Origin of the sequence: Ekhidna lutea (assembly GCF_900188325.1) — a bacterium.
Classification (GTDB): Bacteria; Bacteroidota; Bacteroidia; order Cytophagales; family Cyclobacteriaceae; genus Ekhidna; species Ekhidna lutea.
In genome coordinates this window covers 115,344-171,593 of the sequence record NZ_FZPD01000001.1, presented here as the reverse complement: position 1 = coordinate 171,593, position 56,250 = coordinate 115,344, and the positions used below count along the sequence as shown (strand labels likewise).

Sequence of the window (56,250 nt, the reverse complement as noted above, 5' to 3'; positions counted from 1 at the left end):
TGAAGTGACCATAGTTTTAGGATGATTTCGGAGAGGTCCTTAGTTGAGGTGTATAGCACATCGGTACGATACAAGGAGGAAATCACGAGCGAAGAACCATCACCCAATGACTGGACGACAGACTTAAAATTTTGAGCTGTCTTATCTCTGAAATAGAAAGGCGGAGCTTCTTTTCCCTGTATGTGAATGTAGTGTAGCATATCGCTATAGCTTCCATTAATATACGCTCAATTTGGATAAAAAAAAGAGCCCGATACAATCGGGCTCCCTAGCTGGTTCTTAATTCAAATCGAATCGATCTGCATTCATCACTTTTGTCCAGGCTGTAATGAAGTCATGAACAAACTTTTCTTTATTGTCATCTTGTGCGTACAACTCTGCATATCCCCTAAGTATAGCGTTGGAACCGAAAACCAGATCTGCTCTTGTTGCCGTATAGGCTACTTCCCCTGTTTTTCTGTTTTTCCCTTCATAGAGGTTCGCTCCTTTGGGTTCCCATTTGTATTTCATGTCTGTCAGGTTCACAAAGAAATCATTAGATAGGGCTCCCACATTATCCGTGAATACACCATCCTTCGAACCACCATAATTAGCACCCATCACACGCATACCACCTACCAGCACCGTCATTTCAGGAGCTGTAAGTCCGAGTAGCTGTGCATGATCCAACATCATTTCTTCTGCTGTAGCCGCATACGCCTTCTTCTGGTAATTTCTAAAACCATCGGCCACTCGCTCTAATGGCTCAAAAGCCTCAACATCTGTCATTTCTTGTGTTGCATCACCTCTGCCCGGAGCAAATGGAACCGTAACATTAAATCCGGCAGCTTTTGCCGCTTGCTCCACCCCCACATTTCCTGCCAGCACAATTACATCTGCGACGCTAGCATTGAATTCATTAGCAATTGGTTCGAGCTTTGAAAGCACTTTTGAAAGCCTTCCGGGCTCATTACCTTCCCAATCTTTCTGAGGTGCTAATCTAATCCTAGCCCCGTTGGCTCCACCACGCATATCAGAACCCCTGAAAGTTCTCGCACTATCCCATGCGGTTGCTACCATATCCTGAATGGAAATTCCTGAATCTGCAATTTTCTTCTTCAATGCATCTACATCATAAGATGCGTTACCCGGCTCGATCGGATCCTGCCAGATCAAGTCTTCTTTCGGAACTTCAGGCCCAATGTATCTCACCTTAGGTCCCATGTCTCTGTGGGTTAGCTTAAACCATGCTCTTGCAAAGGTCTCGGAGAAATATTCCTGATCATCCTTGAATTTCAGAGAGATTTCACGGTAAATCGGATCTTCTCGCATGGCCATATCTGCGTCTGTCATAATCGGCATAGTCCTGACAGACGGATCTTCAACATCCACAGGCATGTCTTCTTCTTTGATATCGACAGGCATCCATTGGTTTGCGCCGGCAGGGCTTTTCTTTACTTCCCACTCGTGCTCAAAAAGCATTTTAAAATAGCCATTGTCCCATTTAGTAGGCTCTGATGTCCAGGCACCTTCAATACCACTGGTGATTGCGTGTCTACCAACTCCACCGTTTTGATTATTCGACCAGCCGAATCCTTGCTCTTCAATTGACGCTCCTTCCGGCTCAGGCCCTAACTTATTGGCATCTCCATTTCCATGTGCTTTACCTACTGAATGACCGCCTGCTGTCAATGCCACCGTTTCTTCATCGTTCATGGCCATTCGTTTAAATGTCTCTCTCACTTGAGCTGCAGTCTTAAGTGGATCGGGATTTCCATTAACCCCTTCAGGATTCACATAAATGAGCCCCATGTGGACAGCAGCCAAGGGATTTTCAAGTGTGGAAGGATCATCGAGGTTTTCATAGCGCTCTTCACTAGGTGCAAGAAATTCTTTTTCTGCTCCCCAGTAGACATCCTTTTCAGGGTGCCAGATGTCTGGTCTTCCATAGGAGAAGCCAAACATTTTCAATCCCATGGTTTCATAAGCAGCATTCCCTGCTAAAATGTAAAGATCTGCCCAGCTGATTTTGTTGCCATATTTCTTTTTGAGAGGCCAAAGAAGTCGTCTGGCTTTATCCAGGCTGACATTGTCTGGCCAGGAGTTTAATGGAGAAAAGCGCTGATTCCCTGTTCCTGCACCACCTCTACCGTCGGAGATCCGATACGTACCAGCCGCATGCCAGGCCATTCGGATCATTAACCCTCCATAATGACCCCAGTCAGCGGGCCACCAATCCTGACTGTCCGTCATTAAGGCATGCATGTCTGCTTTTATAGCATCAAAGTCTAATTCTTTAACCGCTTCCCGATAATCAAAATTCTCATCATAAGGATTTGTTTTGGAGTCGTGCTGACCTAAGATATCCAGATTGAGAGAATTTGGCCACCAGTGTTTATCAGTAGTGCCGGTGGAGGTATTTCCTCCATGAAATGGGCATTTGCCAGCCCCATTTGAAGATGCGTTCATATTCATTTTAGAAAAGGTTTTAATACTTTAACTAGAGTAAATCTATTATTATCATAATTTATAAATTTTATATGGCTATAAGAATAATCTATAAAGGATTTCTTGTTTGCTTTTGCATGTTTTTGTCGCAAAGAGGCTATTCTCAGTCTAAGAATACATTTAAAACCAAATACACAATAGAGGATTTATCGCTTGTCCCACCAGTACCCGACTATTCAGAGATGAAATACTGGATTGCCCATCCGGAAGTTAAGGATATGGCCGATGAAGTACCAGGAAAAGGTGAGCTTAAAGAATATCAGGCAAATGCTGCTGTAGATGTTTTCTTCATTTATCCTACCATCTATTCCAAAAAACAGGACAAAGAGCACCCTTGGTTTGCTGATGTAAATGATGAGAAGCTGAACAAGGAAATAGCAAACTCAACAATCAAATATCAAGCGAGCGTGTTCAATGGTTCAGCAAAAGTTTATTCACCACTTTATCGGCAGGCACACATTGGCATTTACAGTATGGGTAACCTGCCTTTAAAGGTTGAAGCGTTAGAGTTTGCTTATACAGATGTGAAAAGGGCATTTGAATATTACCTTGATAACTGGAATCAAGGCAGGCCGATTATAATTGCATCACATAGTCAGGGAACTAACCATGCGACAAAGCTGCTGAGTGAATTCTTTGAAAACAAGCCTTTAATGGAGCAATTGGTAGCCGCTTACATTGTAGGTATGCCTATGGATAAAGGAACTTTTAGCAACATTCCAATATGCGATAATCCTACTGAAATAGGTTGTTGGTTGACATGGAATACATATGCACGTGACTACTACCCGCCTAACCATGACTTTTGGTATGCAGATGCACTAAATGTGAATCCTTTGAGTTGGACGACAGACACTGCCTATGTTTCCTGGGGAGCAAACCAGGGAGGGATTTTGAAGAATTTCAAAAAGATAAGAACGGGGCTTTCTGACGCTCAAAACAAGGATGGCATGCTCTGGATCAATAAGCCCAAGTTTTTTGGAAACTTCCTGATCAACTGGAAACGCTATCACATTGTGGATTACAACCTCTTTTATATGAATATCCGGGAAAATGTAGCAGAGCGTGTGGAGACGTATTTGAGAGAGAAAGAATATTTGGATTGACCGTCACTTCGAACTGAGGTACGAAGGAGAAGTCCCCTTCTGATAGATTGGGCTGAATATTGATGAGACTTCTTTTTTCGTTCGTCATTTCGAACCGACGAAGGAGGGAGAAATCTCCCCATTTATTGCTCCAAATCAAGGAGACCTCTCAGTCGTGCCTTCTTCGAGGTGACGTTAGTACCAGAGCACCGTCACTTCGAATCCATTAAGGTGAGAAGTCCCCTCTTCTATGATTTACCAATAGCTATTCAAGGTCATCATACAAATCTTTCCATTCAGGATTTATACTCTCAATGAGATTAATCTTCTTTTCTCTTCGATACTTTTTAACCTGTTTCTCACGATCAATAGCTTCTTCTATAGAATGGAATCCCTCAAAATAGACCAACTTATCAATGTTGTATTTTGCAGTGAAGCTTTGGGGTAGAGTTTGGTTTTGTGCTCATATACACGAGGAATCAATTCGGAAGTAACACCAGTGTAGAAAACAGTATGATGTTGGTTTGTCATAATATAAACAGCACCTCCTTTTTCCATCAAGCTAAATATAATTAGAACCGTCACTTCGAACCGAGGTACGAGGGAGAAGTCCTGATAAATTTTGGGATGAATATTGAGGAGGGAGAAATCTCCCCATTTATTGCTCCAAATCAAGGAGACCCCTCAGTCGTGCCTTCTTCGAGGTGACGCTAGTACAGAGCACCGTCACTTCCATTAGGCTGAGTAGCCCCTCTTAAAAATAATTTTGATTACCCCTCCCGAAACCTCTCCTTCTCCTTATACTCCTCCAAAAAGTCAGGTAGCAATGCCATCATCCGCTGATGAATATCGAAGACAGTGGCACTGGCGAGATAGTCTATTGAGAAATCACAATATTCAATGAAGCTGGTGAGTTTGTCACCTTCCAGTTTCGTGTTTTCTGCCACCCAATCACGTGTAAATTTGAGATTAGCTTTTGTAGTAATATGCTGGCGTTTCATGATCTGCTGCATCTTTCGTTTCTCTTTTTCCTTTTTGCTAAAAGAATGGTGAAGAGCTGAGACCGGATGAAAAAACACAAAAGCCGGGTGTAGGTATTCGTTTTTTTCAAGGACAGGATAAGGATCCATCACCACTTCGGGTACACCAAATATTTTGAATGTGGTGTCTTTCGGTTGCTCTTGAATGATCAATTCTTTGAACCGCTCATATTCAGGAAATTCCCCTACGACCACTTCATCCAGGTAGATTGTATTAACCGGAAGTAAGAATTCGATTTCTTCCTCCTTAAACCAGGTGGAATCTGCAATCCAGGCAAGCGTGGTATGACCTACACTTGAGAAGACCAGTGTATCACCTATTTGTGAGGGAATCCTAAACTTTCCTTCCTCATTGGTGGATGTCAAGCTGCCGGCATCTATGTTTCTTACGTGCACACCAATCATTTCGTCACCACTCAAACTATCACGAACCACTCCATAGACGTATGTACGCTGCGCCTGCACAGCAACCCCAATGAGGATCAGCGATATGGTCATCAGAAATTTCAAGAATCAAATATCATTGATTAATAAATGCGAATTTTTGATTTAGGATTATTTAACATTTTATGCAAAAGCAGGTTAATTGGTAATGATTGAAATCAAAAAGCATTCCGGTATCTATACATTAACAGTAATGCAGCAACTTCCAATTGGGTTGTCTGAGGCCTGGGAATTTTTTTCATCACCAAAAAATCTGGAGAAGATCACACCTCAACAGATGGGTTTTAAGATTACCTCCGGAGAGCCTGGCAAAATGTATCCAGGTCAAATAATTAGTTATAAGGTATCGCCTTTACCAGGAATTAAAACCAGCTGGGTGACGGAGATCACGCAGGTAAAGCATGGAAAATTCTTTGTGGACGAACAACGATTTGGCCCTTATCGAATGTGGCACCATGAACATCATTTTGAAGAAAATGAACAAGGTGTAATGATGACAGATAAGGTCTCATACAAAATGCCATTTGGATTCCTGGGACATCTTGCTCAAGTACTTTTGGTAAAGAAACAGCTCAAAGGAATTTTTGAATATCGGGTGAAGGTGCTGGAGGAGAAGTTTGGGAAGTAGCTATCTTTATTGGTGATGACCTCACCAAACATGAAGATATGGACCGTCGAAAAGTAATTAAAGGAATGGCCGCCGGGATAGCAGGGCTTCCATTTATTCAGGCTAAAGCTAATCGCCCCACCATTGCAGATTATTCAGGTTTCTTCCAATCAGATCAGACTACTGATGAAAAATTCTGGAAAAAATTCCGAAAGGATTTTTATGATGTGCCAAAAGACTTTATCAACCTCGAGAATGGGTATTTTGGAGTACAACCACTTCCGGTACAAAAGGCATATTTAAAAAATATTAAGCAGGTAAATGTTAACTCCTCCAGATACCTAAGAACCAACTACGGAGCAGATTACCAATCTATTGTTAGCAGCTTATCAAACTTTGCCGGGATTGACCCGGAAGAAGCATTGATTACCAGAAATGCGACGGAAGCTCTCAATATTGTGATCCAAGGACTGGATTGGAAAACTGGTGATGAAGTCATCCTTTCCGGAAAGGACTATTTCAGCATGATTGAGACATTTGAAATGCTGGAAAAGCAAAAAGGAATTGCAATAAAAAGAATCAACCTTCCACTGCTTCCAAAAAGTGATGAGGAAATACTTGATAAATATACTGCGGCGGTAACCCCAAAGACCAGATGTATTTTATGCACGCATATCATTCATCTGACCGGACAGATTATGCCCATTAAGAAAATATCAGATCAATTTAAACCTCAGGGAATTGAAGTCATTGTAGATGCTGCCCATAGTTTCGCTCAGGTCGATTATAAACTGAAAGATTTAGGTGCTGATTTTGTAGGTGTCAACCTTCACAAATGGTTTGGCAACCCACTAGGTGCAGGCCTTCTATATGTCAATAAAGATCGCATCAAAGACCTAAAGCCACTTTATGGAGATAGCGGTTCAGAAGAGGATGACATAATGAAGTTGGGACATTTTGGAACACTTTCCGTTCCAACTATACTGACTATTCCAGAGGCCCAGTCATTCAATGAAACCATTACCGTATCGACAAAAGAAAAACGTTTGCGATATCTCCAAACCTATTGGACAGCAAAGGCAAGGGAGATTCCAAATGTAATGGTTACTACTCCATCAGAATCAGCGCGAAGCTGTGCGATTGCCAGCTTCAAAGTCGAAGGAAAAGAGACCAAAAAGGTGATTGACGAACTTTATGAAAAAACGAAGGTGTTCACAGTGATTCGATATTTACCGGACCAAGAGGTGGTGAGAGTCACACCGAATCTGTATAACCTAACTGAAGAACTGGATGTGCTGATGGAGGGTATTACCAAAATAGCCGCTTCTTAAAAAAGCAATCAAATGAAAAACCTACTCAAACTGGAGGAACTCATGATGTTTCTCCTATCCATCTACCTGTTCAGCTTCCTCGATTATGCATGGTGGATTTACCTGCTGTTGATCTTAACTCCGGATATTGGGATGCTTGGGTACCTGATTAACACCAAAATTGGAGCAACAAGTTATAACTTCTTCCACCATAAAGGCATTGCAATTTTGATAGGATTTGCAGGCTTTTGGTGGATGATTCCTGAACTTCAGCTGGCAGGTATCATCCTCTTTGGACATGCCAGTATGGATCGTATTTTCGGGTATGGATTAAAGTTTAGTGATAACTTTAAGCATACACACCTTGGAAACCTATAGTTATGGCTAAAGCACCATTCCCTTCAGAAGACATGGCCCTGACCACCATTTTGGTGGTTTCAGACATGGCCAAATCCAAAGACTTTTACCAAAATGTACTTGGTGCAGAGATCTACCGGGAGTATGGTGGAGACTCTTGCGTTTTACAGTTTTTAGGAAACTGGATTTTGCTTGTCACCTCCGGCGGGCCAACTAAGGACAAACCGGAAATACAATTTATGCCGCCCAAAAATCCAAATGATGTCAGTCATTCATTTACCATTCGGGTAAAGGATTGCATGGGTTGCTACGAAACACTGAAGGAGAGAGGAGCCAATTTCTTAACTCCACCCGTTGATTGGGGTGCCGAGATTCGGGCATTTTTCACGGATCCGGATGGCCATTTATTTGAGATCAGCCAGGTATGATATCCATCGTCATCCCGACACTCAATGAGGAAGAATATCTCAGGAAGACCATTGAGCATACGCTGAGTTGTGCCGAGAAAAAGGAAGAGCTTGAAATAATTGTAATAGACGCGGGGAGTACAGATTCTACGCTAGAAAGTATTGAAGCAATGCGGGTAAAGACCTTCTCTTTGCCTGAGTTTATTTTCAAAAAATTCCTGAGCATGAATTTTGGTGCTCAGCAATCATCCGGTGAGGTAATATTGTTTCTGGATGCAGATACGTTTTTGCCTGAGGGATTTGATCAAAAAATTAGAAAAGTGCTACAGAATCAAAAAGTCTACGGCGGAGCTTTTGAGTTTTCTTTTCTGAAGCCAGATTGGAAGCTTTCGATTATCACTTTTATTAATCGCATTCGATATCGTTTTGGAAGGGTCTACTATGGAGATCAGGCAGTTTTTTTACGCAGGTCGGCATTGGAAGAGATTGGAGGAGTTCCAGAAAACCCACTGATGGAGACAGCCTACTTATGCAAACGGTTAAGAAGGGCAGGAAAACTTTCACTAATAAAATCATCCATTAAGACTTCTCCACGAAGATTTAACGAGCATGGGTTTTTTAAAATCGCTTGGTTTGACCTCAATATGTTCATTCGTTTTAATTTAGGCTTTCCTGTCTCCCCATATGCTGAAAAGTATTGGAGCAAAAACCTAAAAACATAAATGACTCAACCCCTTGTTTCCATTATCATGGCGGCCAAAGACACAGCGCCGTATTTGCCCGGATGTATTAACTCCATCATTGGCCAAACCTATAAAAACTGGGAGCTGATTGCGATCAATGATCACTCAAAGGATCGTACGCCGGAGATATTGAATTGGTATGCAGAAAAAGATGATCGAATCAAGGTGGTTCACAGCAAACGCCATAAGCTGATTCCAGCGTTGAAAGAAGGATATGCCACGGTCAAGGGAGAGCTCATCAACCGGATGGATTCGGATGATAAAATGCCACGAGACAAACTGGAAGTGTTGGTAAAGGAATGGATGAAGTATGGCAAGGGACACATCATTGCCGGGGGTACGGAACATTTTGTGGAAAAAGGAGAAGTGGGTGATGGCTTTCGCCGATATGAAATCTGGCTCAATGAAGTAGCAAGGAATGAAACCCACTATCAGGAGATTTATCAGGAGTGTGTAATTCCATCACACTGCTGGATCATTCACAAAGAGGATTTTGATAAAGTAAACGGGTTTAATCCGGAAGTATACCCGGAAGATTACGACCTGTGTTTTCGTTTCTATAAAGAAGGGCTGAAAGTTCATGGAATCGACAAAGTGCTGCATTATTGGAGAGATCGATCGGATCGGATTTCCCGAACGTGGGAAGAGTACAAAGACAACCGCTATTTCGAGATGAAGCTTCGGTACTTCTACCAAATCGACAGGGATCGGGGGCGACCGCTGGTACTTTGGGGGGCAGGAAGAAACGGGAAAGACCTGGCGAAGCTCCTTTTTGAGGAGGAAAATAGTTTTCACTGGGTATGTGACAATAAGCGAAAGGTGGGAAAGGATGTCTATGGAATTACGATCGAACATCAGGATGCTGTTCCCACATTTAAAAATCCACAAATCGTGATTGTGGTGACATCCCCTGATGAGAAAGTGGAGATTAGAAAAATGCTAGAGGGTTGGGGGAAAAAGCCGGTGAAAGATTATTGGTTTTTTGCCTGATGGCGACCCGAAAGTTCATATTACCCATCATTGTTCTAGCACAATTCATGTGCACTTCACTCTGGTTTGCCGGCAATGCTATAATGCCGGACCTGATTGTTAAGCTTGACCTCCAATCAGCGGATCTGGGATACATGACTTCATCCGTGCAATTCGGGTTTATCATTGGCACACTGGTGTATGCGGTCTTTACCATCGCTGATCGTTTTCACCCATCCAATGTGTTTTTTACTAGTGCCTTCTTAGGTGCCACAGCAAACCTGTTGATCGTGTTGGATGTTTCATTTAGTCAAATCCTGATTTTTCGATTTCTAACTGGGTTTTTCCTTGCCGGAATCTATCCGGTGGGAATGAAGATTGCCTCTGACTATTACGAGAAAGGACTTGGAAAAGCACTGAGCTTTTTGGTGGGGGCACTGGTGGTCGGAACAGCTTTACCTCATTTGATCGCAAGCATGGAGGTTTCTTATGACTGGCGATTGGTTTTGATTCTCACCTCTGCACTCGGTGTGCTGGGGGGATTGCTGATAAGACTTTTTGTTGGTGAAGGTCCATATCGAAGCAAGCTTCAGATACCGAAGTTTAGTATCATCGGTCAGGTGTTCAAAAATAAGGAGTTTCGGGCTGCATCTTTTGGATACTTTGGCCACATGTGGGAATTGTATGCGTTTTGGGCGTTTGTTCCGATCATTTTGGCTCAGTATAGAGCATATCATTTAGATACAGTCAACATCCCACTTCTTTCATTCTTTGTCATTGGTCTGGGAGGATTGGCTTGCGTTTTTGGTGGTTATATATCCGATCATTGGGGACCAAAAAAAGTGGCTACCTGGGCTTTAGGTCTTTCCGGAATTTGTTGTCTGTTATCTCCACTCATGTTTGAGGTTTCACTTCCTTTTTTTATCGCATTTCTGATTTTTTGGGGTTTGGTGGTGATCGCAGATTCCCCGCTGTTTTCAACTCTCGTTGCTCAAAATGCCAATCCTGAATTGAAAGGCACAGCACTTACTCTTGTGACCTGCATAGGTTTTGCTATCACTATTGTGAGTATTCAGCTCTTAAGCGTATTGGTGGAATTCGTTCCTTTCGAGAATCTCTACCTGATTTTGGCGGTTGGGCCAATGATCGGCGTTATCAATTTGATAAAATCTACTTCCGCTTCATCTTAAAAACCTCCGTCCAGGCCTTATCTCCATTTTTCAGATCTAACCGGATTTCGATTTCATCATCAGACTTCCGCTCAAAAACCAGCCCTTTCAGCACAATCATGTCTTCCGTAAACTCAATGGCTTTGAAGTGAACGAAATCTTCTTTCGTTTCCCATCCGGTCATATCCGGGTTGAAGTGTTTGAGCCGAAGACCTGTAGAGTCCATCACCATAAACTCGTAGAAATTGAGACTTCCATCGCCTTTGTGGTGACGGTAGGTTCCCATCATCGTGCCATCTGCTGATGGCAAAGACCAGACCTCTTCTGAAGTTCCGCCAAACCCATCACCGGTCCAGCTTCCGGCCAGCCAGGCGTAGGGAACATCCGTATTCTGACCGTGAAGTGAGGTGATAGAAAAGATCAGGATAGCCGTAAGAATGTTAAATACTTTCATGTCTTTTTATTTTATTGACGATTAAACCAGGATCAATCCGACAAACCTCTCGGGTTTTATTAGTGCTCAGCCTCTTCTTCTATCCACATTTTAAGCAAATCGTGCATCATGGACATAAATTTTTTTGACTGCAGATCATTATTTAATGGATCATCCAGAAACTTCTTTAAGTCAGCTAAAGCGGGCATTTTTTTAAGCGCCGAATAGCTTAGCATCCAGGACCCCATGGACCACCTTCCAAAGACACGTTCTTTGGAATACCCTTTGATCCATTGAGTTACATTTTGGTGCCTCGGGTCTTTCCAAATCTTCTGAAAGAGCTCATTTACATTTTCTTCCGGCCCCTCTAAATACTGAAGGTATTTGTTTTCTACCCCCAACAACATTCCTGTAATTTTTTTGCCCGGATTGTTTTTTTCGGATACAGAAGTTATATCCTTAAGTGTTTCGGGGGTGATTTCGCCCGTGGGCTTGCTTGTGTAAATGATATAATAAATCATGAAAATTGGTCAGGTACTGGAATTTAGCCAAAAAATTGAAGGGAATTAAGCCTTTGAAAATCATTCTCTTTTTAGATCTTTAGCTTTATGAAGGGCATCATTCGCTTCCTTTTCTTTATCGTGGTGGTTTACACGCTGCTTACAAGTGTAATCAGTCTGCTAAAGACTGGAGAGGTTGATAAGGAATACTGTAGAGATGGTTTTACGGTGATCAATACTGAAAACGATCGCAGACATCAACGAGAATGGGAGTCTGTCAACTACTCCAAGTCCTTTTGTGCATCTTATGAATCCGTAGAGAAAGTAAGCCTGGAGGCCGGAAAGAAAAGAAATGACATCATCTACGAGTTGGACAGCTATGAAAATGTATGGGGAAAGATCTATCGGGAGCTAGTGCTTGACAGCAAACGCCACATCGATTTTCTGGTTGATTCACTTCAGGATATCTCCCTGCAGCAGCAGCTATCGAGAGAGGAATTGGCCGAACTGGTCGTCACCTTTGTTCAAGACATTCCATATAGCTATGTTCGTGTGGAAGATTGCTCGGAAACTGACAACAAGGGAAAACCCTGCATAGGGAAAATAGCACTTGGACTTCTTTCACCCTATGAATTTTTGCATTCGTTATATGGCGATTGCGACACCCGGGCAGTTTTGATCTATACCATTCTGGAAGAGTTGGCTTTTGATCCGATGATCGTGGTGAGCAATGAGTATGCGCATGCCATGCTGGCGCTGAACATGCCAACCGCTGGAGACCACCTGACTTATCGGGGCAAGAACTATTATTTTTGGGAGACAACCGGGAAGGGGTGGCCGCTGGGAATGCTGCCACCTAATTCCAATAATGTCAAGTACTGGAAAGTCGCTTTAGTTAATGAAATATGAGTTTGGTTCTTCAAAACCTGTCATATCGAATGCAATGAGATATCTTTAGTATTTGATTGAAGAGTCTTTAATGCTAATTCTGCATGCCATTTTTAAATATTTCTCCTATCGTCGAAAAGACAGGTTAATAGTATTTTAATAATCAAAATTGGAATAGCAAGTTAAAATATGAATCCTAACATCGCCATACTCGCACTGATCGAGATCATTTCAGCCATCACCATTGGCATTTTCATTTTAGCCCTGACCTACAAGATCGTGCAGTGGGTAGGCAGAAAGTATTACAAGATTCAGGATTACAATCTGTCCTACAGCATCTTTGTTTCTGCCATCATTTTGTCGGTTGGCATCATGATCAGCGGGATTGTGCAACCATTGATATCCTCATTTCGATTGCTCAATAAAAGCGCCGATAGCTTCACTTTGGCTTTCGAATACATCGCTACGGGAGCCATTTACATCGCGATTGCTTACACAGCGACCATCCTTATCGGATTGATCAGCACATTCCTGTATAGCAAACTGACACCTATTGATGAGTTTGAAGAGATCAGGAAAAATAATGTAGGTGTCTCGCTGATCATCAGTAGCATTTTAATCACACTCACCCTGCTTACAAAAGATGGCGTCATGCTTCTCATTGAGGCGATTGTTCCTTACCCCGAATTACCCCCGATTTAATCACTCATCCCGCAATACCGTCGCAGGATTTGTTCTGGCCGCTCTCCACGTTTGGGTGATGATAGTGACCATGCACAATAGAAGCAGTACAATGATGCTTCCTCCAATTTCCACAATGGTAATCTGTGTTCGATACACATTCTGAGCTAGAATGACTTTGTCAAAAAGTAAATAGCAAATTGGAGTTCCAATCAGGATGGCCCAAAGGACCATTTTAAAGAACCCCCTCGACAGCAGATAAATGAGTTTGCCTTCTGAAGCACCGAACGTCTTACGAATTCCTATCTCTTTCATGCGGGTTTGAGTCGAATAGATCGCCATTCCCAATAAACCAAGTGTACTGATGGAGACCGCCAGGAATCCGATGAATCCAAAAATTTTCATGAAGTCCACTAAAAACTCATAGTAGTCTTCAATTTGCTGATCCATGAATGCGGCATCCATCCGGTGATTCGCATCAACCTCGTCCCATACTTGCTCAACACTGCCCAGTGTTCCCAATATATCTGAGCTGGCTATTTTTAGGTTAGCATATTGATATTCGCCCGTATTTCTTATCACGAAGCTGTTGATATGTTCTTCCAGGTTGGCATAAATGATGTCTTTAATAACACCTACGATTTCAACGGATTCACCCTCAACATTAAAGACCGTCCCCAATGCTTCCGAAGGTGAGCCGAGACCAAAGTTTTTCACGAAGGTCTCATTGACTAAAATGGTGGATTCACGCACATCATTTTCACCGGGTACAAAATTTCTTCCTGCTACTAATTCGATTTGCATGTTTTCCAAAAAGGCATCATCTACTTTGATGTGATGCACCCAAACCGAATCCTGATTTCTGGCATCCACCAGTTGTAGATTGTTCCAATTGCCAACACCTGGGATGTAGGAAGAAAACGACACATTCGATACTTCAGGCAGTTTCATGAGTTCTGATTTGAGTATTTGGGGATCATTTCCCTGAACCCTGAGATTCAGAATATTATCCTTGTTGAAACCCATGTCATTATTGAGCGAATAAGAATACTGCTTGTGAGTAATGACCACAGCCATCACGAATATGATACTTAGGGTAAACTGAGCCACAATCAGACTTTTACGGAAACTGATTCCTGACAATGCTTTAAGCATTTTTCCGGAACGCAGGGCACGCAAAGAACTCAGGCGTGAAAAGAATATCGAAGGGCTCAATCCGGCAATCAAACCAGTTGCTATAGCGAATAGTACAAACCACCCGATCAGCTGAGGGGTAAGCTCCAGACTAACCATCTCTTCCGCTCTTGGAAGTATTTCTATGAATCCGTTTCGAAGTACTCGAAATAGAAGGATTCCTAAACCAAGTGATAAAAGGGAGAGGATGATAGCCTCAACCGTAAACTGGCCGAAGATTGATGCACGACTGGCACCATTCAACTTTCTTACGCCGACTTCTCTAGCCCGTCTTAGAGAGCGTGCCATCGATAAGTTGGTGTAATTAAAAATCGCGGACAGTAAGATCGCAGCGGCAATAACTGATAGTATGATAATCGGGAGATAAATCATTTTGGGCCCTATGGAGTCACTGATATTTGGGCCGGGTACAATTTCATTGATACGCTGCAGCTCAAAAGATGCCTTGAAATTATCCGGGTCTTTGTAGTAGGTTGGTGCATTGTTGTTCAACCAGGCAATCACACTGGTTTTTTCCTGGTTTTCAGGGATGTAGATATAGTTATAATATCGATCCAGGTTTTCCCATTGGTCGTGAGACTTATCAATGATTCCTTGTCGGGCAAGGATTGAAGTGGTACTCAACGATACGATGGCTTCAAATTGTAAATGGGAAAACTGTGGAGGGTCTGCCACGATACCGGTGACTTTTAAAGTTCCCAATCCTTCAATGTCGATGGTCTCACCAACAGGATTACTGTCTTCGAAGGTCTTGTTGACAAAACTTTCCGATAACAGCACTGAAAACGGGTCTTTCAGCCCATTTTGTTTACTTCCTTTTATCAGATCAAAAGTGAAGAAATCAAAGAAATGCTCATCAGCATAGATGCCTTTGACAAATATTTTCTTGTCGTTGGCAGTGGCTGTTCCCTGCAGTCTTCTGCCCAGTTGAGCGACTTGAATATTAGGAACCTGTTGCTTGATTTCCGGACCCAAACCGAGTGGAGAAGAGGCCTGCGTTTCGAGTTGCCTCGATTGATAGGTCGCAGAAGAAATGACACGGTATATCTCGTGCTTATGCTCATGAAACTCGTCAAACTTGAGAAGGTCGGAAATCATACCAATAACCAATAACCCGCTGGACATTGCAACCGACAGACTGAAAATATTGATGAAAGAAAAGAGCTTTTGTCGTCGAAGATTGCGTAAGGAAATGGTGACATAGCTGCTGATCAAAGCTGCCTGATAGCCCGGTCCTGATTTGGGTTTATTTAGTACCGTCGGCCTGATCATTTTCAATACCTCACGGGTGTAAATACGACGAGCCTTTTTGAGTCCGTATTTTTCTTTGTTAGCCAGAAAGGATTCTTCCAAATCTCCTTCCAGCTCTTCATAAAGATGATCCTTACAAAACCATTTGAACAGCTTATAGGCAAATGATGGGATGTCCGGATGTTTCATAGTAGTCCTTTTTTGAGTGATTGATTAGGTGAGTTTTGGGATCAGATCCCACATTCCTTCCCTCAGTTCCTTGGCCTCCTGCAAAGTGGCCAATCCTTTATTGGTCACTTCATAGTAGCGCTTTCTACGTCCACCACGTTCAGAAGTAGGCTCCCCATAGTCTGATGAGATGAAGCCTTTTTCTTCCAGTCGGGTCAAGGCGGTATGCAGGGCTCCTCTACTGATGCTTCGCCCCATGCGTCGATCTATTTCCTCCTGTATGGTTACTCCATAAGCGTTCTCATCTAAAATGAGAATACTAAGCATTACGATTTCCTGAAATTCGCCAAGGTTAGTCCCTTTCATATTTGATTGATTTAATATGATTCTTAAATGAAGACGTAATTATAACTTATTTGTTTCTTAAATGCAGAAAAAATTTAATTGTAAGATTACGTAGGTAACTGCACCACTGTAAAAGGATTTGTTTGTCAGGCTTAGCATGGTTTAATGTTATTTGTATTGCAGATTGTTAACAAAAGAGAATTTATTTTAAGCACCTGAATATGAATCCGGGACAATTATATACGGGAATCTATCTCTGCATATTGATTCAGGTATGCTTAATGGGTTTGATCAACGTTTACCAGAAGAAGCTACAAAATCGCATACTTGGGATCATTTGTTTTTTGTTTGCCATCTCAATTGTGAAGATTGCCTATTGGGAACCTATACAAGGAACCACGTTCTCCATGATTTTTGGCGGGCCTCATTTGTTCTTATTTCCGCCAATGCTTTACGTCTACCTTCGTTCCTTATCGAAAGAAAGGAACACGGAATTATTGATTCACTTATTCGTTCCAATAGTCGCATACCTTATAATTCGACCGATAAGAATAGCTGTTCTAGGCTGGCCATCCGATTCATTTAGTGAGGTTATTTACCATGAATTGATCCTCATTGCGATCATGATTTTTTATCACTTGAAGTGCGGAAAGATTATAAAATATGATTTGAACAGACAATTGAAATCACGTTTGGTTGGGCGATTTAAACGCTTTTACTATTCAATGTATCTCTACTTAATAGTCAGCACATTATTTCTTCTTCCTCTTTCATTTAATTATCATTATCAGCTCCCAGCACTTACTGATTTAAACTATAACTATGTCTTCCCAGCTTATTTGTTTTCATTCAGGTATCTATTCATGATTCCCTGCATGTTCTTCATCTTTTACTCTTTGACTGAGGTTTCATGGATGAAGCGTTTGTTTATTTCAGCAGCTATTGAGGAAAAACGAATGGATAATGATGTAGAATTCTTAGAGATTCATCGCCTTTTAAATTCATCCGATTTTTACACCAATCCCAATTTGAATGTGGAAATGTTTCTCAAGGATAGCAACATTCCAAGAGCCACACTCAAAGCCTTTCTTTCAGAGAATGGGTATTCCAATTTTAATGAAATGATCAACACCTTTCGTGTGAATGCATTCAAACGGATGGTCTCTCAAGCGGAGAATCAGAAGTACGATCTTTTTAGTTTAGCCCGGGAAGCGGGATTCAATTCCAAAGCTTCATTTTTCAGGGTCTTTAAACAGCTGGAAGGTGTCACGCCTAATCAGTATCATAGAAGCAATATCCATAAGTCCTGATTTGTCTCAAAAATTAAAAATGAGACTTGTGTGTGCTTTTGAGTGACTAAATCCGTGTTTCCCGGCGGTAGTTTTATCCAGGACTAAATTAAGCCTGATTAAATAATGGCTGGTAAGACTAATGAAACAATTAATAAAACTCACTTGCATCCTGGGGATGCTATTTGCACAAATGTCAAGTGCTCAAAAATCAACCTCACCTCTTTGGTTGGATTTAATACCTGGTAAATACGATGTTGGGTTCAAAGCAGAATTTTTGGTTGACACAACCCGAATGTTCCCATCATCAGATTCATTACCGCATGCATTGAAAGGAAGACCCATCAGGGTCAAAGTGTATTATCCGGGAACGAAGCAAACCTCAAGCTTACGAATGAGTTTCGAAGATCAAATACGTCTATATCCTTCTAATCCTCAATTCGCAACTTACAATGAAGTACTTGGATTGAGAGACATAAATCTTCAGGGACAGTTCGGCCCCCGCTCCGACTCTCTAATGCGAGTATTATTTAGAATGGAGACTATGGCATATTCTGAAATCCCAATAATGGAAGGGTCGTTCCCTTTGCTGATTTATAATCTGGGATTAGACGATCATCAGATGGAAAATTCAGTGCTTTGGGAGTACCTCGCTAGCCATGGTTACATCGTGGTTGTGATTCCATGCCTGGGAAATAGCCTTGAAAATAAATTTGTGCACTACAATAGCAAAGGACTTGAAGGCTTGTATTTGGATGCATTATTTGCATTAAACACTTACAGAAAGAAGGAGTATGTTGACAAAGAGCGGATAGGAGCTATTGGCCACAGTTTTGGAGGAGGTGTTGCAGCATTACTGGCGTGCAGAAATTCAGATGTTAAAGCAGTAGCCTCACTGGATGGCACCATAAATAACCCACGTGCTCAAAAATTTATTGATTCTCTCAATATCAACGCTAATACACTTAAAGTACCCTTATTAAACTTATACACCAAAGCTCATGACAAAGACCTCACTATAGTCGAATCACTTGAAACACCCGTTTATGAGGTTGGCTTTCATAGCGCGTCTCATTTTGATTTTCAAAATTTTGGTCTTTTTGCTCACGTAATGGGAGTTGATGATTCGCGAGTGGTTAGACGGAGGAGTTCCGAAGAAGGAAAAGACATTGTATTAGGTACAATAGGCTTGACTAAAAGCTTTTTTGACTATTACTTTTTCGAAGATGAGAATGGCCATTCTTTCATCAAAGGAGAAGGTACTGACACAGAAAGATTAAATGAACTTGCTGAATTTAAATACCGATAATATGAGTAATCGATCTAAGCTATTCTTCATATTACTGGCTTTTATACTAAAAGCGCCAGGTCAGGAGGTAGTGGGAAATGCTGAGATTTTCCTTCCTGGGATCGTTTCTTTAGAAACTACCTGGGATGAATATCTTTCCTTTTCTCCGGACGGTAATCTTTTGACGTTCACTCGTTCCGGATCTGATTTGCCACATTTTGATCGGAGAATCTACTTTTCATACAAGGTAGATGAAAAATGGTCAGAACCTATTTTAGCCCCTTTCTCCGGTGATTTTTTTGATAGAGGATCTTCCTTCTCTCCAGATGGAAACAGGATCTACTTTGGTTCGAATAGGCCTGGTGATAGAGGGTTTGATTATGATAGCGACATCTGGTATTCATCAAAAGCGGAGGACGGATGGAGTGAGGCCAAACGAATGCCTGATTTAATCAACTCTGATGAGTTCAATGAAGGACATCCTTATGTGGCTAAAAGTGGTAGTCTGTATTTTGTCAGGTACAAACGTGGGGTTGAGACAGACATATATGTGAGTAAATGGGAGAATGAGGACTATCAACAACCGTACAAGCTCAATGACAATATAAATACCGATGGGCCAGATTCACACTGTTACATTGATCCTGATGAGCGCTTTTTGATATTTACGCCTACAGACCGTGAAGGTGGAATGGGTGCCGGAGATGTTTATATCAGCTACTTTGAGGATGGAGACTGGCAAGCACCCGTCTGTCTGGGGAAAGAACTCAGTACCGAACTGTATGAATACAGTGCCAAACCGGGACCTGGAGGAAGATTGTATTTCACTCGCGCAAAATTCGGATCAGATGGAATCCCCGCCGATATCTACTCCGTAGAAGTAAGATTAGACTAAACACGGAAATCAGCAATCCGCCAAAAAAATCCGCTTAGTCAGTAAAATTTGCTTTAGCCCCTAACGATCAGGACTTTATTTCAACATTTAGCTGAAAGGCTTAGGGGGATATCGGGTTGTAGAATACTTAGTCCAGACAACTAAACCACAACCCAATGAAGGCCTTTCTATTTCTACTCGGTTCGCTCACGCTCAAACTAGCAACTGCTCAGAATGTCGTTTATTTTACCGGCTTTGAATTGATCAATATGGATTCTGCTGCAGGTCTGCAGTATTCTACCTCCAAGCTGATTAAGTCGTACATCGAAGACAACCACGATTACACCATTCTGCTCAATGAACAAATTGGCAATCAAAACTACAGTGCGCGAGAACCGCTGGCGGAATCGGCCAGGGTTGCTGTCACCAAAGGCTCACGATATGTTATGAAGGGAGAGATTCACTTTCTTCAAGGGGTTTATATCATCTCGCTTGGCGTCTATGAATCGGCCAACCATATGCAGGTGTGGCACGACATGGCAAAGGGATCTGTGGAGCAGGATCTGGATCTACTGCTGTCAAGGCTGGGGAGATCATTTTTCACCAATAAAACGGCGAAGACGGACATTGAAATTGATGAAGTGACTGAATACGACCAGCAAGGGGTTGAGCTGGCGCAAATCAAAGTCAATCATTTTGTGGGAGTGATGTTAGGGGGCAAGCACATTCCCAATGAAAGCACACTATCGGGTTTTGGGCTTACCTACACTTATGATGCAGCCACCGTACTTTTCAATTTCGATTTTGAGCTGTATCCTTCTTCGCACCTTTCGATCAACCATCATTCGCCGGATCGACGCATGCAAACAGGGAATATCAATCTGGGCGTTTTGTATCCTCTGACGAGAAAGCGCATGACATTTTATGTTCAGGGAGGAATGGAATATGGCTACACCAATGTCAGTGATCGTTTGTACGACACAGATTATTCGGTTACTGAAACAGGGATTGGGGCATATGTTGGAGGAGGCTACCTGATCAACCGAAATTCAACCGTCAACCTCAGAATGTTCACCAATGTGTCCATTCCGTTTTATAAGGCTGACGGCTCGAATATCTCCGGAATCAAATTCGGGATCGTGACCTCTTTTGCCCGGAAGCGTTGATCTAAACTCCGAGAAAAATTTTTCTTAAAGTCGAAACTACCCCCCACCCTAAAGGGAGCAGCTAAGAACATCCCTTTAGGGCCTGCCTGCACGAAGCTCCGGCAAAGGCAGGAATAAAAGGGTTATTTAGTGCTTTCCCCTGCTCAAAAATCTTTTCTCGTAGCTTTAATCTTTCTTCAAAGACTTGGCCAGCACCGAAACCTGAAGTTCCAGTCGCTTGATCTCGCGAATGGTGGCATTCTTATGCATTTCCATGAATTGGAAAAGTTTTAGCATGCCGATGGCCATGAGTAGAAACATAACCCCAACTCCATACGGTATCATCTCCGAAACGTCTGAAGTGCTTAACAATCGGTAACCACAGTAAACGGCCAGACCGAAGAACACAAATTGAACAATCAGAATCCCGGCATTGAGCCATTTCATTTTCCCCTGAAATAGTCCTCCCAGCATTTGAAACATGCTTTGTTCATCGTAGGTGTTAAACAACTCTTTTTCATCTTCAGACAATGCTTCTTTGATCATCTGATCTATTTCATCATTCTTTTTCATCCTGGTACATTTTATTTTCCAACATTACTTTTAAATATTCTCGTCCGCGAAAGAGTCGTGATTTCGTTGTTCCGGCAGGAATACCCAGTAAGCCACTGATAGTGTTTATGGACAAGTTTTCCTGGTAGAACAATTGGATCACCGTCTTTTGCTCATCGGGCAATTCGTCAATTGCTCGTTTGAGAGCGTCCAGCGTTCCTTCATCCGGGCGTAGACTATGTTCAGCAAACTCGGCTTGTGTGGTCTTTCGAATGTCTTCCCTTTTTCTGTTGACCTGATTGGATCTAATCCAGTTGATGGCCATGTGGGTAGCAATTCGTAAAGACCAGCCTTGAAAAGCAGCGGGATCTTTTAGAGTCTTGATTTTTTTGATGATCGTAATCCAGGCATCCTGAACAATGTCCTTGGAGGCGGAGGCATCTTTCGTTGTGTAGTAAACCCGGGCCAGCATTTTTGGATTCCAGCGTTTCACCAACAATTCAAATGCTTTGCGATCTCCGGCCTGGCAATTGATCACCAACCATTCCTCTATTATTTGATCCGAAGTTTTCATTTGCTAACCCTTAGTCGGTGGAAGTCGAAAAAGGTTCAATGAATTTTTATCAATCTACTGATAAGCAGCTAAAATGAGGTGATTTGAAGAAACTCAATAGCCCCTGATGCTGTTGACAAACCAAATATTAGCACATGAACCCATACTGTGACCCGGAAACCGGCATTTGTACACCCTCTACTTTCGAAGACCTACAATCCATCGGTCAGGATAAACTGACAGACAAAACCGAGATCATCTACATTGGTGATCCCATGTGCTCGTGGTGCTGGGGTATTTCTCCGGATTTGATCAAACTGAGAGATTATTACCGCGACAAGGAGGTCGGATATAGAATAGTGGTTGGTGGCCTGCGACCGGGAGGCGGAGATGCGTGGGATGACAAAATGAAGGATTTTCTGAAAGAACACTGGGGCCATGTGACTGAAATGAGCGGGCAGCCGTTTGGCTACAGACTCATGGATCGCGATGATTTCAATTACGATACAGAGCCCGCATGTAGGGCAGTCGTTGCAGCCAGACCATTAGTTCAGGAAAAAGAAATGGAATTCTTCGAGGAGATTCAGCGAAAGTTTTATGTGGAGTCTGAGGATCCGGGACAACTGGAATTCTACCAAAGCATTTGTGAGAAGTTTGATGTTGATTTTAAGAAATTCTCTGATCGATTCGAAAGCGAAGAGATTCGCTATGAAACCAATGCAGAGTTCTCTCTCAACCGTCAGTGGGGCGTGCAAGGCTACCCGACGATGGTTTTACTACACAAAGACCAGCTTTTCATGATCGCGCATGGCTATGCCACCTTTGAGCAAATGAAAGCGCAGGTGGAGAAGACGATGGAGGAGGCCTAAGCCATTCCCTTTCCCTTGCCTACTGCAGGCTTGCGAACGACGAAGAAGTTAGAAATGAGGATCATTCACAAACCCTATTCCCTTGCGAGTGAGGCACGAATGAGACTTGGGAATCTCTACACCTTTAACTAGGAGATTCCCATGACTCGGATAGCTGTTGCTATCCTCCCAAGGGAATACGGTTCATTTACAAATGATGCCTTAATGGAAACTGTCTGCCTCTGCAGATTGTGTGATGTTAGGGTGAAGATAAAAACATCCCCCTGCAGCCGTCATAGCCTTCGCACCCCCCTTCAAAGGGGGATTAAGTTCTGAAGAATTCCCCCTTTAGTAAAGGGGGCTAGGGGGATTCAAATCACTCTTCCACAACCCCCGGCCAATTCTCTTCTGCCTTTTTAATTAAAGCATCCCGATCTGCTTCCCATTTTTTCTGGATGCCCTTGCTGTAATTCAGGTAGAGCTTTCCGTCCACAATACGCCAGGCCATGGGACTGGACTCATATGTATAGCCATTGCCAACGGCATATGCACAATACCCACCAAATTGAGGCGCGTACTGTTCCGGCTCAGCTTTAAATGCCTCCAGATTTTCCTGTGAACTAAAACGCCATTCGACACCTGTCCATTCAAAAGAAAAAGATTCACTTCCTTTTACCGGCTCTCCATTTTTGAAGTACGCAACCGGGTCATACCCTTTGATGGCACCATCATTGGTAGTGTAGACAGGACTTTTCTGAGCTGAGGCAATGAAACAAAAAGCGATAAGTAAAATAGATGTTGCTGTTCTCATATCTTATGGTACGGGAATGAAGGGTTGAAAGATCAGGTGAGAAGTTCGTTTGTCGGCTAGTTGTCCCCTCTGGAGGCGGTCCGACGTTTCGGGGGTTAGGGGGAGGATTTAACAGCAAGATGTTCTAGATGACTTTCTTAATCCATGTATTTTGAATTTTGCAATGCCTTTGAGGTGGAATTGCTATAACCGATACATAGCTCATCGGTGGTATCTACATCCGCTACTACGTTGTTATCGATCAATAGCTGACACAGACGTTTGGCTTCTCCAACCGGGATCTCTACTTCAAATTCCTTAAAAAAGTACCTTGAAACGTCTGAGGCAGTCAGGATGCTTTTATTTCTATGATTAGAAATATAATTCAGGTGCCTCAGGATCGCGTTGAGTTTTTGATTCTGCGTCATGTATTAAAGTTAGTTGATCTCGAGCCTAAAACAGCAACAACTTAAACTGCGAATCAATTCCTTCCTTAACACAGGCGTTCGACGCTTTGGTGGTTGGGATAGGATTTTGAGTATTTATATCCCCCTGCAGCCCTCTGGCATACGCACCCCCCTTTGCTAAGGGGGAATTCTTCAGAACTTAATCCCCCTTAAGAAGGGGGGTGTGAGAGAAGGTGTGAGAGCAGGGGGATGTTCATCTATTCCAAAAAACGGGAGGGTTAATTATATTTAGGTATGAAACTACCAACAGATATTCAAATCTTGGAAAAGATTTATAAAGCACACAAAAATGATTTTGAGCAATATGAGAATGATAATTCGATTCGTGATAATAAAATTTTTGTAAGAGTTGACTTACTAAAAATTGCTCAAGAATTAAAAGTTGATAAAGACATTGTATTTGGGAGACTTTACTATCATCTTAATCATAAATTCAACTACCAAAACGCAGGTAATTCACATGTTAAATTATTTATAAACAGAGGAGATTATGGGAAGGATGAAAAAGGACATGAAATAAATTTCCCCTACATGACGTCAATCTTAGCTGGGATGCAATATGAACGTAGAAAGTATCAAATGGCCACCATAATTGCTATTATATCTCTTGCTGTCTCAACAATCTCTGTTACAATTTCCGTGTTTTTATAACTCTATCACTCCCCACTCCTCCCCAACCGAATCCCATAGGCCGGATGACTGTTGCCACCGGCCCAGCCGCCATACGGGCGGAACGCGATGGGGCTGTAAGGGTTGAAGTCGTGGTACTCCCGTCCATAGCCATAAAAGCCACCTCCGCGAAAACCAAACCCGCCCGAGTCCTGATTTCCTTTGGGCCAATCGATATTCGTTGCACTTCCATTTTCAGTGAGATCACCATCTCCATGTGTTCCCTGAAAGTTGCGCCCTTTCTCATGCCCGATGCTTATGACCTTCTCCCAAAGACTACCGGCCAGATCGTGCACTCTGAATAGCGACACGCCATACAAATCCCGATTTTCATTGGTGATGTCTCCCTCATCCAGATCCAGGTAAACCAAATCCCCGGTACTGTTTAATTGCCTGCGAACCTGTGTCTTTTCAGCGGTATTCCATGGAAACTCCATTTCAATGGGACTTTTGGAACCACGACACGCTTTGGTGTATTCAAATTCAGTGATTGGTCTTAAACCAGCCCAGTCCGCATACGCGATCCCCTCATCCCAGCTGATATAGTTGCAGGGCTGATCGGGTTTTCCGGCGATGAACATTCCATTTTCCTGATAGATGGTCCCTCGGTTTTGAGAGTAACCTTCTACTTCAGACAGGTTGTTGGCCGCTTGTTGTTCGGGCGAGAGACTGTTTAGAAAATCTACATAATGGCCTTGTGTGGGTTCATACTTCATGATGTAAAAGCCGGCTACTCCCCTAGGAAACTCAGCTCCGATAGTGCCTTGCTGATCCCCTTCATATCCGCTCTGAGCTTGATAATACAGCTTGTTGTTTTCCGGCCCAATGTCTATGGATTGGTCTTGTTTTTTGATTTCATAAAGTCCCTTTATTGCTCCGTCCTTATCAGAAAGGTAGAGCGCACCATGTTCGGTGGTGTTGGGAGCGCCCAACGTAACAGGCCCTTCCGGGATATAGACCATCTCGATCGCATACGGGATCAGCTGCTGTTGCCTCGCATTGATTCCGTCAAAATCGGTAGGTTCAAGCTCGATCACCACTCTGGCAGATACGTCACTTTCTCCGGGATTTGCCAGCGAAATGAAAACCCCCATGCCGTCTTTGCTCGGAGTGAACGTTAACGGGACCTGCTCCTGCCCATTTGCAACTGCTTTGTGACCACCCTGCTTCACATGAATAGTGATATAGCCGTTTCGTTCATTGTTCACCCATTTGAAAAACACCCATGCCGCATCATGAAATTTGACTCCATTTTGTTCCAGCCGGAAAGCATTTTGCCAGCTAATATCCATGGAGACATAGGATCGGCCATTTTCATAGTAGTAAATAGTGTTTTCCACTTTCAGGTCGGTGGCGAAAGTGGACGTACAAATGAGGAGGAGGATTGTGGTTAGGTGTTTCATAGGTCGTTTGGGTTTTTAACTGAGTATCCTCGCCGGCAGCATAAACAGCGCGCGGATAAAGGCAAACACTCCCTCAACGGCAAAGCCCAAAAGTCTGAATGGCAGCAAAATCAACCAGATAACCGGATAAAAGAACAAAATGGCCAATGCCAGAGGCCAGCAGATGACAAGGAGGATAAACCAGAGTAGTAGTTTCATGAAGAGTTATACGGTCGGTTGAATGAGGCGGTTATCTGTATCATAAGCGTACAGTTAGCACCTAAAACCGTTCTTTTTTGAACGATAGACCCAGAAATAACCTTAATTCGACGTAAGCATTTAAAAACCAATAAAAAACCGTCATTCAGAGGCTCTCTGGGCAGATGGTGGGATGGAAGCCGTGGAATCTCTCTTCGAATTAGAAAGACTCCACGCCTTTTTCCCTCACACCTCCAACCGAAAAGGCTCTGAGTGACGTTTGGCTAGGTTTTTTATTGGTTTTTATATCGAACTGAAGGAAACAGTGCGGGCGGCTAGCCTCAGGGCAATCTATTTTTTAAAGAGTGTCATGCTGAATTTATTTCAGCATCTTTCTAATTCCTGACCAGTGATTTTTATCTTTAGGTATGAAGCTACCTATTTACCAAGTCGATGCGTTTACCGATCACCTCTTTGCAGGGAACCCTGCCGCAGTAGTCCCGATCGGGGATGAGTGGCCCATCGATGATGTGTTGCAAAAGATCGCCATTGAGAATAACCTGTCGGAAACCGCGTTTTTCCAGGATCAGGGAGATTTCTTTGATCTCCGATGGTTTACACCGGAGTTTGAGATTGACCTGTGCGGTCATGCGACACTTGCTTCGGCGCATGTCATTTTCAATCACATGGGATATAAAAAAGACAAGATCGACTTTGAGACGATGAGCGGTCCACTGGTTGTGAAACGAAAAGACCATTTGCTGCAGTTGGATTTTCCATCTCGAAAACCAGAACCAGCTGAGATGAATGAAACATTGTTGAAAGCATTTTCACACGCGCCCAAAGAGGTGTTGAAATCTCGTGATTGGGTGCTGGTCTACGATAGTGAAGCGGAAGTACGGGCACTTAAGGTGAACGAAAGCCTGTTGAGTCCGGCACAATTTGAAAAAGGGGGCATTGTCTGCACAGCCAAAGGAGACGGGGTAGATTTTGTTTCACGATTCTTCTTCCCTGGGGGCGCACTATTCGAAGATCCTGTGACAGGTTCCTCTCATTGTTCACTAATCCCCTATTGGTCTGAAAAACTTGCAAAAAATGAAATGATCGCCTACCAACTCTCAGAGCGCAAAGGCTACCTTAATTGTACAGCTTTAGGCGAGCGGGTGCTTATTGCCGGCAATGCAGTAACATACATGAAAGGGGAGATTGAGGTTTAAAATTAGATTCAATCCCTATTCCCTTGCAAGTGAGGGACGAACGAGACTTGGGAATCTCAATCCATAGAACTGATAATAGATTCCCATGACTCGGATAGCAAGAGCTATCCTCCCAAGCCTGCCTGCCGGCAAAGGCAGGGGAATAAGGTCTATATTAAATTTTTGCTGGCAAATAAAATAAACCTGCCTCTTGAAAGGCAGGTTCGAGTGGCTCAGAATAAATGAGCCTCTTATCAACTACTCTAACAAAAAACTCAAATTGGAAAATCAGGATTTTCTAGTACTTCATCCAGTTGTTTAATGTGTCGCTGGGTATGTGCACTGATGAACACCAGCCAGTGATAACCACTGATTTCACCCAAGGGACCAAAATCTTTGTAATACCCTTTCAGCGGCTTTTCCACATCATTGACATAAGAAATGGTCTCACCACGCTTCTGTTTGAATTCGCTAAGGAAAGCTTTAGGGGTACTGAATTGGCTTTCCGGCTGAAGTCGTTCAGGAGCGTTGAATTTACGCTCACGGTTTTGGAGAAAGTCTATAACGAATTGAACTTTCTCTTGTACATAATCTTCTCCTCGAGGGCTCCAGTTGGTGGTGTCCATCGCATCAGCTCTGCTAATGAGGCTACTCTCTGCTTTAAAAATATGCTCACAGATTTCGGCCGGAGACCAGGTGGTATCTGTGGCTTTAAATGTCCATTGTTCTTCGCTCAAATCTTTGATCCTGCTAAAGAGCTCCTTCTGCGATTGCTTCAGATAGCTGATCACATACTTTCGGTCTTCCTTGGTGAGATCACCTTCTTTTAGTGTGTTGAATGACGACCCAATAATCCAGACCAACATAAGGGTAATTGTGCTTACATACTTTTTCATGTGTATTCAGTTAATTTTTAGCCAATCCTAACGAGGAGGAGGATAGCCAGATCATGAAAAAGGGAATGTAGAAGCTGAGTGGTAGCTGTTTTCAGGCTGAATGGTCCGATTGAAACCAGGTTTTCAATTCCCGGCTTTTATATCGGCTGACGGTGATGCACGTTGAAAGCTGTTCCAAATGCACTTTTAATTTATTATTGACATCTTTTTGGAGCGAACTGATTGCACCTCTGGAAATAATCGTTTGTCGGTTCGCTCTGAAGAATCGGTTGGAGAGTTTTTCTTCAACCTCATTTAAAGACTCGTATTGAGTTACTAGTTTAGATCCTTCTTTATCAATCAGGAATACACAACCATCCTGATGAACAAAGCAGGAAATCTCTTCTTCCGTGATGGTACGAAGCTCATTGTTTCGCACAATGGAGACCGTCTGACTTTTAGCTGCCAGCTTGTTGAGGGTTAGTGTCCCATTGCTTTTGGCATATGCTCGAATAACAAAAACTCCAGTTTCGATCAATGAAATCATAAGGCACACTCCTAATAATCCTACAAACCGAAAAGGGTTCATGACATACTGGAAAATGATCATTTGCAGGATAGTCAGAATCGCAAAGATGACCGAGCAGAATACAAGGTTGGTGCGAATGATCAACCAAACGGATTTCGTATCAAAGCCAAGTTTAGACTTGCCTGAAAGCCGTCGATAATTCCAGGTGTTGGTTTCACAGATAAACAATCCGTAAATCAGGAAGATTGTAAAAGGGATAAACGGGAATTGATAATCCGGTGAAAATGGCAGCTTCTGATAGGTGATCAGATGCGTCATCACAAAAGATAGCAGCACCATCAATGAACGACGTACCGTGTTGTCACTGAGTTTGATTTTCTGATGTGGAAGTGCTATGGTCATGATATGAATTTAACCAGAAATGCAACTCAATGTCTATTGTTTTTACATGAGTGGATTATAAAATCTCTACAATATGCCTCGCGACCTTACCCGTTCCATCCCAAATCTGATGTCGACAGGAAGTACCGGATGCCAGGATGATGGTGTCTTTTTCTGCTTCGCGTACTTTGGGGAAAAGCACCAGTTCTCCAATTTTCATGGATACCTCAAAATGCTCTTTTTCATAGCCGAATGAGCCGGCCATTCCACAGCATCCACTTGGGATAATTTGCACGTCAAAGCCTTCAGAGGCTTTTAGAATTTTCATTGTGGGGGTCATGGAAGAAAGTGCCTTCTGGTGGCAATGTCCGTGGACTAAAACCTTCTTTTTATCATGTGAAAAGTCTTCTGACTTCAGCCTTCCTTCTTCTAACTCCTTAGCTAAAAACTCTTCGATTGTAAAGGTTTTCTCGGCTACTTTCAGTGCCTGTTCCTTTTCTTTTCCGCGAAGCAAATCCGGATACTCATCACGGAACGTCAGAATCGCCGATGGTTCAATACCTACCAGGCAAGAATCTATCTTAAGAAGTGAATGAAAGAGTGAAACGTTTTGCTCAGCAAATTCTTTCGCTTCCTCCAGCATGCCTTTAGATAAGTAAGCTCGCCCACTGATGGCATGATTGGCAGCTCTCACTTCATACCCCATCCGGTCCAGGAGCATGATTGCCTTTTTGCCGATTTCCACATCCAGGTAATTGGTAAATTCATCAAAAAAGAAGTAGACGGTCTTCTTTGGCTTTCGCTGTAGCGAATGAAACTTCTTATCAAACCATGAGCGTAAGGTTTGATTCGCCATCTTCGGGATGGATCGCTTGGATGCAAATCCCAGCATGGGCTTGGAAAGGTTTCTGGTCAGGTTAAATGCCCAGGGAGCTTTCTCAAACCGCTCCATGCTTTTCGCATAGTTGGCGATCATCTTGGTTCGGAAAGGCACACCTTTTTCCTTCATTGATTGATATTGCCACTCTGCTTTCAGCTTCCCCATATCCACATTGGATGGGCACTCTCGTTTGCAGCCTTTGCAAGACAAACAGAGGTCCATCACCTCTTTGATTTCAGGCTGTGCGAATGGATTAGCTTCTTTAGATCGAGTGAGCATCTCTCGAAGAATATTCGCTCTGGCTCTGGTGGTATCTTTTTCATCCCGGGTGGCCTGATAGCTGGGGCACATCGTGCCTCTTGTCAGTTCTGATTTTCGGCAGTCACCGGATCCATTGCATAGTTCTGCTGATCGTACAATCCCCTCATCTTGTGAGAAGTCCAGCATGGTCTCAAACTCAGGCGTCTGCTGATTCTTTTCATATCTAAGCGAGGTATCCATGGGAGCTGTGTCCACAATCTTCCCTGGGTTGAAGATGTTGTGGGGATCCCACGCTTGCTTCACTTTTTTAAGTAACTGGTAGTTTTCCTCACCAATCATCTTTGGAATAAACTCTCCACGTAAACGCCCATCGCCATGCTCCCCCGAGAGTGAGCCTTTGTATTCCTTAACCAGGTCGGCAATCTCTTCTGCTATGGTTCGGAAGAGTTTTACTCCCTTTTCTGTTTTAAGATTCAGATACGGACGAAGGTGCAATTCACCGGATCCGGCATGTGCATAATGTACGCTATACAATCCATGCTTATGAAGAATTTTATTGAAGTCGCCGATGTAATTAGGCAAATCTTTTACGTCTACTGCCGTGTCTTCGATAACAGGGGCAGGTTTTGTATCTCCGGGGATGTTGGAAAGCAATCCTAAACCTGCCTTTCTTAAGTTCCAGACCTTGGTGATATCATCTCCTTTGATAATCGGAAATGCATAGCCTAATCGTTGCTTACCCACTTCCGTGAGAAAATTCAGGATACGGATATCTACCTCTTTTTCCGTTTCACCTATCAATTCGACCACTAGTATGGCCTTCGGTTCACCCTCCACAAAAAATCGGTTTTCCGCTTGTTCTTTATTTCGAGAAGTGGCTTCAAGGATGTAATGATCCATCAACTCACAGGCATACGGTTGATAGTTGAGTGCGATCAGGTTTGCTTTCAAAGCATCATCAATCGTTTTGGTATGGATGCAAACGAGCCTTTTATGACCTTCTGGTATTTTGGTGATCTTCAGTTTGGCGGCTGTTACAAAAGCTAACGTTCCTTCCGATCCGGCTATCAGGGAGCAGAAGTTGAAAGGCTTTCCATCAGGATTAAAGGGCTGCATATCTGCCAGCATATCCAAGGCATACCCGGTATTTCTTCGAGGAATATTTGGCTTGGGAAACTCTTTTTTAATGCGCTGGACATTCGCTTCATCTAAAAGAATATCTGAGATATTTTGGTAGAGTTTATTTTCTAATTCTGATTTACCTCGTAAATCTTCAGAAGCTTTGAAATGAGCATCAGAACCATCAGACAATAGTGCCTTTACTTCAAGCAAATGCTCTCTTGTGCTTCCATAGACCACTGAATTAGAACCACAGCTGTTGTTTCCAATCATCCCACCAATCATCGCCCGATTGGCTGTGGAGGTTTCCGGAGCAAAGAAGTAGCCATGCTTTGAAAGCTCCCGGTTTAGTTCATCTCGTACAATTCCTGGCTGCACCCATACATATTCTTCCTCAAGATTGACTTCCAGAATTTTGGTGAAGTGTTTTGAAACGTCTACTATAATTCCACCACCAACTACCTGTCCGGCCAGGGATGTTCCGGCTGTACGAGGAATCAGAGAGGTTTTATTTTCAGCAGCAAATCGAATGAGGTTTTTGAGGTCTTCTTCAGTCTTTGGGATCGCTACAGCCTGAGGCACTTCCCGATAGGCAGATGCATCCGTAGCATAGATGCGGCGGATGGCTTCTCTGGTATGCAGCTCGCCTTTAAGTTCCTTTTTTAGACCTCCGAAGTTCATAGGTCAAACCTAATCAACTCACCCCATTTCCTTTCGGAAATTTCCCCTCTCTTTCAAGAGAGGGGTCAGGGGAGAGTTAAATAATTTCCAATCCCGATGTAACCTTCCGAAATTAGGGGAGTTTCCCCGACAGAATGCACCAAATGAACCTACTGGAAGACCACAGTTTGATGTTGAAAGTGAAAGAAGGAGAGGTAGAAAAACTCAACCTGCTTTACAAACGGTACAGTCGCCGATTCTTTGGCTTTTTCTATGGAATGACCAATGATGGAGCGACAAGTGAAGACCTGGTGCAAAACGTCTTCATGCGGATTTTGAAGTACAAACACACCTATAAAGAAAATGGTGACTTTGAAGTGTGGGCCTTCCAGATGGCGAGAAACGTTCATCACGATCACTACCGAAAGAATAAACGATATGCTTTTCAGGAGGACATGAATCCCTATGAAGAGCGATTGAGCGAGAATATAAATCAGGAGGTAGAAATGGAAAAAAGTGACGAATTGAATTACCTGCAAAAAGCACTCGCCAACTTATCAGAAGAAAAGCGGGAGCTGATTGAGTTGGTACGGTTTCAAAAAGTGAAATACGCCAAGGTGGCGGAGATGCTTGGAGTGACTGAGAGCGCAATCAAAGTTCGAGTGCATCGAATATTAAAAGAATTACGGGAGTCCTACATAAAAATGGATGTCTAATCCCCCTTTGAAGGGGGGTGTGGAGGATGTGAGATGGCAGGGGGATGTAAAGAAGAACATTAATCTCAAAATGAGATAGCTATGAAAATAACAAATAAAAAAGCGGAGGAACTCTGGCAGGATAAATTGGCAGGAAACATCAGCGAGAATGAGGAAAAGGCATTGAAGGAGTTTCTTCTATCCAATCCTGAGAAAGCTAAAGAGCTTAAAGACCTGGAGCAGACCTGGGACTTGTTTGAGGAGATTGAACGACCTGAACCCAGTGATTCCATGAATGCCCGATTTGAAGGAATGATGGCTGCCTATGTTGAGAAGCAAAAAGAAGTTCGCCCGAATGTGCTTGACTGGATTGTAGCACAAATGACCAAAAGCTGGCAAGTTGGGCTGGCGTCATTGGCGATGGGACTGTTCATCGGCTGGTGGATGTTGCCATCACAAGATCAGAAGCAGGATATCGCTCAGTTAAGCAGCGAAATTCAAAGCATGAAAGAAATGATGATGCTTACCCTCATTGAGCAGCCGAAGGCACAGGAACGTATTCGTGCTGTAAATATGGCTGCCGAGATGCCAAAGGCAGATGAGAAAGTGATTAATGCATTGATATCTACGCTGAATCACGATGATAATATCAACGTGCGATTAGCCTCTTTGGAATCTTTGTTGCGCTACGCCGATGAGCCTGATGTTAGGCATGCGCTAGTAGATGCATTAAAGATGCAGGAATCTCCGCTGATGTTAGTTGCCATAGCAGATGTGTTGGTGGCAATTCAGGAAAAATCATCTGTGGATGCCATGGAAAAGCTGAAAGAAAATACAGAAGATGAATTCGTAAAGGAAAAGCTTAACGAAAGCATCGAAACACTCAAGAATACATAAACTCAAAATAAGGACTAATGAAATTATTACTCATACTATTGACGCTGATCAACCCGGACCTCAAGGAGGACAGGATCGTGATCAACAAAACATACGATATTTCAAATGCTGAGAAAATGCTGGTTATGATCCACAACATGAATGGGGATGTGACAGTAGAGGCCACTGAAGGGAATCAGGTTTCGCTGGATTTAACCATTGAGATTTCAGCATCTTCCGATGATTTAATTGACCAGGCAAAAAGGGACTTAAAGCTTGGAGAATACATCAAAAATGACTCACTGGTTTTGTATATGAAGGCGCCATTTATACGGAGGTGTGAAGGACAGCAGTTTTGGGGATACAATATGAATGATGGCCCTGACTATTCTTTCAAATATCAGTACAAATTGAAGGTGCCCAAAAAGATTGCCATCCATGCAAAAACCGTCAACAATGGAGATGTCCTGGTAAGGAACATGGAAGGGAAAGTGATGGTGAGCAATGTAAACGGCGACATTGAGGTTGAAAACGTCCACGATCTAAGACGTGCTTCAACGGTCAACGGGGATGTAGACATCACGTTTGTGAAAGCTCCTCAAATGCCGGTAAAGTTCCATACCGTAAACGGTGACTTTACTTTCGAGCTACCTGATGACTTCAATGCGCAGGTATATTTCGACAGCATGAATGGGGATCTGTATACTGCATTTGACTACAAACGGATGAGTCCTAAAGTAGAGAAAAGCGAACGTAATGGAACCTTCAAAATTGGAACCAAAACCGGCGTAGAAATAGGGTCTGGTGGTCCTGAACTTTCGTTCAAAAGCATCAATGGAAATGTTTATTTGAAAAAGAAGAAATCATAAATAAGATAAGAAAATGAAAAAGTTAATAATCATATTATTTCTTGTAGCCTCAGCGAGTGTTTGGGCACAGGATTTCAACGAGCGAATCGCGATACCCTTAAGCTCTCCCAATACCAAAGGCAAGCTGGAAGTGGGCCTTGTGCGAGGAGACATAATGGTGGAAGCCTACAATGGGAAGGAAGTAATCATTGAGGCTGAGGCAAGCACTAAATCGAAAGATCACGATTGTGTAAGCTGCGACGATGATGATGATCGGTCAGTTCCATCCGGAATGAAAAGGATCGCATCCAGTCCAATCGAGCTCAGTGCTTCTGAAAACAATAATCGCGTGAAGGTTGAAACAAACTCATGGAAAAAACCTATCAATCTTACCATCAGGGTGCCGGCTAATTTTGACCTGGAGGTTTCAACAGTCCATGGTCAGATAGATGTCACAGGAGTAAGCGGAACTCATGAGATTTCAGCCGTGCATGGCCCGCTGACACTAAAAGACATGAGTGGATCTATTGTATCAAATACGGTTCATGGAGACATCATTGTGAATTTCATAAAAGTGACTCCAAATGAGCCCATGTCATTTGTAACCCTGCACGGAAATGTGGACGTGACTTTTCCTCCAGGAATCAAGGCAACTGCCAAGATGCGATCAGATCGGGGAGAAATATTCACCGATTACGATATGACCGTAGACAGATCCAAACCTGAAGTGAAATCAGATGATGGCAAATACAAAGTATCTATCAATTCGTGGGTATTTGGTGCCATCAACGGTGGTGGTCCGGAGTACACATTCAAAAACATGCACGGAGATATCATTATCCGGAAGAAGTAAATCATCCGTCATTCTCTTCGAAGGGGATCTCCCTTTGAAGAGTGTGATGGTGGAACCCACCCCTACCCCTCCCAGGAGGGGATTTGTTATTATCTTGCCCTGATGGATTCGATCGATCAGGTCACACTCAACTTCAGTGAAGCCAACTTATTTTACCTCAATCTAAGTCTTGGCTTCATCATGTTTGGGGTGGCTATCAACCTCCGCGTCGAAGATTTTATTCGGGTGTTGAAAAGTCCGAAAGCAGCGTTAGCAGGTATCATGTCTCAATTCATTGTTCTTCCAATTCTTACGTTCTTATTGATTTTGATAATCCAGCCTCGTGCCAGTTTTGCACTAGGGATGATGTTGGTGGCGGCATGTCCGGGAGGAAACATCTCCAACTTCATGTCTGCAATGGCCAGAGGAAATGCTGCGCTTTCAGTAAGCTTAACCGCGGTATCAAGTACACTGGCCATTATTCTCACTCCTATTAACCTTACTTTATGGGCAGGACTCTATCCACCCACAGCAAGTATCCTCACAGAAGTCAGTCTTGATTTCTGGCAGCTTCTGAAGACGATCACCATGCTATTACTCATCCCTATTGTTTTAGGTATGCTGTTAAGGAAATGGAAACCAAGAGTTGCGGATCGTCTGCATCCCGTTATGCATTACAGCTCTATTGGAATTTTTGTGGCCATTGTTCTGATGGCTTTCAGTGCCAATTTCGATCTTTTCCTGAAATACATTCATCTGGTGATTTTACTTGTACTCGCTCACAATGCCATTGCAATTACAGCCGGATACCAGATGGGAAGGGTTTTCAAACTTGATGAGCAGGATAAACGATCCATTGCCATAGAAACAGGCATTCAAAACTCGGGACTTGGATTGATCCTTATTTTCTCCTTTTTCGATGGATTAGGAGGCATGGCAATCGTTGCAGCTTGGTGGGGCATTTGGCACATCATTTCCGGTTTGAGCCTTGCATCTATTTGGAACAACAGACCGGTCATAAACCAATCAGCAGAATCAAATATTCAAACGGAAGTCTGAAAATTCACTCTCAGAGTGCTGATAGAAAAAAGCTGAGCACTAACCATTTGATCTCCTGATAATTGTGGCTTATTTATTAAAACCCACTGTGTGGGTCAATAGCAAATTATTTCCTTATTTTTGCCGACCTCAAAAAGAGCATTTAGAAGAATATGGCACTAATAGGAATACTGAGAAACAAGATGGGTAAGATCGTGGTGGGAGCAATCATGGTCACCATGGTAGCATTCATTGGCACAGATTTGATCGGAAACTCATCTATTTTAGGTGGTGGAGAAAATCCAGACATTGGAGAGATCGCCGGAGAAAGCATTTCCAATACCCAGTTTCAAAATAAAGTTGATGAGCTGTCCTACAATTTTGCGATCAACACCGGAAGAAACCCGCTTCAGCAAGAGACAGACCAAATCAGGAATCAGGCATGGAATGCTTTGATTTTACAAAACGCTTATGAAAAGCAGTTTGAAGAGTTGGGTATTACGGTCACCAACGCTGAGCTAGTGGATATGGTGCAGGGGAGCAACATCAGCCCTCAGATCAGACAGTTTTTTGCTGATCCACAAACTGGTCAGTTTCAAAAAGAAAATGTAACGGCTTTTTTGGGAAGCCTTGGTCAGGCACAACCACAACAAAGAAATTCTTGGATTGCATTCGAGCAGTCGCTTATTCCAAGCAGGAAATTAGAGAAGTATGCAAACCTTTTCACAAAGACCAACTATGTAACCAAATACGAGGCAAAGGATGAGTATGTAAGTCAAAATGCGAATGCTACTATTGACTACATGTACGTTCCGTTTCTAAGTGTTTCTGATGAAGAAGTTTCAGTTACAGACGCTGAGCTTCAGTCATACCTGGATGATCATGAATCAGAATTTCAAAGAGATGAAACGAGAAACATGGAGTATGTGGTGTTTGATATTGTCCCGTCAAGCCTGGATTCATCTGTGGTGGCAAATGAAGTGGCGGACTTTCAGCAATCATTGGCAAACGCTTCTAATGATTCTAGTTTCGTCAGCATTAATTCTGACGATCCATACCCTTTCATTACATATAATGAAAACAACCTACCGGCATCCCTGCAGGGTCAGGAAGTAGGCTTTGTATCAGAGCCGCAAATCGTGAATGGAGCTTATGAATTTTATAAGCTATCACGAATCGATGAAGTGGCTGCAGATAGCTTACTGTATCGAGTGGCAAAAATGAAGAAGGAATTTTTCGTTTCTGATGAAACCATCAATGAGGTATACAGACAAGCTGACCTTTTTGCGGCTTCAGCAGGTAACCTTGAGGAGTTCCGAAAGTTGGCTGAGGAGCAGGGGTTGAATGTAAGAACAGCTAATCGTATCAGCAAAAACGCACAACGTGTAGGTCAAATGATAGAGGCTAGAAGTCTCGTGCTGTGGTTATACAATGATGCTAGTACTGGAGCTGTTTCAGAAGTAAAAGAAATAGGTGAGAAATATGTTGTTGCGGCAATGACTGCAGAGCAAGAAGAAGGAGTGGCCAATCTGGAGGAAGTTAGAAATCAAGTTGAAAGAAAGGTGAAGAACGAGAAAAAAGCGGAAACGATTATAAGTAAGCTTGGCGGTCTTGATGCTACTGATCTTGAGTCAATGTCTGCGGCATACGGTGAAGGAGCTAAGACGGGCACTGCTGATTTCCAGTTGTTTTCAAATAGCATTACAGGAGTTGGATATGCACCGGAAGCAATTGGTCTTGCATTCGCACTGGAAGAAGAAGAAATGACGCAGGCTTTTGCAGTTCAGGATGGTGTGATCGTTGTAAAACTATTAGCTAAAGATATTCCTGCTGATGTAGATGATTATTCAGCCTACGCCCTTCAGGTATCTCGTCAGCGATTGGGACAAAATGCCATGGTTGCGGATTTCCCGCTTTCATACTTCCGATTATTCGTTCCTAGAAAAATCGATGATGCAGTGAAAGAATTCGCGGATATCGAAGACATGAGATATAAGTTCTTCTAAACTGAAATAAGAATCTTTAAAAGCCATTCCGAACTTTATCGGGATGGCTTTTTTTATAGTACTGGATTCCAATTAAATTGAATGTATGAGCTGGGACGAAAAAGCATTTGTTGAAAAGCTTGAGGGAACACATGACTTCCCTGACAATTACACGTTTAAGTTTATTGTAAAGCCGGAACATCAGCCTAAGGTTGAAGCATTATTGCCCGGAGCAGAAATCAAACTCAAGCCCAGCTCTGGCAACAAATACGTGAGCATTACTTTGAATCAGAAAATGAATTCAAGTCAGGAAGTAGTGGAAGTATACAAGCAAGCCAACAAGATTGAAGGAATCATTGCACTTTAAAATCAAGAACCATGAGTTGGAAAGAAGAAGACAACAAGCTTAAAAAGACATTCGAATTCAAAAATTTTGTGGAAGCATTTGGCTTCATGAGCAGCGTGGCGATTATCGCTGAAAAGATGAATCACCACCCCAATTGGAGCAATGTATATAACACAGTCAGCTTCGAATTAAACACCCATGATGCCGGTGATGTAGTGACTGAGAAGGATCATAAGCTGGCGGAGGCCATTGATGGGTTGGTTTCTTAAACAATTATAATTTGATGTCATTTCGAGGGAAGTGCAACGACGAGAAATCTCATTGTCAATGTGTGAGGTAAAGATTTCTCACTGCGTTCGAAATGAAAAATAAAATTGAATATGCTGTCTGTGATCAATCTCTGTGTCCTTTGTGGTTAAAAATCTAACTTAGCCCTATGACCATTGAGCCCGGCAAACTATACCTCGTCCCAACTCCTATTGGCAACCTTGCCGATATGACCTACCGAGCAGTGGAGGTATTGAAAAATGTAGATCTCATTCTGGCTGAAGATACCAGAACATCAGGAGTTTTACTCAAGCATTATGAGATAGGCACACCAGCGCAAAGTTTCCACGCCCACAATGAACATAAGAAAGTGGAGGAAGCTATCGCAAAGCTGAAAGAAGGCAAGTCGATTGCTCAGATATCGGATGCCGGGACACCTGGGATTTCAGATCCGGGATTTTTGTTGGTACGGGAAGCACTCGCAAATGAGATCCCTGTTGATTCATTGCCCGGAGCTACGGCATTTATTCCAGCATTGGTTAAGTCCGGATTTCCATGCGACCGTTTTGTCTTCGAAGGATTTTTGCCTCACAAAAAAGGCCGACAAACTCGAATTGAATCCATAAAAGAGGAAACACGTACGGTGGTTTATTACGAGTCTCCGCATCGACTCCTAAAAACATTGCAACAATTCAAAGAAATCTTGGGGGAGCGCAACGTTTCAGTTTCCAGAGAGTTAACAAAGAAGTTCGAAGAGACGGTGACAGGCCCGATAGATGATGTGCTGACCTATTTCAGCGCGAAAAGCATCAAAGGAGAATTTGTCATTGTATTAGAAGGAGCCAAATGAACCTGGAAAACATCACCGAAAAAGTAGCAGCAGTAGCATTGAAAACCGGAGGATTTATCCGGCAGGAGCGAAAGCGGTTTTCGTATGATGAAGTAGAGTTTAAAGGAGAAAGCGATTTGGTTTCCTATGTAGATACAGAATCCGAAAAACAGATTATTTCCGGTTTAGAAAAAATCCTTCCTGAAGCCGGTTTTATTACTGAGGAAGAGACCACCATACAGGGGCAAAAAGAATTTACCTGGATCATTGACCCTCTGGATGGCACTACAAACTTTGTGCATGGCATTCCAAATTACTGTGTCAGCATTGGCCTAATGCATGAAGAAAAGATTGTTGCAGGAGTTGTCTATGAAGTGGCCAACGATGAATGTTTTTATGCATGGAAAGATGGAGGTGCATACCTGAATAAGCAACAGATTGCTGTCTCCAAGGCGAAATCATTTTCTGATACGGTGCTTGCCACAGGTTTTCCATATCATGAATTTGAACGGTTGGATGAATACCTTCTCATATTACACCAACTGATGGAGTCCACTCAAGGACTGAGAAGGATGGGTAGTGCAGCTGCTGATATGGCGTATGTGGCTTGCGGGAGATACGGAGGCTATTTTGAATACAATCTCAACTCATACGATATAGCCGGTGGAGTTATTCTCGTTCAGGAGGCTGGCGGTAAAGTCACTGATTTCAAAGGAGGAAACAATTTCATCTTTGGAAGAGAAATTGTTGCAGGAGGAGTGGTACACCCGCAACTACTTCATGTAATAAAAAAATATTGGTAAGATTCTTGTGATTAGTTACTCTAAATTTATAATCATGAAGACACTCACCATTCTCATCATCTTCCTTATGGCTGCCTGTGGTGGCAATGAAGGATCTAACTCTACCATGGCGGAAATGGAAGTCCCAATGACTATGCAGCCAGCAGTTGAAGAAGCGGACGCTGCTTCGTACAGAAAAGTTGCTAACACAGAACAAGACGAAGCTGAAATTCAAAAGAAAGTAATCAAAACCGGTGGTCTTTCTTACAGAGTAGAAAGTACAAAAGAAGAATACAATCGGCTGAATGATATGCTAGAAAAATATGAGGCTTATATCAGCTCGGAGAATGAAAACAAAGGATACGATCGGGTGAATTACAATGTGAGCATCAAGGTACCACCGCAAAATTTTGATCCAATGATCGCTGATATTACTAAGGATAAAAAGCTGGATAACCGATGGGTGAATACCGATGATGTAACAGAAAGGTATTATGATCTTCAGTCCCGAATTGACAATAAGAAAAAATTAGAGGAGCGTTATTTGGAGATACTCAAACAAGCGAATAAGATCACCGACATTCTGGAAGTGGAAAGAAACCTGAATCAGGTGCGATCAGAGATCGAATCACTTCAAGGACAATTTAAGTTGCTAAGTCATCAAATCAATTTCAGCACCATTGATGTGTCCTTCTACCAATTGATTCCATACGAACTGGATCAGGAGCAGCGTCCCGGTTTTGGCACTCGTTTGGTTAATTCCATTACCGCCGGTTGGCAGGGATTTCTAACTTTTCTGGTTTACGTGTTAGCTCTTTGGCCATTTGGTTTACTTGCTGTCGGGGTTGTTTGGGTGGTGAAAAAGGTTAGAGCTCGTAAGAAATAAATGTGTGTCCCCTTGGGGGGACTACAGGGGGGATTATTTTTACATAAAAAGAAATGCAATGAAACCCAACATACGCGTCGGATACGGATACGATGTACACGCCCTGGCAGAAGGCGTGGATTTTTGGATCGGAGGGATCAAAGTACCCCATACGCATGGAGCGTATGGACATTCAGATGCGGATGTATTGATTCACGTGATTTGTGATGCCTTGTTGGGAGCGGCAAACATGCGGGATATCGGTTTTCATTTTTCAGATAAGGATCCCAAATACAAAGGAATCGATAGCAAAATCTTGCTAAAGGATGTCATCAAAATCATCGGTGAGAAAGATTATAAAGTAGGGAACATTGATTCAACCGTATGCCTGGAAATGCCGAAACTCAATCCTCATATTCCGGAGATGAAGAAGGTCCTGGCAGAAGTTATGGGAATAGATGAGGAAGATATCTCCATTAAAGCCACAACGACAGAAAAGCTCGGGTTTGTTGGAAAAGAAGAAGGCGTAGCAGCACATGCGACTGTATTGATTTATAAGGAACCCGATGGGAAAGGCGCACCAACGTATCAAGGCTTATAATAAGGTATTAATCTGCCACTTACACCGACTTTGAAATAACCTCCTCAGATGTCAATCCATAGAGTGGAGGCGTTTTTATGCCTAACATGGCTAAATACATATAAAGCTGTCCCCGATGATGAACTTCATGCTCAATTAATGCGCGCAACCATTTCCAAACGGTGATTTCAACGCCTCCTGGTGTTTCGCATTTCCTTTCCATGTCTTCATGAGTCAGACGCTCAAAAACCGCTTTTGATTTCTTTTGCTTTTGAAGATAGAATTGTACTACGGCCTCTTTACCCTCAGCCAATTCAATACCACATCCCTGGTATTTTGAAGGTTTCAATTGTACATTCTCTACATACATGAAGCGTTCAATTGCTGCCAGATGCCTTATCTGGTCACCAATGGTAAATTTTCCATCCTGATAGGTCCACTCAATTTTATCTTCAGGGATAAAGTCAAACAATCTTGCCGTTCTTGCTTTTACTTTGTCCAGGTATTTGACAAAGGATTGACCATCGTATATTTCCATCACATTATTTTAAGTATTAAGATAGCACATGATCAAGATCATCACTACCGAAGATGGTTCTCACAGCCTGTTTGATGAGGAGCTAAACGAGACCTACCATTCAACGAGAGGAGCTAGGGGAGAATCCATGCATGTGTTTATACGTGAAGGGTTGGAGCATTGGTTATCCGGAAATCAAGCCGAGGAAATCAAAATTCTGGAGATTGGACTGGGAACCGGACTGAATGCCTTTCTAACAACTCAATTTGCAAATCAACATAACCAAAAGATTCATTTCACTTCTTTGGAACCCTTCCCAATTGAGAAAGAGATTTATCAAAACCTTAATTTCTTCCAATCCGAAGAGGAAAGGGGATTGCTTTTGAAAATTCACGAATCTGATTGGGAGAAAGAATCAAGGATTTCTTCCAATTTCATCCTACAAAAAACAACATCAAAGCTCGAAGACTTCATCACTTCAAACTCATTTCACATCATTTACTTCGACGCATTTGCACCCAGCAAACAACCGGAAGTCTGGTCACTGGAAAATCTCAAGAAATGTTACTCACTGCTTGAAAAAGGAGGAGTACTCACCACCTACTGCGCTCAGGGACAATTCAAACGCAACCTCGTAGAAGCTGGATTTAAGGTTGAAACGCTTCATGGTGCCATGGGTAAGAAGGAGATGGTGAGGGGAATAAAATAGTAAGCCGATCAGAAGACCGGCTTACCAGGAAACCTATTTTACACTCACTCCACTATTATCTTTAAACCTTCCCGTGATCAACCAACCCCCGAAATCTTCTGATACAGCCATTAAAAGCTCATTTTTGCCTTTTTTTAGATCCAGATAGATCCCATCAAATAACCCTACGGTCCCGAGGTATCGGTAGTCTCTGCTTCGCCATTTATTGTTTCCCCAATAGATGGGTTTCCCGTTTAGAATGGCTATAACCCGGTCGCTGTAACCAAACTCAAACAATTTCATTTGATCTTTTTCTGAGGTAATGGAGATTTTTGCAAAAACGGTATTGCCAGGCTCGCCATTATATAAATTTTGGATTCTGGAAATATTAGCGGCAGTCCCTTCTTCTGCTTTTATTTTCCCTTGCCACTTCCTGTTCGCCAGGGCCTCTTCGATATTGTTTGGGTTTTCAAGAAGCTTTTCCTCAAACATGTCTGAGACTTCCCACTCCTGGATCAAATTGGGAATAGCTTCCCTTTCAATTGGTCTAAAACCAACAAGATCAGGAGCGTCGAATGAGACTTTGATGTTAGCGATATGAAAGCCAGACGAGTTACCCCCTCTTATGATGATCTTGCCGGATTCTGGTTTATGAAATAGATCCCAGGAGAGGTTTGGTTTGTCACTATTATCCAGATATACCTGGGCCTTATCTTCATTCACTAAAATCTTTATGTGAGTCCATGTTTCATAATTGTATTTGTAAGCAAACGAATATCGGGGGCCAAAATACAGTTGCCATGGTGAAATGTTTTTGGTTGTCGGTGCTGCCTGATTCGCATCCGGATTTCCGGATTGGTGCGGTCGAACATAGAATTGCTCAGAATCTCCAGTCTCGTTATTAGCCCGGAAGTATACCCCGGGGAAGGCCTGTTCTTCTTTCAGATGGATGTCAAATTCAATGATGCCATTTTTAAACGCTTTATCCTTAAGAGTCATAGAGCCAGCTTGAAGATATATTGCATCTGATCCCAGATGTTTTTCAAGAACATAGGCACGCGCTTGAATTTCCCAATTGTTCGTATCAATTGGAATAATTTGTCCTTTTGATCCTATACTTAAAAGGAGAAGTACTATTGTGAGTTTTAATTGTGTTTTCATACCACAACCTTACGAATGGTTTAAAGGTTAAGTAATGGGATCTGTAGACAAGTTGATTCAATGTGATTCATGGTTGTTCAGCTCATGGATGTTTAACACTTTTGGAAGATGTCAGATAACTCAGAAAAGTATATCGCCCGATTAAGGCATGAGGTTGAGGAGATCCTCAACTGGGGAGCTGTGAGCGGCTGGCATAGTAAAATGTTTGATGAGCTTTCTGAGAAAGTTTTTGAGTCAACACGAGTGATGCTCAGCGTGGCGACACTAAAGCGTTTTTTTGGTGTCGTGAATCACGATGGAGCTCCGAGCATCACAACGCTTGATGCACTGTCTCAGTTTGTGGGCAAGGAGAACTGGCGTGCTTTTAAAATGGCCGACCCAATTAAAAGAAAAAAGGAAAAGACCCCAAGAAAATCGATCTATGTGACCATTGGGTTCATTCTGGCCATTATCTCCATAAGCCTTGTCGGCAATAAGCGTCCAGAGGTTGTTATCAATGCCTCTGAGTTTTCGTTTTCAAGTAAAGTCTTGAGCAAGGAGTATCCAAATTCCGTGGTATTTGATTTCAATATCCCCTCTGACCTGAGGACAGATAGTTTGCATATTCAACAATATTGGGATCCTACCAAAACCATTGCTGTACAAAAAGATCAAACCCAGGCGACTGGGATATACTATTTCCCTGGATACTTCAGAGCGAAGCTTATGGTGGATGGGAAGGAAGCCCAGGCACATGACCTTTTCCTGAAAAGTGAAGGCTGGCTGGGACTGATTGAATACGCTCCAACACCAAAATATTTTGAGCCGGAAATTGACGGCACTGCACTTTCTTTTCCGGAAGAGATCAAAAAGGAAGTAATAGGGCTTGAAAAGCCGGTTGTCTCTTCCTTTCATTTTATCGATGACCTGGGTCGTGTTTCAGGGGACAACTTCTCCTTTTCTGCAACGGTTAAAAATGTATTTGATGATAGATGGGCAGTATGCCAGGCCATGAGTATCTATTTCATTGGATCCACAGGTGCCATGATTATCCCGTTTTCAAAGATTGGGTGTAGTTCTGATAATAATCTGATGCTCAATGACACTTATCTGCGTGGCAAGGAGCACGACCTGTCTCCTCTTAGTGCAGATTTTACTGACCCTGTTGAATTGAGTATTCAGGTAGAAAAAAAGCAAGTATCCATCCTTATTGGTGGAAAAATAGTCTATACGGAAGCATACAAGGAATCCATGGGGAAACTGGTAGGTACGCGCATTAAATTCAAAGGCCTGGGTGAAGTATTAGATTTCAAACTGAAGGATCACAACAGTGAATTGGTACTGTTACAGTAGTCAGAAAATTTATGAACAAGATTGAACGATCTTGTTTTACAGATAGCCTTTAACTTGTCTAAACGCTTGTGTACCATTGAGCAAAAATTAGGATTATGAAAGGCTCAATCTTCTTATCTCTTTATTTATTAGCAGCTATTGGATTCTCTCAGGATGTTGGCGGAAAAACCTTAGTCAGTCAATCCAGAACTACCACAGCAAACATTGGCAAGTGCGATATCACCATCAAATATCACAGCCCATCAGTCAATGGGAGAAAGATATTTGGTGGCATAGTACCCTTCGATTTTGTGGTTGATGGAAAGGAATACCCGTGGAGAGCAGGATCCAATCAACGAACCACCATTGAATTTAGTCACCCCGTAGAGGTTGAAGGTCAGAAGCTGGATTCTGGCTCGTATGGGTTTCTTGTTTTGGTATCGGAAAAGGACTGGACTTTGATTTTTTCCTCGGGAAAGAGTTGGGGAGCGTTCAACTATGACAAAGCAAATGACATCATTCGTGTTCCAGTTAAAACTAAAACCATGCCCTTTCAAGAGTGGCTGAGCTATGAGTTTATCAATCCAAAAACAGAATCGGTAGATGTGCAACTCAGGTGGGAAGAAACTGCTGTTACATTTAATATTCAAACAGATGCCTTCAGCAACATCATTTCAGACATTGAAAGTAAAGAGCAAAAAGATGCCAATGATTATCAGGAGCTGGCAGTTAGAACATTAGAAGGCAATCCCAATCAAAAAGAACTTGCATTGGATTATTTAGAAAAATCGCGACTTGCTTTTGACACCATGTCAAATGAATATTATCGTCAACATTACAACTTTGCCTACCAAATACTTAAAGCGGAGATACTGGAATCTCAAGGCAAGAAAGATCAAGCGAAAGATCTCAAAGAGAAAGCCTGGACAACTGCAAGTGGGTTTAATATCTACTATTATGCTTTGAGAAAGTATGCGGTTGAAGGAGAGAAAAAAGAGGCATTAGATATTCTAAAACAAGGTGTTAAAACCCACCCTGACAATTTTCAAACACATTTTGCTTTTGGGGAGTATTACCTGAAAGAAAAGAATCAACAGAAGGCGACAGAACATTTTAAGAAGGCTTTGGATATGACTATTGAGCAAAAAAGTAGGTGGGAAAACTATGCTAGATACCTTTACTTGCAAAACAAACTAGTGTTCGAACGAAATTGAATGTGGTGTTAGGGTTCCAGTTTACTCAAAAGGGATTCAGCATGCCGCTTTAAAAATCCAATGGTTCTTCGATTTCCGGCAAATAAATTCCTTGCAGCTAATATGAGCGCTTCAACGTCACGAACTTCATTCGAATGAGATTGCTGTAGCCAGGGGTATTTCGATTCATCAATCTCCGTCTTTGCCCAGATTTTTTGCTGGACCACCCAGTAATCATTGTAAGCCGGAGATACCATCATTGTACGAAGCTGCTGATTGTCACGCTCTATGTAAGTACTCCACTTTTTTACATCACGGTAATAATTGATGATATCTGATCTTAGCTTTTTATCATTCATTGAATATAAGCGCCCGGTATTCAACATCTCATCGTACGTTGTAAAATTTGATTCAACCAGAAAGAAATTGATCAGGTGAACGGAAATCATAGACAATCGCTTTTCCTTCGTTTCCAGTTCATTAAACAGCGAAAGGACTGAGTCACACTTTTGCACCCGTTCTTCCAGCCGATAATCGAGGTAGGCGAATCTTGAAGTATCACTTTTTACATCCTCTATCAATCGCTCAATTGTAAGCCGATGAACATTATTAGCAACCCTGTCCTGATTCCAGTTATTGAGCAGAAATGCTCCCAGAATACCCACGGTGATCACCAGTATTTCAAGGAAATACTCGGCCCATTTTTCTTTTAAGGTTGAAAACAACTTCTTCATTTCTGATTGGATATACTTCTAAAATAACCAAAACCCAGATAATGAATTAAAGAGGTTGCTTTTTGTAACTTTTATTTACAAACATGAGTATTATCATAGGTAATATTTACATTTATGAGGAATAGTCTCATTTTTAAGTATGAAAGGAAATAATCTCGGCGAATTTGAAGAACTCATTTTACTCACAGTAGCATCACTGGAAACGGAAGCGTATGCCGTTTCAGTAAAGGAAGAATTGGAAAAAAGAGCCAACAGAAAGGCCAATATCAGCGCGATACATTCATCTCTATACCGCCTGGAAGACAAAGGCTTTCTCATTTCTGAATTTGGAGGAGCCACACAAAAGCGTGGAGGTAAGAAAAAACGCTATTTCCAGGTCACCAATACGGGTTTTGCTGTTTTGAAAGAAGCCAAAGAGCTGAAAGAAAACTTCTACAAAACAATACCACAGCTAGCAATCATCACCATCTAATTTGTCGCAAACACACCACGATATTACCCCACCAAAAGTGGCTGAGAAGCTACTCCGACTCATTTATGATGATGAGCTACTGGATGATATCCTCGGAGACTTGCAGGAAATGTTTCAGGATCGTGTGGAAAGCAAAGGACTAGTCAAAGCGCGATTGCACTATTTCAAAGATGCATTTCTGTCGATTCGGAATTACGATTTAAGAAGGAAAAGAAAGGTCAGATACAATAACTCAATACCTATGTTAAAGAACTACATCAAAACAACATTCCGCACCCTATCAAAAAACAGGGTGTACTCGGCACTTAATATTTTTGGGCTAGCCCTGGGTATTGCGGCATGCTTATTCATTTCACAGTATGTGAGCTATGAATACAGCTACGATAAATTTCATTCCAATCACGAAAACCTGTACCGTGTCAAGTACATGGTCTATCGTGGAGAAGACCTCCAAATCAACTGTGCTGCAGCGGTTCCGCGAGTGGGGCCATTCATGAAAGAAAACATGCCTGAGGTGGTGGATTTCGCCAGGGCATATCCCATGTCCGGGGTTATTGAGCGTGACAACATTCAGTTTCGTGAAAACCGAATACAAATTGCCGATCCCGCCTTTTTGAAAATCTTTGATTATCCATTAATCCATGGAGATTTGGAGACGGCACTAAGTGAACCAAATACGGTAGTTATAACGGAAAGCATTGCCAATAAATACTTTGGCCGGACAGACGTAGTTGGAGAAACATTAAACCTATATACCTGGATTGAAAAAACTCTGGAAATCACGGGAGTAACAGCCGACGTTCCGGAAAACTCACATCTCAAATACAACTTTCTCATATCATACGAAACCCTAAACAACCAAACACGAAATGATGATGGAACAGCATCTTCTGAGACGGCCTGGGGGTGGTATGATTTCAACACCTATGTTCTACTGGAGGATGGTGCTGACCCGAAGGCATTTGATGAAAAATTTGAGGAGGTTTTGTATGCAGAAAGAGGAGAGGATTTTGAAAAGTATAATTTCAGATCGGATTTCCCGCTGCAGCCGATTACTGACATTCACCTGTATTCAAACTTGTTGCAGGAATCCGAACCTGCAGAGCAGGGTGATGGAGACACGGTGTTTTTTCTAGCCATTATCGCTGCATTCATCCTGATTATCGCCTGGATCAATTACATAAATCTTTCAACTGCCAAGTCCCTGGAAAGGGCTAAAGAAGTAGGCGTACGAAAATCCATGGGAGCCTATAAAAGACAGTTGGTGAATCAGTTTCTGACTGAATCATTTGTGCTGAATTTTCTGGCCTTGTCCCTCGCAGTTATTTTGGTGGTTATTACAACCCCATTTTTTAATCAGCTGATCGATGCTGATCTAAGCAGAGCGTTCTTTTTAGAACCTAATTTTTGGCTGGCCGTGCTAGGCGTTTATGTGCTTGGGTCATTCTTGTCCGGATTGTATCCTGCGTTTATTCTTTCTTCCTTCCGTCCTATTCAGGTACTAAAAGGAAAGATGACGACCAACAAATCAGGCATCCTGCTGCGCAGAGCGCTGGTTGTATTCCAATTTGCTGCGTCTGTTACACTAATTGCTGGTACCATTATCGTGTATCAGCAGCTTAGTCACATGAAAAAACTGGATGTTGGATTTGACATGACAGATACCATGGTTATGCGAGGACCGGAGGTTTTTGCGGTCGATTCACTTTTCGGAAATGCACTAAATGCATTTGAAAACGAACTTAAAAGCAATCCAAATATTGAGGCCGTTACGAATAGCTCCAACGTACCAGGCGATGAAATTTTCTGGACCAGGGGAATGAGAAAGCAAGAAGATACAAGAGAGAAAAACTTCACTGTTTACCTTGTAGGTGTTGATCAGGACTATTTTCCTACCTATGACATTGAGTTTTTGGCGGGAAGAAATTATGACAAGTCATTTACTACTGACACTGCCAATGTGATCATCAACAAGGCAACCATGGAATATTTAAATATTCAAACTCCGGATGAAGCCATTGGTCAAAGAGTTCTTATTGGTGGAAGAGACAAACGAACCATTATTGGGGTGGTAGATAACTATCGCCAGCAATCTGTCAAAAACAGTATCAATCCGCTGGTATTCCCGTTGACTGAAAATTCTGCTTCATTCATCTCCGTAAAGCTCAATACGGATGATTTTCAAGCTGCTTATGAGGAAAGTAAGGCAACATTTGATCAATTCTTTCCTGGCAACCCATTCGATACGTTCTTCCTGGATGAGTTTTACAATAAACAATATGCCAACGAACAGAACTTCAGTCGGGCATTCACACTCTTTGCCTTCTTTGCCATCATCGTGGCATGCCTTGGCTTATTTGGATTGACGTCTTTTACCGCACTTCAGCGAACGAAAGAAATCGGAATTCGCAAAGTTCTTGGTGCTGATATTTCTCAAATTGTGATGATCCTCTCCAAAGAATTCTTAATCCTTGTGGCAATCGCCAACGTAATCTCATGGCCCATTGTGTATTTCCTCATGGATGGTTGGCTGGACAATTTTACCAGCCGCATCACGATTGGTGTTTCAGTATTCCTAATTGCTGCAATCATGGTTGTGATAATTGCTTTGATTGCTGTTGGAAATAAAACGCTTTCCATCGCAAAGACTAACCCAGTGAAGGCGTTAAGATATGAGTAAAGCAAAATATGCATACGGGAATTTTATTAACTTTTCCGGATGCATATTCAACGTCATCATTTAACATTTCTACTAATTCTCGTAGGATTTAGCAGCTTAGGTCAGCAGATTCTAACTGATAAGAGAGATGGCACACAATATGAGATTGTGAAACTCGATCACTTGCATTGGATGAAAGAAAATCTCAGATATGATGCTCCCGGGTCTGTCTGCCTTGATCATTGCGATCGAATTAGATTCTATGATTATCAATATTTAGAGGGTGTCTGTCCGGAAGGATGGCGACTACCTACGGTAGAAGAATGGGATCTGTTTATACAATCATTTCAAGACGCTGAAAAGGTGCGAATGATGGAAGGCAATAAAAAGCTCTACAGGGTTGATTTTCTTAATCAATACAACATTTTCGGATCTAATGTTTTAAACATTCAACCCATTGGTCGATTTGAAGGGGGGAAGCTGGACACGGGCGATTTCATTGATTTCTGGACAACCAACTCTGCAACTGATGACCGTTTTCATATGCATTTCTCTCCCTATACGATTTCCGGCCATGCTCATAAAAAGAATTTAAAGCTATCTAAACCAGAGGAGTATCGATTGTTTGCCGTTCGTTGTGTTTGTGAAAAACTAGACGAATAAGCCAAAGCTTTAATTCCACTTGATCAACCCATCAAGAAAATTTTGAATAGCTTCTGATGAACCGATTGGGACTCTAAGTAATCTCAACAAAACGGTCAGCAAACCAATGATGGTTGCCGGGTGCTTCACTTTACCAAAGCGGACAGCATACAGTATTAAAAGTGGGATGAAAATAAGTTCGGCACTCAGCGCCACAATCATTGGATTTAGTTTTTCGATAGGAACTAGTGCTCTCCATAAAACAATCATTCCCCTTCCAAGCGCTGGCATCATTAAGTAAAAAACAGAGCAAACCATCCACCAGGCATGCTCATTTAATTTCTTTCGAAATCGAATAGCCTGAATCACAGCAAACCCATAAAGAAGACCAAGAATTAATTCAATAACAAGTGTGCCATAATAGAAAGATAACGGCGGTCCGGGCCTGGATGGATCATAAACAGCAGCTCGTTTTAAAGGAATATCCAGCAAACTCATACTTGTGAATACAATTCCTCCCGCTATTAAAAAGCCAATCATTCCTAAAGTTCTATGATTGGAAGTTTTCCCTTTTTCAATCAGATAAGGTTGGATGATCATAAGGATAAACCAACCAGTGACCAGCCAGTAATGAATGTGAAACTCCCAGGAGGTCGTCGTAAGCTTTGGCCAGTAAAAATTGAATATTCCGACTTGAATAATAACCAATGGAAGGATCATCCAGAGGTGTAGGTTCTTATACTTTTCCATTAAATGATAGGTTAGGTACCATTAAGTTAATTGGAAAGTCGGATTAATGTATAGGGAGCAGTGGAGAAAAGAAACAGTCAGCTAAATTTACCACATGTCCGAAAAGAAACTCTTCCTGCTTGATGCGTTTGCATTGATATACCGTGCTCACTTCGCCATGAGTCAAAATCCCAGACTTACCACCAATGGCATAAACACAGGTGCAATTTTAGGTTTTACTAACTCCTTGCTGGAGATTATTACCAAAGAAAAACCCTCCCATATAGGTGTAGCTTTCGATACACATGCTCCGACTTTTCGACATGAAGATTATAAGGAATATAAAGCGACTCGGCAAGAACAACCGGAGGAGATCAAAGTAGCAATTCCATACTGCCTCAAGATTGTAGAGGGATTTAACATACCCATTCTCATGAAGGATGGATATGAGGCAGACGATCTGATTGGGACCATCGCTAAGAAAGCCAGTAAAGAGGGTTTTAAGGTGTACATGATGACACCAGATAAGGATTTTGCTCAGCTGGTAGATGAAAATATCTTCCTTTTCAAGCCAAGGAGAATGGGAAATGGCGTGGATATCATGGGCATTCCTGAAGTCCTTGAAAAATTTGATATCGATGCAGTCGATCAGGTAAGAGATGTGCTGGGACTTAAAGGCGATTCAGTGGATAACATCCCTGGAATCCCTGGAATTGGTGACAAAACCGCTTCCAAACTTTTGAAGGAATACGGTTCTGTTGAAGAAATTGTGGCTCACGCGGATGAGCTAAAAGGAGCATTACAGAAGCGCGTACAGGAGCATGGGCAGCAAGGCATCATGTCAAAAGAGCTGGCCACAATCAAGATTGATTCACCAATTGAGTTTGATCAAACTGCCCTGCAATACGGAGAGCCGAATCCAGATATTCTTCAACCGATTTTTGATAAACTGGAATTCAAGACAATTGCCAGAAGGGTTTTCCAGGAAGAGAATGACATCAAGAAAGGAGAAACTCAACAGCTGGGATTGTTTGATGGAGGTGGAGATGCTCCGGCAGCTTCTGACAACAAAGAATCGATCAAAACAACCAAACACACTTATCAATTGGTAGAAGGTCAGGAAGCCATTCAACAATTGGTAAAAAAGCTTAGTGCAAAAAAGTCATTCTGTTTTGATACGGAAACTACTAGTCTGGAAACCCGGGAGGCAAAACTTGTAGGGATAGCTTTTGCCATCAAGAAAGGAGAAGCCTGGTATGTTCCATGTGGAGCGAATGCTCAATCTGTGGCAGATGCCTTTAAGGAAATCTTAGAAAATGAGAGTATTCAGAAGATTGGACAGAATCTGAAATATGACATCCAGGTGATGCGTAACTATGGCGTTCATGTGAAAGGAGAAATCTTCGACACGATGCTGGCTCACTTTCTATTAGATCCGGAATCAAACAACAGCATGGATTGGCTGGCAGACAAGTTCTTGAACTATAAAACTATTTCGTTCGAGAATCTGGTTGGTCCGAAGGGAAAAAACCAAAAGACGATCGATCAGATTGATCCGGAGAAGGTGAAGGATTATGCATGTGAGGATGCAGATATCACGCTCCAGCTAAAAGAGCTTCTTGAAAAGGACATTGATGAGCGAAAGCTGCAAAGGCTCCTTCATGAAGTAGAAGAACCACTCTCTTTTGTACTGGCAGATATGGAATACGAAGGAGTGAAAGTGGATACTTTGGCACTTGAGAAAATGTCGAAGGAGCTGGATGAAGAAAGCCGACGTGTACAGCAGGAAATTTTTGATATAGCCGGAGTGGATTTCAACATTGGATCACCAAAGCAGCTTGGAGAAATCCTTTTTGATAAATTGAAGCTGGTTGAAAAACCAAAGAAGACCAAGTCAGGCCAATACGCAACAGGAGAGGACATTCTTTCAAAGCTTGCAGATGAACATGCAATCGCAGCGAAGATTTTGGAGTTCCGGGAATACCAGAAACTAAAGTCTACTTACGTAGATGCATTACCAAAACTGATAAGCCCAGCGAGTGAAAGGATTCACACCGACTACCGGCAGACGGTTGCTGCGACCGGTCGATTAAGCTCAAACAATCCCAACCTTCAGAACATACCTATTCGGACAGAAAAGGGACGTGAAATACGAAAAGCTTTTATACCAAGTGATGGAGATCATTTGATTATGGCAGCTGACTACTCTCAGATTGAGCTTAGGATCATGGCCGCTTTTTCTAAGGATGAGAGCATGATGAATGCATTCAAAGAAGGCCGGGATATTCATGCAACCACAGCATCCAAGGTATTTGGAGTAGACATTGACAATGTGGAGCCGAACATGCGCCGAAAAGCAAAAGAGGTCAATTTTGGAATCATCTATGGTATCTCAGCTTATGGCCTTTCTCAAAACCTGAATATTGCTCGTGGAGAAGCTCAGGAAATCATCGATTCATATTTCAAGGAGTTTCCGAATGTGAAGAAATACATGGATGAGACCATTGAGCAGGCCAAAAAGGATGAATACGTCGAGACAATTTTAGGCCGAAGAAGATACTTGAGGAATATCAACTCACGAAACTTCACCATGCGTGGATTCGATGAACGAAATGCCATCAATGCACCTATTCAGGGTAGCGCTGCGGACATCATCAAAATAGCCATGATTGACATTCACAAATGGATGCAATCAGAAAAGTTGAAATCGAAAATGATCATGCAGGTACATGATGAATTGGTTTTTGATATGCATAAAGACGAGCAGGAATTATTGGTAAGCAAAGTGGAGGATTTCATGAAAAACGCCCATCCACTGGAAGTGCCAATGGAAATAGAAATCGGGATTGGTCAAAATTGGCTTGAAGCGCATTAGAATTGGTATAATCACCCCCTAGCCCCTCGAGGGGGAATGTGGTGTGCCTAGGAAGAAAGACCTCCTTAAATAGAGTTATTTCCAACCATATTGGAGATTCGTTATTTGTCCTGCACATATTAATCCTATTGAAACAAATCAAATTCGTAATCTTGGAATGGTCGAACGTGAAGATTTGCAGCCCTAAGTTCCCCCTTGAGGGGGTTAGGGGGTGACCTTTTGATCCAAAATCCAATTCTCAATCGTTCTCACAACATTGTTAATATCTGAAAGAACCTCAGAATCTTCAAAACGCAGAACGAAATAACCCATCTCTTTTAGCTCCTTTTCTCGAGTCTGATCTTTGGCAGCCACCTCTTCAAATTGATGTGTATAGCCATCCACTTCAATAATCAGCTTCAATTCTTTACAGAAGAAGTCTACGATGTAATTACCAATCGGCCTTTGTCTCAAAAACCGGTATTCCATCATTTGCTTTTCTCCGAGCACCTCACGCCACATGACAGTTTCAGCTTTCGTAGGGTTTTTTCTAAGCTTTCTAGCTAGCTGCTTTAGGTTTTTATTGTAGTTGTTGTTAGAATATTTGTTCATATCTCGAGGGGGAACAGATTCGTTTTAAATTTGATAAAAATCTCAAATAAATTGGATTTCCATTTCTATGCTAACCTCACCTCCTTCCTTCTCCGACATCAAACGCGCTCATCAGCGAATAGCTCAATACATCATTGAAACCCCGGTAATGACATCCAAGAACATTGATGAGATTGCCGGTTGCCACATTTATTTTAAGTGTGAGAACTTTCAAAAAGTGGGAGCATTCAAGATGCGTGGTGCAGCCAACGCGATCTTCAGCTATCGTCCGGAAGAACGAGTGAATGGTTTTGCCTGTCACTCTTCCGGAAATCACGGTCAGGCAGTAGCCCTTGCAGCCAAGTTGGCTGGGTCAAAAGCTTTCGTGGTGATGCCCAAAAATGCGACGAAAGTGAAGGTAGAAGCGGTAAAAGGATATGACGCGGAGGTGATATTCTGTGAGCCAAACGATCAATCCAGGTCACAAGCTTGTCAGGATGTAGTAGACCGAACGGGAGCCATTTTGATACATCCGTTTGATAACTATAACATTATAGCCGGGCAGGCTACAGCTGCTAAAGAATTGATTGAAGAAACGGATGACCTGGATTGCATCATTGCTCCGGTGGGCGGTGGTGGCCTTGCAGCGGGTACTTCTTTGATTGCTCACTACCTGGATCCAAATATGGAAGTATATCTTGGAGAACCAGAAGAAGTGGATG

The 56,250-nt window shown here is 42.4% G+C and carries 59 protein-coding genes (2 of these 59 running past the window's edge); 37 read left to right on the top strand and 22 right to left on the bottom strand.

All coding sequences use genetic code 11. The features are described from left to right. Both CHB71_RS00700 and katG read right to left on the bottom strand, forming a co-directional pair. A protein-coding gene (locus CHB71_RS00700) for a hypothetical protein (protein ID WP_089354958.1) crosses the window boundary here: on the bottom strand, nucleotides 1–200 show its start. Its footprint begins 316 nt before the window's first position; the window shows 200 of its 516 coding nt (coding positions 1–200); the start codon lies at nucleotides 198–200; its stop codon lies off the left edge, out of view. A gap of 79 nt (nucleotides 201–279) precedes the next feature. Beyond that, nucleotides 280–2,448 carry a catalase/peroxidase HPI gene (gene katG / locus CHB71_RS00695; RefSeq protein ID WP_089355589.1) on the bottom strand — a complete coding sequence of 723 codons (2,169 nt, stop codon included), beginning with the start codon at nucleotides 2,446–2,448 and terminating at the stop codon, nucleotides 280–282. 71 nt (nucleotides 2,449–2,519) lie between these two features. On the opposite strand from katG, the gene CHB71_RS00690 reads away from it, so the two are divergent. Further along, entirely contained in the window at nucleotides 2,520–3,593 is a 1,074-nt protein-coding gene (locus tag CHB71_RS00690) for a DUF3089 domain-containing protein (RefSeq protein WP_089354957.1), read from the top strand. A gap of 357 nt (nucleotides 3,594–3,950) precedes the next feature. Here CHB71_RS00690 and CHB71_RS19160 read toward each other — a convergent pair whose 3' ends face one another. Both CHB71_RS19160 and CHB71_RS00680 read right to left on the bottom strand, forming a co-directional pair. Next, a complete protein-coding gene (locus CHB71_RS19160; RefSeq protein WP_369073800.1) occupies nucleotides 3,951–4,103 on the bottom strand; it encodes a GIY-YIG nuclease family protein in 153 nt (50 codons plus the stop codon). A gap of 239 nt (nucleotides 4,104–4,342) precedes the next feature. Next, on the bottom strand, nucleotides 4,343–5,110 hold the full coding sequence (locus CHB71_RS00680; protein WP_089354956.1) for a carboxypeptidase-like regulatory domain-containing protein: 768 nt from the start codon (nucleotides 5,108–5,110) through the stop codon (nucleotides 4,343–4,345). 94 nt (nucleotides 5,111–5,204) lie between these two features. Here CHB71_RS00680 and CHB71_RS00675 point away from each other — a divergent pair, with 94 nt between their 5' ends. The 7 genes from CHB71_RS00675 to CHB71_RS00645 are packed head-to-tail and all read left to right on the top strand — an operon-like array spanning nucleotide 5,205 to nucleotide 10,639. Beyond that, a complete protein-coding gene (locus CHB71_RS00675) occupies nucleotides 5,205–5,684 on the top strand; it encodes an SRPBCC family protein (protein WP_245811190.1) in 480 nt (159 codons plus the stop codon). 38 nt (nucleotides 5,685–5,722) lie between these two features. Then, nucleotides 5,723–6,994, top strand: coding sequence for an aminotransferase class V-fold PLP-dependent enzyme (locus CHB71_RS00670; protein ID WP_089354955.1), 1,272 nt, complete (start codon nucleotides 5,723–5,725; stop codon nucleotides 6,992–6,994). Between the two features lie 12 nt (nucleotides 6,995–7,006). Then, nucleotides 7,007–7,351 (top strand): DUF4260 domain-containing protein, encoded by a 345-nt coding sequence (locus CHB71_RS00665; protein ID WP_089354954.1) that lies wholly within the window; start codon nucleotides 7,007–7,009, stop codon nucleotides 7,349–7,351. Between the two features lie 2 nt (nucleotides 7,352–7,353). Further along, on the top strand, nucleotides 7,354–7,758 hold the full coding sequence (locus CHB71_RS00660) for a VOC family protein (protein ID WP_089354953.1): 405 nt from the start codon (nucleotides 7,354–7,356) through the stop codon (nucleotides 7,756–7,758). Then, the gene (locus CHB71_RS00655) at nucleotides 7,755–8,459 is read left to right on the top strand and encodes a TIGR04283 family arsenosugar biosynthesis glycosyltransferase (protein ID WP_089354952.1); all 705 of its coding nucleotides are present in this window, start codon (nucleotides 7,755–7,757) and stop codon (nucleotides 8,457–8,459) included. Before CHB71_RS00660 ends, CHB71_RS00655 begins: the two co-directional genes overlap by 4 nt. Next, a complete protein-coding gene (locus tag CHB71_RS00650; RefSeq protein ID WP_089354951.1) occupies nucleotides 8,460–9,470 on the top strand; it encodes a glycosyltransferase family 2 protein in 1,011 nt (336 codons plus the stop codon). Beyond that, a complete protein-coding gene (locus CHB71_RS00645; RefSeq protein WP_089354950.1) occupies nucleotides 9,470–10,639 on the top strand; it encodes an MFS transporter in 1,170 nt (389 codons plus the stop codon). Before CHB71_RS00650 ends, CHB71_RS00645 begins: the two co-directional genes overlap by 1 nt. Here the strand turns inward: CHB71_RS00645 and CHB71_RS00640 are convergent. After that, entirely contained in the window at nucleotides 10,620–11,072 is a 453-nt protein-coding gene (locus CHB71_RS00640; protein ID WP_089354949.1) for a DUF6265 family protein, read from the bottom strand. The genes CHB71_RS00645 and CHB71_RS00640 overlap by 20 nt on opposite strands. A gap of 59 nt (nucleotides 11,073–11,131) precedes the next feature. After that, complete coding sequence (locus CHB71_RS00635; RefSeq protein WP_089354948.1) at nucleotides 11,132–11,572, bottom strand: BLUF domain-containing protein; 441 nt, start codon at nucleotides 11,570–11,572, stop codon at nucleotides 11,132–11,134. A gap of 87 nt (nucleotides 11,573–11,659) precedes the next feature. Between CHB71_RS00635 and CHB71_RS00630 the strand changes: the two genes are divergently transcribed. Beyond that, entirely contained in the window at nucleotides 11,660–12,460 is an 801-nt protein-coding gene (locus CHB71_RS00630) for a hypothetical protein (protein ID WP_089354947.1), read from the top strand. Between the two features lie 168 nt (nucleotides 12,461–12,628). Then, nucleotides 12,629–13,141: a DUF350 domain-containing protein gene (locus CHB71_RS00625; RefSeq protein WP_089354946.1), complete on the top strand. Its 513-nt coding sequence runs from the start codon at nucleotides 12,629–12,631 to the stop codon at nucleotides 13,139–13,141. Here the strand turns inward: CHB71_RS00625 and CHB71_RS00620 are convergent, their stop codons facing one another. Together CHB71_RS00620 and CHB71_RS00615 are read right to left on the bottom strand one after the other, a co-directional pair. Then, a complete protein-coding gene (locus tag CHB71_RS00620) occupies nucleotides 13,142–15,754 on the bottom strand; it encodes an ABC transporter permease (protein ID WP_089354945.1) in 2,613 nt (870 codons plus the stop codon). A gap of 24 nt (nucleotides 15,755–15,778) precedes the next feature. Continuing rightward, nucleotides 15,779–16,099 carry a PadR family transcriptional regulator gene (locus tag CHB71_RS00615; RefSeq protein WP_089354944.1) on the bottom strand — a complete coding sequence of 107 codons (321 nt, stop codon included), beginning with the start codon at nucleotides 16,097–16,099 and terminating at the stop codon, nucleotides 15,779–15,781. Between the two features lie 200 nt (nucleotides 16,100–16,299). Here CHB71_RS00615 and CHB71_RS00610 point away from each other — a divergent pair, with 200 nt between their 5' ends. From CHB71_RS00610 to CHB71_RS00595, 4 genes are all read left to right on the top strand, one after another. After that, nucleotides 16,300–17,388 carry an AraC family transcriptional regulator gene (locus tag CHB71_RS00610; RefSeq protein ID WP_089354943.1) on the top strand — a complete coding sequence of 363 codons (1,089 nt, stop codon included), beginning with the start codon at nucleotides 16,300–16,302 and terminating at the stop codon, nucleotides 17,386–17,388. 121 nt (nucleotides 17,389–17,509) lie between these two features. Continuing rightward, nucleotides 17,510–18,676, top strand: coding sequence for an alpha/beta hydrolase family protein (locus CHB71_RS00605; RefSeq protein ID WP_144017282.1), 1,167 nt, complete (start codon nucleotides 17,510–17,512; stop codon nucleotides 18,674–18,676). Between the two features lies 1 nt (nucleotide 18,677). Then, nucleotides 18,678–19,550 (top strand): TolB family protein, encoded by an 873-nt coding sequence (locus CHB71_RS00600; protein WP_179213267.1) that lies wholly within the window; start codon nucleotides 18,678–18,680, stop codon nucleotides 19,548–19,550. Nucleotides 19,551–19,705: 155 nt separating this feature from the next. Further along, nucleotides 19,706–20,695 carry a hypothetical protein gene (locus CHB71_RS00595; protein WP_089354940.1) on the top strand — a complete coding sequence of 330 codons (990 nt, stop codon included), beginning with the start codon at nucleotides 19,706–19,708 and terminating at the stop codon, nucleotides 20,693–20,695. A 165-nt stretch (nucleotides 20,696–20,860) separates the two neighbouring features. Here CHB71_RS00595 and CHB71_RS00590 read toward each other — a convergent pair whose 3' ends face one another. Together CHB71_RS00590 and CHB71_RS00585 are read right to left on the bottom strand one after the other, a co-directional pair. Then, nucleotides 20,861–21,247 carry a DUF6768 family protein gene (locus CHB71_RS00590; protein ID WP_089354939.1) on the bottom strand — a complete coding sequence of 129 codons (387 nt, stop codon included), beginning with the start codon at nucleotides 21,245–21,247 and terminating at the stop codon, nucleotides 20,861–20,863. Next, the gene (locus CHB71_RS00585; protein ID WP_089354938.1) at nucleotides 21,234–21,800 is read right to left on the bottom strand and encodes an RNA polymerase sigma factor; all 567 of its coding nucleotides are present in this window, start codon (nucleotides 21,798–21,800) and stop codon (nucleotides 21,234–21,236) included. The genes CHB71_RS00590 and CHB71_RS00585 overlap by 14 nt, the downstream gene beginning before the upstream one ends. 134 nt (nucleotides 21,801–21,934) lie before the next feature. On the opposite strand from CHB71_RS00585, the gene CHB71_RS00580 reads away from it, so the two are divergent. Further along, a complete protein-coding gene (locus tag CHB71_RS00580; protein WP_089354937.1) occupies nucleotides 21,935–22,648 on the top strand; it encodes a DsbA family protein in 714 nt (237 codons plus the stop codon). Nucleotides 22,649–23,003: 355 nt separating this feature from the next. Here the strand turns inward: CHB71_RS00580 and CHB71_RS00575 are convergent, their stop codons facing one another. Then, on the bottom strand, nucleotides 23,004–23,438 hold the full coding sequence (locus CHB71_RS00575; protein WP_089354936.1) for a YHS domain-containing (seleno)protein: 435 nt from the start codon (nucleotides 23,436–23,438) through the stop codon (nucleotides 23,004–23,006). Between the two features lie 137 nt (nucleotides 23,439–23,575). Beyond that, nucleotides 23,576–23,845, bottom strand: coding sequence for a hypothetical protein (locus tag CHB71_RS00570; RefSeq protein WP_089354935.1), 270 nt, complete (start codon nucleotides 23,843–23,845; stop codon nucleotides 23,576–23,578). A 273-nt stretch (nucleotides 23,846–24,118) separates the two neighbouring features. Here CHB71_RS00570 and CHB71_RS00565 point away from each other — a divergent pair, with 273 nt between their 5' ends. Then, the gene (locus CHB71_RS00565; protein WP_089354934.1) at nucleotides 24,119–24,535 is read left to right on the top strand and encodes a hypothetical protein; all 417 of its coding nucleotides are present in this window, start codon (nucleotides 24,119–24,121) and stop codon (nucleotides 24,533–24,535) included. Between the two features lie 5 nt (nucleotides 24,536–24,540). Here the strand turns inward: CHB71_RS00565 and CHB71_RS00560 are convergent, their stop codons facing one another. Both CHB71_RS00560 and CHB71_RS00555 read right to left on the bottom strand, forming a co-directional pair. Continuing rightward, nucleotides 24,541–25,956 carry a formylglycine-generating enzyme family protein gene (locus CHB71_RS00560; protein ID WP_089354933.1) on the bottom strand — a complete coding sequence of 472 codons (1,416 nt, stop codon included), beginning with the start codon at nucleotides 25,954–25,956 and terminating at the stop codon, nucleotides 24,541–24,543. Between the two features lie 15 nt (nucleotides 25,957–25,971). Next, a complete protein-coding gene (locus CHB71_RS00555) occupies nucleotides 25,972–26,154 on the bottom strand; it encodes a hypothetical protein (protein ID WP_089354932.1) in 183 nt (60 codons plus the stop codon). 407 nt (nucleotides 26,155–26,561) lie between these two features. On the opposite strand from CHB71_RS00555, the gene CHB71_RS00550 reads away from it, so the two are divergent. Continuing rightward, nucleotides 26,562–27,350, top strand: a complete 789-nt coding sequence (locus CHB71_RS00550; RefSeq protein ID WP_089354931.1) for a PhzF family phenazine biosynthesis protein — start codon at nucleotides 26,562–26,564, stop codon at nucleotides 27,348–27,350. A 254-nt stretch (nucleotides 27,351–27,604) separates the two neighbouring features. Here the strand turns inward: CHB71_RS00550 and CHB71_RS00545 are convergent, their stop codons facing one another. From CHB71_RS00545 to CHB71_RS00535, 3 genes are all read right to left on the bottom strand, one after another. Next, nucleotides 27,605–28,225 (bottom strand): DinB family protein, encoded by a 621-nt coding sequence (locus CHB71_RS00545; protein ID WP_089354930.1) that lies wholly within the window; start codon nucleotides 28,223–28,225, stop codon nucleotides 27,605–27,607. Nucleotides 28,226–28,316: 91 nt separating this feature from the next. Further along, the gene (locus CHB71_RS00540) at nucleotides 28,317–29,135 is read right to left on the bottom strand and encodes a LytTR family DNA-binding domain-containing protein (RefSeq protein ID WP_089354929.1); all 819 of its coding nucleotides are present in this window, start codon (nucleotides 29,133–29,135) and stop codon (nucleotides 28,317–28,319) included. Between the two features lie 55 nt (nucleotides 29,136–29,190). Further along, nucleotides 29,191–32,055 carry an FAD-binding and (Fe-S)-binding domain-containing protein gene (locus tag CHB71_RS00535; RefSeq protein ID WP_089354928.1) on the bottom strand — a complete coding sequence of 955 codons (2,865 nt, stop codon included), beginning with the start codon at nucleotides 32,053–32,055 and terminating at the stop codon, nucleotides 29,191–29,193. A 143-nt stretch (nucleotides 32,056–32,198) separates the two neighbouring features. Here CHB71_RS00535 and CHB71_RS00530 point away from each other — a divergent pair, with 143 nt between their 5' ends. From CHB71_RS00530 to ispF, 12 genes are all read left to right on the top strand, one after another. Next, nucleotides 32,199–32,750, top strand: coding sequence for an RNA polymerase sigma factor (locus CHB71_RS00530; protein ID WP_179213266.1), 552 nt, complete (start codon nucleotides 32,199–32,201; stop codon nucleotides 32,748–32,750). Between the two features lie 81 nt (nucleotides 32,751–32,831). Further along, nucleotides 32,832–33,626 carry a HEAT repeat domain-containing protein gene (locus CHB71_RS00525; RefSeq protein ID WP_089354926.1) on the top strand — a complete coding sequence of 265 codons (795 nt, stop codon included), beginning with the start codon at nucleotides 32,832–32,834 and terminating at the stop codon, nucleotides 33,624–33,626. Between the two features lie 17 nt (nucleotides 33,627–33,643). Continuing rightward, on the top strand, nucleotides 33,644–34,474 hold the full coding sequence (locus tag CHB71_RS00520; RefSeq protein ID WP_144017281.1) for a DUF4097 family beta strand repeat-containing protein: 831 nt from the start codon (nucleotides 33,644–33,646) through the stop codon (nucleotides 34,472–34,474). Between the two features lie 13 nt (nucleotides 34,475–34,487). Next, on the top strand, nucleotides 34,488–35,306 hold the full coding sequence (locus CHB71_RS00515) for a DUF4097 family beta strand repeat-containing protein (protein WP_089354924.1): 819 nt from the start codon (nucleotides 34,488–34,490) through the stop codon (nucleotides 35,304–35,306). Nucleotides 35,307–35,408: 102 nt separating this feature from the next. Continuing rightward, a complete protein-coding gene (locus tag CHB71_RS00510) occupies nucleotides 35,409–36,344 on the top strand; it encodes a bile acid:sodium symporter family protein (RefSeq protein WP_089354923.1) in 936 nt (311 codons plus the stop codon). Between the two features lie 152 nt (nucleotides 36,345–36,496). After that, the gene (locus tag CHB71_RS00505) at nucleotides 36,497–38,329 is read left to right on the top strand and encodes a peptidylprolyl isomerase (RefSeq protein WP_089354922.1); all 1,833 of its coding nucleotides are present in this window, start codon (nucleotides 36,497–36,499) and stop codon (nucleotides 38,327–38,329) included. A gap of 85 nt (nucleotides 38,330–38,414) precedes the next feature. After that, nucleotides 38,415–38,675 carry a DUF493 family protein gene (locus CHB71_RS00500; protein WP_089354921.1) on the top strand — a complete coding sequence of 87 codons (261 nt, stop codon included), beginning with the start codon at nucleotides 38,415–38,417 and terminating at the stop codon, nucleotides 38,673–38,675. Nucleotides 38,676–38,686: 11 nt separating this feature from the next. After that, nucleotides 38,687–38,923, top strand: a complete 237-nt coding sequence (locus CHB71_RS00495) for a 4a-hydroxytetrahydrobiopterin dehydratase (protein ID WP_089354920.1) — start codon at nucleotides 38,687–38,689, stop codon at nucleotides 38,921–38,923. A 167-nt stretch (nucleotides 38,924–39,090) separates the two neighbouring features. Continuing rightward, nucleotides 39,091–39,771 (top strand): 16S rRNA (cytidine(1402)-2'-O)-methyltransferase, encoded by a 681-nt coding sequence (gene rsmI / locus CHB71_RS00490; RefSeq protein ID WP_089354919.1) that lies wholly within the window; start codon nucleotides 39,091–39,093, stop codon nucleotides 39,769–39,771. Beyond that, entirely contained in the window at nucleotides 39,768–40,553 is a 786-nt protein-coding gene (locus CHB71_RS00485; RefSeq protein ID WP_089354918.1) for an inositol monophosphatase family protein, read from the top strand. Before rsmI ends, CHB71_RS00485 begins: the two co-directional genes overlap by 4 nt. A 34-nt stretch (nucleotides 40,554–40,587) precedes the next feature. Further along, nucleotides 40,588–41,418 (top strand): DUF4349 domain-containing protein, encoded by an 831-nt coding sequence (locus CHB71_RS00480; protein ID WP_089354917.1) that lies wholly within the window; start codon nucleotides 40,588–40,590, stop codon nucleotides 41,416–41,418. A 58-nt stretch (nucleotides 41,419–41,476) separates the two neighbouring features. Further along, complete coding sequence (ispF, locus tag CHB71_RS00475; protein ID WP_089354916.1) at nucleotides 41,477–41,998, top strand: 2-C-methyl-D-erythritol 2,4-cyclodiphosphate synthase; 522 nt, start codon at nucleotides 41,477–41,479, stop codon at nucleotides 41,996–41,998. A gap of 19 nt (nucleotides 41,999–42,017) precedes the next feature. On the opposite strand, the gene CHB71_RS00470 is transcribed toward ispF, so the two are convergent. Then, on the bottom strand, nucleotides 42,018–42,515 hold the full coding sequence (locus CHB71_RS00470; protein ID WP_089354915.1) for a DinB family protein: 498 nt from the start codon (nucleotides 42,513–42,515) through the stop codon (nucleotides 42,018–42,020). A gap of 28 nt (nucleotides 42,516–42,543) precedes the next feature. On the opposite strand from CHB71_RS00470, the gene mnmD reads away from it, so the two are divergent. Then, nucleotides 42,544–43,203: a tRNA (5-methylaminomethyl-2-thiouridine)(34)-methyltransferase MnmD gene (gene mnmD / locus CHB71_RS00465; RefSeq protein ID WP_089354914.1), complete on the top strand. Its 660-nt coding sequence runs from the start codon at nucleotides 42,544–42,546 to the stop codon at nucleotides 43,201–43,203. A 33-nt stretch (nucleotides 43,204–43,236) separates the two neighbouring features. Here mnmD and CHB71_RS00460 read toward each other — a convergent pair whose 3' ends face one another. After that, the gene (locus tag CHB71_RS00460) at nucleotides 43,237–44,343 is read right to left on the bottom strand and encodes a hypothetical protein (RefSeq protein WP_089354913.1); all 1,107 of its coding nucleotides are present in this window, start codon (nucleotides 44,341–44,343) and stop codon (nucleotides 43,237–43,239) included. 108 nt (nucleotides 44,344–44,451) lie between these two features. Here CHB71_RS00460 and CHB71_RS00455 point away from each other — a divergent pair, with 108 nt between their 5' ends. Both CHB71_RS00455 and CHB71_RS00450 read left to right on the top strand, forming a co-directional pair. Beyond that, nucleotides 44,452–45,675 carry a hypothetical protein gene (locus CHB71_RS00455; protein ID WP_089354912.1) on the top strand — a complete coding sequence of 408 codons (1,224 nt, stop codon included), beginning with the start codon at nucleotides 44,452–44,454 and terminating at the stop codon, nucleotides 45,673–45,675. 95 nt (nucleotides 45,676–45,770) lie between these two features. Then, complete coding sequence (locus tag CHB71_RS00450; protein WP_089354911.1) at nucleotides 45,771–46,868, top strand: DUF2911 domain-containing protein; 1,098 nt, start codon at nucleotides 45,771–45,773, stop codon at nucleotides 46,866–46,868. Between the two features lie 8 nt (nucleotides 46,869–46,876). Here the strand turns inward: CHB71_RS00450 and CHB71_RS00445 are convergent, their stop codons facing one another. After that, nucleotides 46,877–47,581, bottom strand: coding sequence for a hypothetical protein (locus CHB71_RS00445; protein ID WP_089354910.1), 705 nt, complete (start codon nucleotides 47,579–47,581; stop codon nucleotides 46,877–46,879). 139 nt (nucleotides 47,582–47,720) lie between these two features. Between CHB71_RS00445 and CHB71_RS00440 the strand changes: the two genes are divergently transcribed. Genes CHB71_RS00440 through CHB71_RS00430 form a run of 3 tightly spaced genes read left to right on the top strand, consistent with a single transcriptional unit; the run spans nucleotide 47,721 to nucleotide 51,375 of the window. After that, on the top strand, nucleotides 47,721–48,053 hold the full coding sequence (locus tag CHB71_RS00440; protein WP_089354909.1) for a PadR family transcriptional regulator: 333 nt from the start codon (nucleotides 47,721–47,723) through the stop codon (nucleotides 48,051–48,053). A 37-nt stretch (nucleotides 48,054–48,090) separates the two neighbouring features. Then, nucleotides 48,091–50,733, top strand: a complete 2,643-nt coding sequence (locus CHB71_RS00435; protein ID WP_221406654.1) for an ABC transporter permease — start codon at nucleotides 48,091–48,093, stop codon at nucleotides 50,731–50,733. A gap of 39 nt (nucleotides 50,734–50,772) precedes the next feature. Further along, nucleotides 50,773–51,375, top strand: a complete 603-nt coding sequence (locus tag CHB71_RS00430; protein ID WP_089354908.1) for an FISUMP domain-containing protein — start codon at nucleotides 50,773–50,775, stop codon at nucleotides 51,373–51,375. 9 nt (nucleotides 51,376–51,384) lie between these two features. Here the strand turns inward: CHB71_RS00430 and CHB71_RS00425 are convergent, their stop codons facing one another. After that, nucleotides 51,385–52,104, bottom strand: a complete 720-nt coding sequence (locus CHB71_RS00425; RefSeq protein ID WP_089354907.1) for a hypothetical protein — start codon at nucleotides 52,102–52,104, stop codon at nucleotides 51,385–51,387. Nucleotides 52,105–52,198: 94 nt separating this feature from the next. Here CHB71_RS00425 and polA point away from each other — a divergent pair, with 94 nt between their 5' ends. Then, nucleotides 52,199–54,958, top strand: coding sequence for a DNA polymerase I (polA, locus tag CHB71_RS00420; RefSeq protein WP_089354906.1), 2,760 nt, complete (start codon nucleotides 52,199–52,201; stop codon nucleotides 54,956–54,958). Between the two features lie 204 nt (nucleotides 54,959–55,162). Here polA and CHB71_RS00415 read toward each other — a convergent pair whose 3' ends face one another. Continuing rightward, nucleotides 55,163–55,549, bottom strand: coding sequence for an endonuclease domain-containing protein (locus CHB71_RS00415; protein WP_089354905.1), 387 nt, complete (start codon nucleotides 55,547–55,549; stop codon nucleotides 55,163–55,165). A 67-nt stretch (nucleotides 55,550–55,616) separates the two neighbouring features. Between CHB71_RS00415 and CHB71_RS00410 the strand changes: the two genes are divergently transcribed. Beyond that, nucleotides 55,617–56,250: the 5' portion of a threonine ammonia-lyase gene (locus tag CHB71_RS00410; protein ID WP_089354904.1), read on the top strand. Its footprint extends 317 nt past the window's final position; only the first 634 of its 951 coding nucleotides appear in the window; it begins with the start codon at nucleotides 55,617–55,619; its stop codon lies off the right edge, out of view.

What these genes read in the sequence shown, in the direction of transcription:
- CHB71_RS00495 (WP_089354920.1), top strand. Translation starts at nt 38,687, where the DNA reads ATGAGTTGGAAAGAAGAAGACAACAAGCTTAAAAAGACATTCGAATTC.
- katG (WP_089355589.1), bottom strand. Translation starts at nt 2,448, where the DNA reads ATGAACGCATCTTCAAATGGGGCTGGCAAATGCCCATTTCATGGAGGA.
- CHB71_RS00565 (WP_089354934.1), top strand. Translation starts at nt 24,119, where the DNA reads ATGAAACTACCAACAGATATTCAAATCTTGGAAAAGATTTATAAAGCA.
- CHB71_RS00580 (WP_089354937.1), top strand. Translation starts at nt 21,935, where the DNA reads ATGAACCCATACTGTGACCCGGAAACCGGCATTTGTACACCCTCTACT.
- CHB71_RS00525 (WP_089354926.1), top strand. Translation starts at nt 32,832, where the DNA reads ATGAAAATAACAAATAAAAAAGCGGAGGAACTCTGGCAGGATAAATTG.
- CHB71_RS00550 (WP_089354931.1), top strand. Translation starts at nt 26,562, where the DNA reads ATGAAGCTACCTATTTACCAAGTCGATGCGTTTACCGATCACCTCTTT.
- mnmD (WP_089354914.1), top strand. Translation starts at nt 42,544, where the DNA reads ATGATCAAGATCATCACTACCGAAGATGGTTCTCACAGCCTGTTTGAT.
- CHB71_RS00590 (WP_089354939.1), bottom strand. Translation starts at nt 21,247, where the DNA reads ATGAAAAAGAATGATGAAATAGATCAGATGATCAAAGAAGCATTGTCT.
- CHB71_RS00500 (WP_089354921.1), top strand. Translation starts at nt 38,415, where the DNA reads ATGAGCTGGGACGAAAAAGCATTTGTTGAAAAGCTTGAGGGAACACAT.
- CHB71_RS00480 (WP_089354917.1), top strand. Translation starts at nt 40,588, where the DNA reads ATGAAGACACTCACCATTCTCATCATCTTCCTTATGGCTGCCTGTGGT.
- CHB71_RS00665 (WP_089354954.1), top strand. Translation starts at nt 7,007, where the DNA reads ATGAAAAACCTACTCAAACTGGAGGAACTCATGATGTTTCTCCTATCC.
- CHB71_RS00530 (WP_179213266.1), top strand. Translation starts at nt 32,199, where the DNA reads ATGAACCTACTGGAAGACCACAGTTTGATGTTGAAAGTGAAAGAAGGA.
- CHB71_RS00450 (WP_089354911.1), top strand. Translation starts at nt 45,771, where the DNA reads ATGAAAGGCTCAATCTTCTTATCTCTTTATTTATTAGCAGCTATTGGA.
- CHB71_RS00520 (WP_144017281.1), top strand. Translation starts at nt 33,644, where the DNA reads ATGAAATTATTACTCATACTATTGACGCTGATCAACCCGGACCTCAAG.
- CHB71_RS00575 (WP_089354936.1), bottom strand. Translation starts at nt 23,438, where the DNA reads ATGAGAACAGCAACATCTATTTTACTTATCGCTTTTTGTTTCATTGCC.
- CHB71_RS00540 (WP_089354929.1), bottom strand. Translation starts at nt 29,135, where the DNA reads ATGACCATAGCACTTCCACATCAGAAAATCAAACTCAGTGACAACACG.
- CHB71_RS00445 (WP_089354910.1), bottom strand. Translation starts at nt 47,581, where the DNA reads ATGAAGAAGTTGTTTTCAACCTTAAAAGAAAAATGGGCCGAGTATTTC.
- CHB71_RS00670 (WP_089354955.1), top strand. Translation starts at nt 5,723, where the DNA reads ATGGACCGTCGAAAAGTAATTAAAGGAATGGCCGCCGGGATAGCAGGG.
- CHB71_RS00690 (WP_089354957.1), top strand. Translation starts at nt 2,520, where the DNA reads ATGGCTATAAGAATAATCTATAAAGGATTTCTTGTTTGCTTTTGCATG.
- CHB71_RS19160 (WP_369073800.1), bottom strand. Translation starts at nt 4,103, where the DNA reads ATGACAAACCAACATCATACTGTTTTCTACACTGGTGTTACTTCCGAA.
- CHB71_RS00470 (WP_089354915.1), bottom strand. Translation starts at nt 42,515, where the DNA reads ATGGAAATATACGATGGTCAATCCTTTGTCAAATACCTGGACAAAGTA.
- CHB71_RS00595 (WP_089354940.1), top strand. Translation starts at nt 19,706, where the DNA reads ATGAAGGCCTTTCTATTTCTACTCGGTTCGCTCACGCTCAAACTAGCA.
- CHB71_RS00625 (WP_089354946.1), top strand. Translation starts at nt 12,629, where the DNA reads ATGAATCCTAACATCGCCATACTCGCACTGATCGAGATCATTTCAGCC.
- CHB71_RS00645 (WP_089354950.1), top strand. Translation starts at nt 9,470, where the DNA reads ATGGCGACCCGAAAGTTCATATTACCCATCATTGTTCTAGCACAATTC.
- CHB71_RS00640 (WP_089354949.1), bottom strand. Translation starts at nt 11,072, where the DNA reads ATGAAAGTATTTAACATTCTTACGGCTATCCTGATCTTTTCTATCACC.
- CHB71_RS00675 (WP_245811190.1), top strand. Translation starts at nt 5,205, where the DNA reads ATGATTGAAATCAAAAAGCATTCCGGTATCTATACATTAACAGTAATG.
- CHB71_RS00425 (WP_089354907.1), bottom strand. Translation starts at nt 52,104, where the DNA reads ATGGAAAAGTATAAGAACCTACACCTCTGGATGATCCTTCCATTGGTT.
- CHB71_RS00635 (WP_089354948.1), bottom strand. Translation starts at nt 11,572, where the DNA reads ATGATTTATTATATCATTTACACAAGCAAGCCCACGGGCGAAATCACC.
- CHB71_RS00615 (WP_089354944.1), bottom strand. Translation starts at nt 16,099, where the DNA reads ATGAAAGGGACTAACCTTGGCGAATTTCAGGAAATCGTAATGCTTAGT.
- CHB71_RS00610 (WP_089354943.1), top strand. Translation starts at nt 16,300, where the DNA reads ATGAATCCGGGACAATTATATACGGGAATCTATCTCTGCATATTGATT.
- CHB71_RS00510 (WP_089354923.1), top strand. Translation starts at nt 35,409, where the DNA reads ATGGATTCGATCGATCAGGTCACACTCAACTTCAGTGAAGCCAACTTA.
- CHB71_RS00545 (WP_089354930.1), bottom strand. Translation starts at nt 28,225, where the DNA reads ATGAAAAAGTATGTAAGCACAATTACCCTTATGTTGGTCTGGATTATT.
- CHB71_RS00505 (WP_089354922.1), top strand. Translation starts at nt 36,497, where the DNA reads ATGGCACTAATAGGAATACTGAGAAACAAGATGGGTAAGATCGTGGTG.
- CHB71_RS00415 (WP_089354905.1), bottom strand. Translation starts at nt 55,549, where the DNA reads ATGAACAAATATTCTAACAACAACTACAATAAAAACCTAAAGCAGCTA.
- CHB71_RS00655 (WP_089354952.1), top strand. Translation starts at nt 7,755, where the DNA reads ATGATATCCATCGTCATCCCGACACTCAATGAGGAAGAATATCTCAGG.
- polA (WP_089354906.1), top strand. Translation starts at nt 52,199, where the DNA reads ATGTCCGAAAAGAAACTCTTCCTGCTTGATGCGTTTGCATTGATATAC.
- CHB71_RS00535 (WP_089354928.1), bottom strand. Translation starts at nt 32,055, where the DNA reads ATGAACTTCGGAGGTCTAAAAAAGGAACTTAAAGGCGAGCTGCATACC.
- CHB71_RS00585 (WP_089354938.1), bottom strand. Translation starts at nt 21,800, where the DNA reads ATGAAAACTTCGGATCAAATAATAGAGGAATGGTTGGTGATCAATTGC.
- CHB71_RS00680 (WP_089354956.1), bottom strand. Translation starts at nt 5,110, where the DNA reads ATGACCATATCGCTGATCCTCATTGGGGTTGCTGTGCAGGCGCAGCGT.
- CHB71_RS00660 (WP_089354953.1), top strand. Translation starts at nt 7,354, where the DNA reads ATGGCTAAAGCACCATTCCCTTCAGAAGACATGGCCCTGACCACCATT.
- CHB71_RS00460 (WP_089354913.1), bottom strand. Translation starts at nt 44,343, where the DNA reads ATGAAAACACAATTAAAACTCACAATAGTACTTCTCCTTTTAAGTATA.
- CHB71_RS00515 (WP_089354924.1), top strand. Translation starts at nt 34,488, where the DNA reads ATGAAAAAGTTAATAATCATATTATTTCTTGTAGCCTCAGCGAGTGTT.
- CHB71_RS00630 (WP_089354947.1), top strand. Translation starts at nt 11,660, where the DNA reads ATGAAGGGCATCATTCGCTTCCTTTTCTTTATCGTGGTGGTTTACACG.
- CHB71_RS00620 (WP_089354945.1), bottom strand. Translation starts at nt 15,754, where the DNA reads ATGAAACATCCGGACATCCCATCATTTGCCTATAAGCTGTTCAAATGG.
- CHB71_RS00555 (WP_089354932.1), bottom strand. Translation starts at nt 26,154, where the DNA reads ATGAAACTACTACTCTGGTTTATCCTCCTTGTCATCTGCTGGCCTCTG.
- CHB71_RS00485 (WP_089354918.1), top strand. Translation starts at nt 39,768, where the DNA reads ATGAACCTGGAAAACATCACCGAAAAAGTAGCAGCAGTAGCATTGAAA.
- CHB71_RS00570 (WP_089354935.1), bottom strand. Translation starts at nt 23,845, where the DNA reads ATGACGCAGAATCAAAAACTCAACGCGATCCTGAGGCACCTGAATTAT.
- CHB71_RS00650 (WP_089354951.1), top strand. Translation starts at nt 8,460, where the DNA reads ATGACTCAACCCCTTGTTTCCATTATCATGGCGGCCAAAGACACAGCG.
- CHB71_RS00455 (WP_089354912.1), top strand. Translation starts at nt 44,452, where the DNA reads ATGTCAGATAACTCAGAAAAGTATATCGCCCGATTAAGGCATGAGGTT.
- CHB71_RS00600 (WP_179213267.1), top strand. Translation starts at nt 18,678, where the DNA reads ATGAGTAATCGATCTAAGCTATTCTTCATATTACTGGCTTTTATACTA.
- CHB71_RS00430 (WP_089354908.1), top strand. Translation starts at nt 50,773, where the DNA reads ATGCATATTCAACGTCATCATTTAACATTTCTACTAATTCTCGTAGGA.
- CHB71_RS00560 (WP_089354933.1), bottom strand. Translation starts at nt 25,956, where the DNA reads ATGAAACACCTAACCACAATCCTCCTCCTCATTTGTACGTCCACTTTC.
- rsmI (WP_089354919.1), top strand. Translation starts at nt 39,091, where the DNA reads ATGACCATTGAGCCCGGCAAACTATACCTCGTCCCAACTCCTATTGGC.
- CHB71_RS00440 (WP_089354909.1), top strand. Translation starts at nt 47,721, where the DNA reads ATGAAAGGAAATAATCTCGGCGAATTTGAAGAACTCATTTTACTCACA.
- CHB71_RS00605 (WP_144017282.1), top strand. Translation starts at nt 17,510, where the DNA reads ATGAAACAATTAATAAAACTCACTTGCATCCTGGGGATGCTATTTGCA.
- ispF (WP_089354916.1), top strand. Translation starts at nt 41,477, where the DNA reads ATGAAACCCAACATACGCGTCGGATACGGATACGATGTACACGCCCTG.